This is a genomic window from Paracoccus mangrovi (assembly GCF_042648425.1).
In the GTDB taxonomy this organism is placed as follows: domain Bacteria; phylum Pseudomonadota; class Alphaproteobacteria; order Rhodobacterales; family Rhodobacteraceae; genus Paracoccus; species Paracoccus mangrovi.
Genome location: NZ_JBHRXJ010000021.1, coordinates 1 through 50,767 on the forward strand (window position 1 = coordinate 1; position 50,767 = coordinate 50,767).

Here is a 50,767-nt window from a genome sequence, read left to right on the forward strand (position 1 = left end):
AGGACACGGCCCGCCTGGACGACGACGCGCGGCACGCGCGGCGCTTGGCCATTGACCGGCAGACGCAGGGATGCGTGGCGGACGAAACGAACAGAAAAGGTGTCGGGCCGGGGGTGAGCCGGGCTTGCCCGGTCGATCCCCTGGCCCGGCTTCAGATCATCCTGGACCGCGCACAAGCGCGGGCCTCACCCGGATTTTCTTCAGCTGTGCGGAAGATGTGCATGGGGCCGGTTGACCACAGGCTGACGCTCGATCCGTGATCGTCTCGCTTTCAGCCTGCAAGGGCTGCTGCGGAAATTCCTGGGGTCATTTCCTTGCCGCCTGGACAACCGGCCTGACGGGTCGCGATAAGTTATCCAGCCACAAAAGAGGCTGAAACAGTTATCGACATTGCCTGGATGCGCGACATTGCGTCAGCGGTCCCGCCCGAAGGGCCGAGATCGTCGGGGCAGGGCGGGCAGCACCGGCAGGTGTATGACTGGCTCGGAACGAGACGGGCAGACGCCAGCCGCAGGCGCCCGCATCGACCCGATCAGCTCGGGCGTCAGCCGGGGGCGCGGCCCGTAGGGTGACGCCCGATTAAGAGTGATTGCGGATCAGGGCATAGAGATGTTCAGCGGCATCGATGCCGTGTCTATCCCACAGATCAACGTGTTCGACGGGGATGCCCGTCGCCAGCTTGCGCTTCAGCATGGCATGACGTTCCTTATTGCGGCGATGAATCTGCCGCATTTCTGGGATTTTCAGCTTGGGATAGAGCTGGCAAAGCCCGGAATGGACGCAGAGTTCTTCTAGCCAGGCTTCGCCGGTATTGTCATCTTCAGGCAAGGTCTCATGCCGACCGAGGGCCTGAGCGGTGCAGTGCATGGCCTCATGAAAGATGGTGTCGGCAAGCTCGATATCGTTCGGATTGAGGCCGAGAATCAGATAGATGAGCGGCGGGTGCTTTTCAGAGAAGACGGCAATGCCGAGTCGACCGATGCTTTCAGACACTTTCTGATCGCGAAAATTGTCCACACGGATGGCATATCCGCTTTGGCCGATGGCTGCGACGGCGTTGCGGATCGCGGGAATCTGAAAATAGTCCGGATTAAAAGGAGTGCTTGCAGAAAGCATGTGTTCAATCCGTGCATCAAGGGCTGGGGCTGTCATGGCCATCCGACCTTTACTGCTTTTCGGGCAGGCATTTGACGATCAACCCGCGCGGATCTCCGATATCAGCGTGCAGGGCGGTAATACCAGCGGAGTAGGCCTCGCAGGCTTCAACGCTGGCGACCTCGACCGCTACTGTCTCGGGACTGATGTTTGTTGATGTGTTGGCGGTTGGCAGCAGCATGATGATGAGAAGGGCTTTCATGAAAATCTCCGTTTGAAGTTGGTTGTGCAGCTGAGAAAGGTCAGCACTAGGCTGGTGCCGGGAGACGAGGCATGTCGTCGTCTTCCGCCGACCAGTGCCAGGCGGGATAGACGCCATCCTTGGCGATCTCGACCAGCTCAGCCTCGGCTTCGGGCAGGATAGCCTCCGAAGGGCAGTAGAGCGCGGTGGGTGGCGAGGTGTCGAGCAGCACCGCATTGGCGATTGGCGCATCCACGCGCATGTTATAGCGCAGGCTCTTGGAAAAACGGCGATCGAGCATGGCGCCGATCAGGCGCAGTTCCCGATCATGGTCGAACGGAATCCATTGCTCTGTCACCGGCATGACGGCGATCTGGCGGATTTCGGCGTAATTGCCGCGCATACTGAAGGTCGCGATGATAATCGAATGTGCACCTTCAACGGCTTCCACGTCGCGGATCTTGTCGCCAGCGATCTTGTCGAACCGCTTGCACAGATCTTCATCCATGAAGAAGGCCATGTCGGGCAGATGCTTGAAGCGCATCCGCCGACCATATTGCGACGGCTCCATATCCTTCAGCTCGGCGACCAGGACGCCGAGTGGCATGGGCTTGCCCTTGACTGGCTGAAGGTGATGCAGGAAGCGCCGGCGCGCAGCGGCCAGTTCGTCTTTCTTGTCGACGGAGAACGGCGGAGGGACGAACAGGACCGACGACAGCGGCATGGATTTGGCGTTCGCGCGTTCGGCAGCGGCGATCAGTTCGCGATGAACGACGCGCCAGGATCGGCGGGCGAAGGCTGGCCTCCACATTGACAGTTCAGCAGCATCCCAAAGGAAATGCAGCAGGCCGAGAAGGCCGAGCTTGCTCGGGCTGGCCTCGGCCGTATCCGCCTCGCCGGCGCCCGCGCTCGGGACCGGTCCGCGACTGCCACGCACGGAAAGAGGAAAATCGAGCTTGATCGTGGTATCACCGCTGTCATCGGTGACGATGGCCTTGCCTTCGACCTGGCCGAGCCCGGACAGTTCCGGTGGCATGGCGAAGCTGTCGCAGGAAGGATCATGGACGTGTCCGGTGCCGGGCATCCTCTTCAGGTAATATTCGCCCTGAATTTTTGCGACATACATGAGAGGCGCGGAGGGCGAGCAAAGACAGACCGGGCGGGTCTTGTTCTGGTGGGCGGCTGCAAGAATTTGCTGCAAGTTGGCAGAGGCGGCGTCGAAAGTGTCGGGACCGAGCCGATAGCGGCTGTTGGCACCGGCAGAAGCAATTGAGGTCATGTCTACCTCTCATCAAAATGAACTGGTGTTGGTCGAGCGCCCCGTCCGCAGCGGTAAATTCGCATCGTGCGCCGCGCGCTGTCGATCATGTCAACCCTGGGCGTCTTTCGACGGAGCGAGAAATATGAACAAAACTCCGACTATGAAAAATATTGTTACAACCGGACCAGCAGCATACAAGATCAGCGATTGGATGATTGGCTTATCGACAGCGCCGCCGATCCCGTAAACGCCAGCGGCGACAAGACCACCGACCATCGCGATAACTAACCATAGTCCGCCATGGGGAGATAGCTTGAGAAACATCCAAGCTAGAAAACTCACGCCAACAAAGGCGATGAGGGAAATCGGGAACACCAATAGAAAGAAAAACTCCATTGCAGTCATGTCGGCCTCCTTGGGCGTCAGGTGGAAGATTGCCGATAGCGATATGCGGCGGCTTCGCCGTGCAGCTCGTCCGTCAGCACGTAGTCTGCAACCATCTGCCCGCCATCCCAGAGCGCCCAGACGTCACTGTTCACGCTGATGCGGGTGGCCTCAAGTCCGAAAAAATCGTGGTTGGTGTGGAGCATTTTACCCTCCGGCGATTGATGGAATGTGTCAGTGGTTCACGTCCTCGCCTGCAAAGTATCGCGGACGGCGAGCAAGTTCGGTGGCAATAAAATCCGCCGCAAAAAGCGGGAACCTCTTCTCAATTCTGCGCTGAAGGTTGAGCTTGCGCACCCGCGCCTTTGCCTTCGTGCTCCAACGCTTAACAGGGCGCTGCTCGATACACTCCCAGCCGATAGTCCAGCCTGTTCCTGGTGCGAAGTCGCTTCCTGGCCCGCTCATCTCCTGTATCTCTCTCGGAATTGGATACGGCTTGTCACACAAGATTGCCTTGACAATTCGAGGGCGCCCATCGGGCGGTGAGGTGAAGGGGTTTCCCCAAAACAGTCGGCAGCGCCAGTTCGCAGCCATTCGGTCCTCCTTTACCCTTGGCGTCAGTTGGAAAGGCTGACGATTACTGCGCCGATCACGATACCGGCACACACACTTAGTCCTACGCCGAGGGCAAGAATAGCGAGCCCCTTTGTCAGTCGCACCTCGGCCTTCAGTGCGGTGACCTCATCATTGATGTTCTTATCGGCCATGCTTTTCTCCGGCGTTTATGGAAGATCGGGCAGGATTGCCGATCCGCTTGCCTATCAACCTATCATTGCTGTATCATGGTGTCAATGATCCTACATTGACATTTAATGGAACAGCATGCAGTTTGGCTACATGACCACAAAATCGGCAGCCACGTCTATCAGGAAGCAGATCACCGCAATGCGCGCGGCAGGCTTCGACATGGACGATCCGCATGAGCGGGTTTTCAAGGATGACCGCGATTTCGCCATCACCGCCCTGACGCCCGGTGACGAGCTGGTCGTGGCCACCGCTGCCTGTCTGGGCACCGTCGCCAGCGACGTTCTGGGCGTTCTCCGTGCTGTGGCCGAACGTGGCGCGGTGATCCGTGTTTTGGATGATGATGTGCTGCTTTCCTTCACGCCGGAGACACAGGCCGCGCTTGATGTGGCCATGAAGGCCGACCACGAGAACCGCAAGGCGTCCATCGCCAAGATGCGCAAGGCCCGCGCTGAAAGCGGAAACCTGGGCGGCATTCCCCCTGTGGAATGGGGTCCGAAACAGGCTAAGATGCTCAAAGACATGCTGGCCGATGGCGTCAGCCGTCAGGATATGGCGAAGCGCCTGAAGGTCAGCGTTTCGACCCTGCAACGCAAGCTGCGCGAACTGCGCGCGGCTTCCAGATGAGGTGGAAGATATGAATATGAATCTGAGGGCACAAGCGCTAAATGCAGCAAACATCGCTGACAGGTTAACTTGGCAGACTCGCACAAAAATGGTGGACGGCGAGAAGGTCTTTGTCGTGCCTGCTGGCGAGGCAACTGCAATGAAAGAACAGTTGATCGCAATTTCACACGTCCTGAATGATATTGCTGATAATCAAGACGCTTCCAACTGAGGTGCACTTAAATGCGAAAAATGGTCCCGGTAGCTGCCATCCTTATCTTGTCCGCCTGCAGCACACAATTGTCACAGAGCGGCAAAAAGGTCAGGCAGATTTCGCTTCATGCGGCAGATAACTGTCAGTTTATTGGGTCGGTTACGGGTTCTGAAAGTATGGGAATCGATGAGGCTATGGACGTAGGCAGCGCGTTCAACAAGGTGCGCAATGCGGTAGCGCAGATGGGCGGGGATGCGTTCGTTGTGTCAGCCACGTCTACATCAATCTCATCAACAGTAGTTCAGGCCGATGCCTATCGTTGCAGCTCCTAGAAAGGTGCCCGAAAGAGCTGAGAGGAGATTTGATATGGAAGAAATTAGGGTAAGTCTTGCTGGGCTCGCGGTGATCATCGCCCGTCTTTCCGTTCTTGCTTCACCAATTTTGTTTCTGTTTGGATTGCAGGCGTTGCAGATCGTTCCCAAGCTTCAGGCGTGGCCTTATGGCATTGCCGTGATGGGCCTCCTGATGCTGCTCGGCATATACATGTCGTCACTGATCGAAATACGGCCAAGCCCAAAGGCTGGGGTCGACAAGGTCATTCCGAGATAGGCTACACCGGCAAAGAAAAAGGCCACCCGAGGGCGGCCCAAGTGAACCTTCGTCGCAGAAGGAAATCAGGAAAGCGGATCGACGATCCCCTTTCGTTCTCGTGCAGGATAGGCGCCGCGGTGGTCCACATCAATCGTATTGCCAGACGGCACGGGCCTGGACCGGCGCTGCGCTGCGCAGCAGTTCGCGCGTCCGGGCGCGGGCCTCTTCCTCGGCCTGTGCGGCACGGCGCGCAGCGTCCTTCTGTTTCGCGAATGGATCGCCGTGCAGGCCGTAAAACACCGGCGCAGCAGCGGTGAATGCGCGATCATAGGTTTCCAGCGAAAGACTGTTCCCGTTGATGACACGTCCAGCGATTCCGCGTGTGCTGATCTGGATATAGGCCATATGGAAGGTGCTGCGGGACAGTTCCACGGCTTCAACCCAGATATGGCGGGCAGGTTCGAAGCCCTGCGCTTCAAGCGCATCCGCCAGTGCCAGAACCATGCCGCCCGCGCCTGCGGCGGGTTCGGAAACGGTGATGAAACCCTGCGCCTCGATCTGTGCAGCCGCATCGCCAAGGCTCATTTCAGCCATCAGGCGACTGACCTCATAGGGCGTGAAAAACTGCCCGAGGCCGGCATCGAGCGCGCCGATCTCGGCCGCGACCTGGCCTATGAAGTCGATGCCGCCGCCGGCAATGGCCTTGATGGCGGTGGCCATCATTTCGGGCATCCGGCGCACATCGTCCTTATTCGGGAACCTGCCGACACAGGCCATATACTCGGCTTCCAGCCGGTCCTGTTGATCGGCGAAGGGCGAAGCGCGCTTGGCTAGGGCGCAATAGGCCATTTCGCAGAAGAGGCGGAAGATTTCGGTGCGGGTTTTCGAGCGGTCGAACTGGTCGAGGGCGCGCACGAATGCGGTCACGGCGGGATGGGCCATGTCAAAATCCTTGTCGGGATGGGGCAGGGGGCCGCGCCGTCAGGCGCGGCGCGCGGGCATCACTGATCGCGTGATGCGCTCAAGGCCAGCATGACGGCCGTCTTGCTGGCGGCCACGTCATTGCGGATCTGGTCATAGGGCTTCGACCAATCGACCGGCGTTTGCAGAAGCGCGTCCATGATCGCGAATGCGCCTTTCCGGGTGCGGCGATCACCGCCCCGCCCGCCGCCGATGCTCATGCCGGATGCGACATGAACCACCTGCCAGCGTTTGTGCTGCTTGAAAACGCCCAAACCTGACCGGCAATAGGCGGTCACGGTCTGATCGCCATAGAGGCTGTTTGGGATGGTGATCATCTGCCGTGCATGGGTCATTGTGTTGATCCTTGAATTTCGGGTGATGGGGTGACACCGCGCCCCTGGGCGCGGCGCGGGCAGGTCAGATGCGCGTCCAGTCGCGGGACATGATGCGGCCGATCTGGCAATCTTTGCCCGTCTCGACACAGGTAAAGAACGTCATTGCCCGGTGTGCGCCTGCGAAGCGTTCCTTGCGGACACGGAAGGTCTGGCCTTCGCTGCCATCGGCAAAGCGCAGGGGCGCCGCGAAGCGGATCGTATCGCCGGGTTTCAGGCGGCGATTGTTGCGCGCGGCGTTGTCTCGGCACCGCTTCCGCCATGCGAGGGCATACTCGGCGGTTGTCGGCGACAGCAGGTCCAGCAGCTTCGCCGGGGCCTCGGACTCCACGGGGCCGCTGGTTTCGTCCATATCCTTGTAGCCCCATTCGCCCCGTCCGGCGGTGGTCAGGAACACGGAGGCGAAGACATAACCGCCGGTCGCGTCAGTCTCGAATTGACCGGTCGGGTCCAGTCCGGTTTCCAGCCGCCCGGCGGCGGGGTCGGCACGAACGGCCGCATACCAGACGGCACCTTTGCGGCTGATCAGGACGGGAAAACCCCGTCCATTCTCGCTGTCCCATGTGCAAAGCCGGGCGATTTCATCGCGGATGCAGGCGGGGGTATCGGGATAGATGAGCCAGCCCATATCAGCCCCTCCGCGCGTTAAGGGCGAACAGGATCAGATCGCGCAGTTCTTCTAGCGGATGGGCGTCAGCGTCATCCGTGCGCGCATCCGCGTCGTCCTGATCGGGGATTTCATCCAGAATGCGCTGCGCCAGAAGGTCGACAAGATCGGGCAGGCGGGTATTGGCATAGGCATGGGACAGGTCGCGGTATTCGATCACCTCGCCGGTCAGATCAACGATCCGGGCAAGGATCTCGCCAATTTCGGCAGATGTGGCGTCATGGACGATCTGCCATTCCTCGGCCTCCCGGTGAAAGCCGTAGACCGACCAGAAGCTGTGTTCGCCGGGATCGCACACTTCGATGCTGCCGACCATGTTGCGGGCGGGTGACACGCGAAAGCCTGTGAAATCGAAGATGGTTGCGCCGGAGGGCAGGCCGTTGAAATTCTGCGCAAGCGCGCTTTCGTCGATCTGTTGGCCTGCCCGGCGATACTGAACGGCGCTGACCCATTTGCCAGCCTGCGCGGCCTTCTGACGCAACTCGTCCAGCGTGAAGGTGCCAAGATATTCTCCGGTGATATCGAATGCGGCCCAGAGGTTCAGCCAGCGGCCATCGTTACGGGTCAGACCATCAAAGTTATGAAACATGGTGATTTCCTTTTCTGCGACAGCGGCGGGGTCTTGTGCCCCTTTCCGCCAATGGGCGGACCTTCCTGCTCTGTTTTCTGAAAGGCCCATGCCTTTCGGAAAGCAGAGCGGGGAGGGCGCAGCCCTGCCCGCGGCCCTGCGGCTGACTGTCATGGCTCGGGAAGGCGGGGTTGGCGCGGCCCGCAGGCGAAGCCGAGGACACGGCCCGCCTGGACGACGACGCGCTTCGCGCGGCGCTTGGCCATTGACCGGCAGACGCAGGGATGCGTGGCGGACGAAACCAACAGAAAAGGTGTCGTGCCGGGGGTGAGCCGGGCTTGCCCGGTCGATTCCCCGGCCCGGCTTCAGATCATCGTGGACCGCGCGTCCCGCGCGGGCCTCACCCGGATCTTCCTCAACTGCGCGGAAAGGCTTGTCCCGTGCTCAGAAGTTGCCGATGATCATCCGATGACACTGACCCGACATTTCGCTTTCGCCGCAATCATCGCCATCACGGCATCGGCCGCCATCGGCGCGCAAACGCGCGTGGTGGATGGCGACACCTTCGACCTGGATGGCTTGCAGATCAGGATCAATGGCATCGATGCCCCGGAATTTGGGCAGCGGTGTGGTGATTGGGACTGTGGCCAGGACGCCCTTAACCGTCTTGATGCGCTGATTTCGGAAGGTGACGTGTCCTGCACGCCTCTCGATCAGGATCGCTATGGCCGAACGATCGCCAGGTGCAGCACAGGCGATCAGGATATTGGTGCGGTGCTGGTGGAAGAAGGGTTGGCATGGGCCTTTACCCGCTATTCTGTCGATTATGTCGAGGCAGAGGCTGTCGCACGCCAGGCGCATATCGGGATCTGGCAGGGTGACTATGAAGCCCCCTGGGACTATCGCGCACGAAAATGGGCCGAGGCAGCGCAGGCAGCGCCTGAAGGCTGCCCGATCAAGGGCAATATTTCGTCTGGCGGCAAGATTTATCACCCGCCTTGGTCGCCTTGGTATGGAAAGACCCGGATCAACACGTCAAAGGGTGAACGCTGGTTCTGTTCCGAGGATGAAGCCATTGCAGCAGGCTGGCGGGCGCCGGTCTGGCGCTGAATATTCCGATTACGAGGGTTAGGATGACGGTCGGTTTTATGCGGGATCAGTTTCACCCGACGCGCGCTGCGAAGAACTGGCCTTCCTATTCGGCAACCGCTGCGCGGCATGTTCGTGGGTGGGGCCAGCTGCCGACGATGGAGCAGTTGCAGAGCCTGCTGGATGCTCTCATCCAGCTCTATAATTCTGAAATAATGAAGGTTTCTTTCGATGATCGGCCACGCGGAAACAGCGTAATGATGGCTCACGGCGAGCTGGCGGTTCGCCTCGGTGGCCTGCACAGCGATGGGTTCAGCGTCTTTTCGATCGAGCCTGCCGTGCGCGACATGCTGAAGAAGACCTCGCTCGCCGGCGTTCGTCTTGGAGACCTCAAGCCACTCTTTCCGCGATTTTACGTCGGTTTCGAGGGTGGCACGGGGATATTCTTCGGGTCGGAAGAGCGTGAATCTGCATGGGAGGTTGATGGTGCCTATGTCGATCTGCGAAGTGTCGATCCGACAGACGGGCGTATCAGGGTAGAGGTTTGTCTGACGACGAAAGATCGTCTTTCGGCCTTGAAGCCCGGATATTTTGAACATTGGCCGCTTCAATGGGAACCGCATTATACTTTGAACATGATGGGGGCTGACGATCAGACCTTTGCCGAGGCGTTAGGCTTCGCCATCGACAGCGGAGAAATCACGCTCGAACTCGATGTGGATCGTGACGATGCATTCCGCGCCGGTATTGTCGATACGCAACCTGAAGCAATGGCCCACGGCATCGAATTGGTGGCCCCTGAAAGGTCGGGTTATGAACGATCCGCAGATTTCAACAAGCAAAATCTTGGTCCGGCGCGAGACGCCCTTGCGCTGGTTCTTGGTGTCTTATGTGCACTTTCAGACGAATCCGGCATGATGGAGCATCATGAAGATGTCTGGCCAAGCGATACGCCAACCCGGTCACTGGATAGCCTTCACGCCGCAAAAACGCCAAAGGCGCGGCGCAATGCTGCCGCAGACCTGAAGCGACAGGGGTTTTCCAGCGTTCGCCGGATCGTCCTGGGCGAAGATGTTCTTCGGCGGGCGTCTCGCGGCGGTGCAGATCACAATAATTCCGGACGAAGCGCCCATTGGCGTGCGGGACATTTCAGGCGGCAGAGACATGGCACAGGTCTGGAGCTGGTCAAGATCATCTGGATAATGCCGCAGTTCATCGGAACTGCGGGAGAAGATGGGCCAGCTGGTCGGCTCTATAAGGTTGTGAAGGGAACCGGCCGAGAATGAAGCTGTATCATCCCCGCTCGAAGAACCCCGGATGCGGCGCATTGATGCCGAACCTGATCGCTCCATCGCCAAAGCGGTTATTGATCTGATCGAGCGCCTTTGAAACCTGCTCGCCGCGCGTCAGTTCGGTTGGCGCGAGGGGAAGAAGCAAATCCCCCTGCCGCGCGGTCAGAAGATCAACATCGCCCAGATGGACGCCAAGGCTGATGATTGCGCCGGGCCGGGCGCTGCGCCAGAGGCGCACCCAAAGCGCACGGTGGAGCCGGAGAAAGATGGCTGTGTCCTGCGTCGGAAAGCAGCTGACGTTCCTCGCCCAGGTGCCGCCGGAGAGAAAACTGACCGTCAGGCTGAACCGCGCCGCAACGCGACCATCGCGGCGCAGCCTTGCGCTCGCCTTTTCGACCAGCCATCGGCCAACATGATAGGCGCGACCCGGATCACGGAACTCGGGTGCCAGCACCTTGCTGTTTCCGAAGCCGCCGCGTTCTGTGGCGATCAGCGGGATTTCCATGCCCTGTAACATCCGCACGAAGCGTTCGCCCTCAACGGATCGCCAGATCAGCCGGGCGTGGCGCGGATCGAGTGCATAGAGGCTCGGAATATCGAAGATGCGGGCGCGATAGAGCCGGGCCTTCATCGCTTCTGAAATCCCCGGTAGATCATCCAGAGACAGATGGGCGATGGCCTCGGGCATGTTGTCCGGGGATAGCCAGCGGCAACCATCCGGCTTTTCCAGCTTGCCTGCGATCTTGGCCAGCAGATGATTTGGCCCGATTCCGGCGGAAAACCGCAAGCAGATGCCGACCTCGGCCGCGACCGCCGCCTTTAGGCTGGTGACGAGATCGACAGCGCCGGAAAGGCTGCGGGCTTCGCCGGACAGGGCCAGCTGAAACTCATCGACGCTGCGGATATGGGTCAGTTCGGCATGGCGATCGAGCACATCCGCGACGGCCAGGTTGAAGCGGACATAAAGACGATGACGGGATGGCAGAAAGGTAATGCCAGGGCAGAGGCGGCGGGCATCACGCACGCTGGTGCCGGTTTTCACGCCGAAGGCCTTGGCCTCATAGGAGGCGGCAACACAGGCGCCTGATTCCGAATCAACGGCAGTGATCGCCACCGGCCGACCGCGCAGAGCCGGGTTGAGTTGCTGTTCGACGCTCGCGAAAAAGCTGTTCATGTCGAGATATAGGATGCGGAACGGACCCATGCGCTAAACCTGCCGGATGGTGTTTTCGGCTCCATGTTCTATTTTTGTTCCCATGGATCGCAAGCAGCAATTGAGAAACGTCGCGTTCGGCGGGGCCTGGTCGGAGCAGATCGCGGGCCGCGAGGCGATCACCGCTGCGATCGAAACCCTGAAGCGGGCCGCCGCCGGTGCCGCAAGCCGCGATCCTCGAACAGCCGAGGTCACCGCGGCGCTTGATTTGCTTTGCAAAAATCACCCAAAAGGCGACATATTGCGGGACGCATGGAGGCGTGGTGCGACCTGGGAGCCGGCGCCGCGCCGCATCCGCGAACTGGCCCGGATCGCCGATTTGCTGGCGGCGGGGCATGGAGACGGCAAGGCGAGGTCAGGCAATGTGCAATAAATACGCCAACACCCTGGAGCAGATCGTGATGCGGGAGTATTTCCGGGTAATGCGTGAGCATGATCGCTTAGGCAATGCCGAGCCTCTGCCCGCGATCTGGCCAAAATACGAGGCACCGGTGGTGCGGCTGACCCAGGAGGGTGATTGCGAGCTGGTGCGGATGCATTGGGGTTTTCTGACGCCCCAGGTCTCGAAAAAGACCGGCAAGCCGATCAAGCCGGCGGCCTGGAACAATGCGCGCGATGACAAGCTGCGGACGGCGCCGCTTTGGAAGGACAGTTTTCGGAATCGGCGCTGCCTGATCCCTGCCAGTGCCTTTTGCGAAACGAAGGGGCGCAGCCCCGCCATAGATGTGTGGTTCGGCGTCGGACAGGAAAGCAACCCGTCACCCTTTGCTTTTGCGGGTCTCTGGCGCGCGGGCCAACCCGGCGTCGATGGCGAGGAAGGCGGGTGGCTCACGCATACGATGGTGACGACGGTCGCGAACGACCTGGTGAAACCTGTTCATCCGTTGCGAATGCCAGTGATCCTCGATCCCGAGGATTACGACACCTGGCTCGAAGGAGACGACGACGCGGCCTTCGCTTTGCTGAAGCCCTATCCATCCGACCGGATGTTCGTGCTCCCGGATGGGTGAAGCATCGCGCAGGTTGTCCAGGCGGCAAGGAAATGACCCTGGGATTTTCCGCAGCAGCCCTTGCAGGCTGAAAGCGAGACGATCACGGATCGAGCGTCAGCCTGTGGTCAACCTGCGCTGTGAGCGTCAGCGGTAGATGGCGGACCGGCGCACAGATCAACTCTTTACAAAGAGCGCATTTTGTAAAGAGTTCTTCATGAGACCTCCCATGACCGCCACCGGAAGGGCGGGTTTTGTGGGCGACTTGCGAACCAAGTGAAATCCGGATCGAAGATGACCGAACGGCGAAATGTAAAAAGTGTGGTTGCCACGGCGGCAGACGATCACGAGCGCAGCCGGGATTTCCTTGGTCCGATCCAGATCGACCAGCTGCTCGGTGCGGCGAAAAAGGGGCGCCATGGCACACGGGATCATTTGCTGATCCTAATGATGTTCCGTCATGGCCTGCGGGTTTCGGAAACCATCGCTTTGCGCCGCGAGCATGTCGATCTCGATCAATCGCGGCTTTGGGTGCCGCGGCTGAAGCGGGGCCTCAGTGTCGAACAGCCTGTTGCAGGTGACGAGCTGCGGGCGATCCGGCGGTGGCTGGTGAAGCGCGATGACGGCTTGCCCTGGCTGTTTGTGTCCGAGCGGAAGCAACCGATGACACGGCAGGCGGTGAATTACATCCTGGCCTCGGCCGGAAAACGTGCCGGTCTGGGTCACGTCCATCCACACATGCTGCGGCATTCCTGCGGCTTCGCTCTGGCGAACAAGGGGCACGACTTGCGGCTGATCCAGGACTATCTTGGACACCGCGATCCTCGGCACACCGCTCATTACACGCGCACTGCTGCTGCCCGTTTCGAGGGATTGTGGTAGATTGCCGAAAAATGCATCGCGCATATTGGATGTCGTTTGTTGCACGCTGGATCAGCCAGAAGGCACCTATTTCCCGTAGATCTTCCATTGTTTCAGCCTGATGAGGCTGCCATGCAGGTTCAACCCGCCGCGCGCGGCGATCCGCGTCATGGCGCAGAGCATGGCACCGGGTTTGCGAACCGGACCAACGTCGCGGAACCGATTGGCGTCGATGACCAGGACAGTCAGGGCGGCAGCAAGATTGCCCATGGTTTCCGCGGCGGCTTCCCACGTGGTCGGGTGTATTCCGAGATCCGGCAGGATCGTGATCGCCGCTTTGATGAAATGCTGATCGATCAGCGTTTCCCCTGGTCGGCATGCCACATCGAGGTAAAGCCTCATGTCATCCGACGCCATGCGGTAAAGTTGATCCGGTGTAAAAGTCTCGGTCAGTTCAGGCTTGCGCCCGTCGCCAGGTCGAAGATCATTTTGTTCTCTGCACTCGCCGGTGCCGTAAGGCACTGGCGTTGAAATATTGTTTTCGGCCCGCTTGCGGGCCGTCCGTATGATCTTGGCGGAGGAACCGCTACAGGATTCAGATATATTTATGGTTGTATTTATGATCGCCGGAATCTGGGATTCCGCCACGCCGGAAGATTCTTCCTGACATGGAAGGGCTTCGGCAAGCAGATCACGGGTGTAGCTGATCTCCTGTAGATGAGCCTCAAGCGCCCCGATGCTTCGGAACGACGCATAGCGCCGGGGCCATCGCGCGAAATCCTGCAAGGCTGATGCGAGTATCTCATTTCTGGGGTCGATCTCGATCAGGCGTTCGATCAACTGGCGAACATCGCGCTTGGCCGCAGAGCATTCGAGCCGGAGTGCCTGGAAGCGGCGCTGTTCGGCCTGTCGCGCTGCATCGAAGCCGAGCAGATCGAGGACGCGGGTGATTAGTGGGGCAAAGTTGATGCCGAGGCGACGGCCGCCAGCGAGTTCGACACCGGAACGATGGCCGTCAGCGGCTGTGTCGATCTCGATGAGGCCACGGGCCTGCAATTGCCGCTCATGGCTGCGCAGCGCGCGATCGGTGATTCCCAACTCTGCGGCAAGATCCTGCTGTGCACGGAAGCAGACCGGATCGCGATGCGGATCGGTCCAATCGTGCACTGAGGTAGCGCGCATCATGCGCAAGAGCGCATCTCGCCGGGCAAGACCAAGACCGAAGGCCGCGCGGGCGTGTCGCTCGATCAGCTCGACCAGGTGATTGAAGGTAATGCCATCCGGCAGCACTGGCCGGGACGGTCTGGGGGCGGTTTGGGCCGCTTTCATCATTGTCATATCACTGCTCCTGTAATGGTCAGGCGCAGGAAATCCGGGCAAATTTTCTCTGTTCGCGCAGGCGCGTTTTTCTCTTGATCTGCTTTTCGGGAGGGACTACAAATGAGCCTGTGTTATGGGCTATTCAGGTTTGGCGACCTGTTTGCATGATCCCCCCCGCCGGGTTCCCCGCGCGGGGGTTCGCTTTTTCTGGGGTCTGGTTGATCCTCGCTCGATGATTCTTGTTTTGTCTTAACCCGAGAAGCTACAGCGTATAGGGGTTGCGGGCAATTCTTGATCTGCCTCGTAATTCCGCCGCAATATCTAGTAGCGAACGACTTCGAAGCCGTGGGTGCCGAAATAATCGGTCCATTCAACGCCAACGCCCCGAAATCGGCCAGCCGCGACACAAGGCCCTTCAGGGTGCAGGTTCATGTCGAGCCAGGATGGCGCGGCGGTGATGCTGAGACCGCCCCAATCAAAATCACCCTGAAGTCCGTAGCTGCCGAGCCGCACTCGGGATCGTGTGATGTAGCAAACTTCGCGATCGCCGTTGCTCGTCCAGCCGGCGCGCGACGCCCAGTCAATGTCATAAACCTTGATCGAGCGCACGAAATCATAGGTCGGGTCCGAGATATCGACATCAGCGCTTTGTCCGCTGGCAACCCGGACGGCGAGATTTCGCGCAAGCTGATTTTGCGGCTTGTAGCTCTGGGCCGGAAGTGTGGTTGTGCTGATGGACCAGATGCGCTCGACCGGCGATTGTGCCGGAAACGATGCCCGCATGGGGCAACGCCAGATCTGAAGGGGAGGCTCGACCGGCCAGGGAGTGATGCGGCGGATGAACTCGGCGCGGGCGGCGGTGCATTCCGCCGATCCGGGCCAGCCACCCGCAAGGCAGAGCAGGATGGCACAATCGATTGGATAGGCGACGACAGGCGTTGGCAGAGCCGTGAGTATCGGAACGGTCAGGGCTGCAACGGTCGCCAATAGTCTGTTTTTAGAAGACATTTCACGACTCCGTGTATTCAATACATATGCAGTGATACACGCGCCTTCTGATTGAAGCAATACAGTTGCCACAATTCCGGGCGGCAGCTATCAATCAGACGAACCGGCCTGTTCTTTTCGGAGCGTTTCGAGGCGCTCAAGAAACGCGGCATAGTGGCCGGTGTTTGACTTGGCTTCGTTGAAGGCTTCCTGCCTGCTGCGATCCATGCAGGTGAAGTAATCAGTTATCGATTTGAAATATCGTTGATATTCGGCGTCAATGATATCCGCGAACTCCAGAAGCTCGGCATCGGACGCCGGAACGAAGGGCAGCTCCGGGGGATAGCAGACTTCGACGGCGAACGATCGGCCAGGAAAAAATGACAAAAAGAGGCAAGATGCGACAGTGCACATCATTGACAATCCGTTCTTCATATGCCCCACGGTATATCTCCGCCAGTTGCCCCAAAAGACACCTTTTCATAGCGTCTTAATTTTATCACAACAATAGTATTGATAAACCTCACGTCGTCGTGTAGCAAGGGGGCACCCTTCGCCTTGCGCGTGAGCAATGGGGAAGACATGCAAGCCAGAAACATGATCCGGAATGGTGTCAGTGAAGAGGGAATGCGGGAACTGTTCAAACGCGGATATGCCGCAGAAGTCGTGTGCGCCGAGGAACCTCGGCCAAACTCCGCGCGCAACAATTACCTGGGCGTCTGGCACATCCGCGCCGTGTCGCCCACGGGCGATATCGAACGGGTGCTTGTCACTCAGCGAAACGAGGAAGAACCCCGACAGATCAGGTCGGTGTTCGGGGTTGTCACCCTGCTCCTTCAGCTTGGATGCGATGGTGTCAACATCCCCTTCAGAGAAGGCGGAAGGCGGACAAACTGCCTTCCGCGCAGCAATAAGCCGGTGGAATAGCCGGTTACTTTCAGCAGCACTTTCCTCCCTGCTGCTGGTGGCGGGGGCCCAGGCGGATGTGATCCGTTTCGGGTCCTCGTCCGGAGGCGAACAGGCTTCGGCGGATACGCGGCCGCGCGCCATCTATCGATACGATCAGCGCGGAAAGCTGATCGTGCCCACGAAGCCAGAGGAACAAGCAGCAGAAGAACTTGAGCCTGCGGGCGTTTCAACATCGGGTCAGATGAATTTCATCGCGTCGCGCGGGGCGGTCGGCGACTATTCGACGCCGCTGGAAGGGGTGCGTGCGACCGCAGCGAGATATCAGAACCACCCGGCGATTTCCGCCGCCGGTCTCTCCCGGGCGGAGTGGTTGGCCCTATTCCAGGCGATGATCTGGCAGGAATCACGGTTCAATCCGAAGGCGGTCAGTCCGAAGGGTGCTCGCGGCCTGGCGCAACTGATGCCCGGAACAGCGGCGAAGCTCGGCGTCGACCCGGGCGATCCGATGCAGAATCTGGATGGCGGTGCCCGCTACCTGCTGATGCAGCTTGGCACGTTCAAATCTCCAACGCTGGCGCTTGCCGCTTATAACGCCGGCCCCGGCGCCGTCCAGAAATATGGCGGCGTCCCACCTTATCGCGAAACAAGAAATTACGTGGTGACGATCCTGTCGCATCACGCTCGATTGATGGCAGAAAAATGAAAGGATTTGCCATGACTAAATTGAATTTCACGCAATTGGCATTGTGCCTCCTTGTGGTTGCGCTTGTTGGGCTGGTTGCGACTGATGCTATGGCCCAGCAGGTCCAGTTCAGCAAGATCGACAAGCTTGGCACGAGCTTTCTGACCTGGCTCAAGGGCAACCCGATCACGATCTTCTTCACGGTGGCTCTGATCGTGACAGGGCTCTTGGCAGCCTTCAACCGCATCAGCTGGATGTGGGTGCTGATGATCTGCGTCGGCGCATTCTTTTCATTCGGCGCAACCAACCTCGTCTCGCAGCTGAAGGCATTGTTCACCTGATGACCGAGAGAACCCCCGTCATTCTCGGGCTTTCGAGGCAGGCCAACTTAGCTGGCCTGCCCATGCCCTATATGCTGGCGGTCGGGGCGCTAATCATGTTGCCCTTCATCTGGTTCAAGTGGATGCCATGGCTGTTGACCGGCCTGTTTTGGTATCCGGCAGCCCGTGTCGCCGCGATCATCAATCCACACGGCCATCGTGTGCTGGCCGTCATTTTTCAGCGGACGCCGCCGAAACTGGCGGCAACCAGGGAAATGAGGGTGCGTCGCTATGTTTAACGCCCGCGACATGAACGAGTTGAGCGAACGTGCGCGGGCGGTCCTGCCGGCCGACATGAAGCTCTACCGGCACATGCCCTATGTGCTGGAAGCCGATGACGAAACGATCCGCACCCGCGAGAACGGCCTGATGATGGCGATGGAGATCACTGGCATCGACGGCACGACCAGTTCGGACGGCGATATCCGCGAATTGCGGCGGGCGTTTGCACATGTCCTCGACGGGCTTGACGAACGCTTCACGATCTATGTCCACCGGATGATGCGCCCTGCCGAGTTCGGATTGAAGCCGATCCGTGGTGACGGCTTTGCGGCGGATGTGGATCGTGCCTGGCAGGCGCATCTGGCCAGCAGGAACCTGCATGATTTCGTGCTGGTGCTGACAGTCGTTCGCAACCAGGTGCAGCCCTTGCGGGTGCCGCTCTTCGGGAAGGCGGCAAACCGCCTTCTCGACAACAATACGGCCAAGCGGCTGCACGAATTGCGTGAGGTTGTGTCGATCATCGAGACAAGCCTTGCGGTTCGCACGCGCCGGCTGAAGATCGGTGACGGAAGCCTTCTCGGCTTCCTGTCGGCGATCAACACGGCGGTTCTGCGCAAGGAATATCGTGGATCGCGGACCATGATCGCCGAGGATGTGTCGAATATCGCCGTGGCCTTCGATCCGAACAGGGGATCGATGAAGGTCGAGGAAGGTTTCGACCGGCCGCGATATGCGGCGACGCTGGCGATCTGGAAATACAGTGAAACCACCTGGCCGGGGATGCTCGACGCGCTCGACACCTCGATTGACACGGTGATCTGCCATTCTTTCACCCCGGTCGCAAATCACAAGATTTCGGGGCGGGTGAAGCGCCGCGTCAACCAGATCCGTGCCGCTGGCGATCTGGTGCCGACGATCGAGGCGCAACTGCTCCAGGCTGCCGATGACGTGGAGACTGGAAAACTCGGGATCGGCGCGCACCAGCTGTCGATCACGATCTTCGCGGACAGCGAAGCGGAACTGGACGCTCGTGTGTCGCATATCCGGGGCATCGCCGAGCGGATGAAGGTGACGCTGACGCGCACTATGCGCGCGCAGGAGGCGACGTTCTTCGCGCAGCACCCTGGCAACCAGGACTATCAGTGCTTTGAGATGGCCGTCAGCACAGTCACATTCGCCGATATGGCTTCGCTGCACATGGAAGATGCCGGCACCCCGGCAGAAGGCTTGCCCTGGCAGACGCCGATCACGGTGATGGAGACAGCTGGTGGCTGCGCGCATCGCTTCAGTTGGCATAAGCCCGGTAAGCCTGCGCCGGCTGACCCGACGCTTGGACACACGCTGGTTCTTGGTCCTTCCGATGCGGGCAAGTCGACAACGATGGCATTTTTGGCAACGCAGGCGATGCGGGCCGGTATCCGTCTCATCCTCTTCGACAAGGACAAGGCATTGCGTCCGGTGGTGACGGCGCTTGGGGGCCGCTATGCGGAGATCCTTGCCGGTCAGCCGACCGGGTTGAACCCGCTTCTGACCGAAAGCGGCCCGCGTGGCGAGGCCTGGCAGATGGACTGGCTGTCAACGCTGGTGGAACGAGGCGGTCAGAAGCTAACGCCGCAGCAGTCGGAGGCGTTGAAGTCGGCAATCCGGCAGAACGGGCAGGCGCCAGTCGAGCTACGCGACTTCCGGCATTTTCAGGACCTGATCGGCGATGTGAATGATGGCCGCGAACTGGCCATGCGGATCGGCGAATGGGGACCGGCGGGCCGCTATGGCTGGGTCTTTGGCGAAGCGGATCGTCCGATTGTCGATTTCGAGGGCAAGGGCAACGTGCTCGGGATCGACCTGACGGAAATCCTTGATCTGCCAATCGAGCGGACGGCGGTGCTGAGCTATATTTTCCGGCGTCTTGAACTGATGTTCGAGGATCACCTGCCAACTGCGGTGCTGATCGATGAGGCCAGCCGGGTGATGGACGATGACTATTTCTCGCTGCGGGTTCCGAAATGGCTGCCTACCGTGCGGAAACAGAACGTCCTGATGTTCCTGATGACGCAGTTTCCGAGCCAGATCCGGGACAGCAAGGCAAAGTCGATCCTCGAAGGCCTCCCGAACCGGATGCTGTTTCCGAACAGCCGCGCGACCGAGCGGGACTATGACGGCTATGGCCTGACCGAGAACCAGATCGGCTTTCTGCTGAATGGATCGCGTGGACAGCGCGAAGTGCTGTTCAATGGTCATACAGGTTCGACGGTGCTGAATGCGGATTTGTCCGCATTGGGACCGCTTCTGGCCGCGCTTGGCAGCGACACCGCCGCGAAACAGGCTTTTGGCGAGGATTACGCAAAGAAACCGAATTTTTGGAGGACCGAATAAGATGACGAAGGCAATTATCCTGCTTCTGACCGCCCTGCCGCTGCTGGCGGCCTGTGGCGAGACGCCGATCAAGAAATCAAACTGCTGGTCCAGCATGGCCCTGCTTCCGTCAGACGATTGCGATTTCCGCTATGTTCCTGCGGCGAAGTGACCGGCCCGGCAGGCGGGCAACCCGCCTGCTGATGGCGGCCAGCGTGGCCGCGGCACCGCTTGCGGTGCTGGCCCAGGGTGTGCCGGATATCGACGCCAAGGGCATTCTCGCCATCATCCTGCAACTCGACACCGGCCATGAGACCAGGACTGCGGAGATCGAGGAAACTGCGCGGCAGACGGAGCTTCTGGCGCGGGAAGAGGAACAGCTGGCGGCGCTCGATGGCACGCTGGAACTGCTGACCGGCACCAGTGCCTTCATTCCGGGTCTGGAAGAGGGCGGCGGCGCAGGCGGCGCCTATGCGGCCTCGACGGTCTATGCGATCGACGACAACAATCCCTATGTCGACCGGATCATGGGCGATGCGCCTGTGACGATCGAGCAGATGATCGCGGAAACGGCGATCAAGTTCGGTGGTCATCCGGCGCTTGGCCGCGCGGGCATCAATACCGTCGAGTTCCGCTGCTGGTTTCAGGCACTGGTGAAGCAGGAATCGAATTTCTCCATCGGCGCGAGAAGCCCGAAGGCGGCTTTCGGCCTGACGCAGATCATCCCCGGCACGGCACAATATCTCGGCATCTATCCGGCCTATTACGACGATCCGCGCCTTCAGCTGGAAGGCGGAGCGCGATACCTGCTGGAACAGCTTGGCAAGTTCGGGCGGATGGAGCTGGCGCTTGCCGCCTATAATGCCGGTCCGGGTGCGGTCCAGAAATACAATGGCATTCCGCCCTATAAGGAAACACAGGACTATGTGCGCAAGATCAGCGGCTATTATAGCCGCTATGCTGCGCGCATGGGCGGCGCGGCCGATGCGATCGGCACGTTGGACCCCAAGGATCTGGCGATTGCTGAGGCCTCGAACCTGTCGGATGCCGGTGCGCATTACGCCGCCTGGTCGATGGACACGATGACCGCCTCGGCCACGCGGCTGCGCTCCATCCTCAGCCAGATCGAGGGCACGGGGTCGGTCAAGGAAGCGATGGATCTGAACACCTATGCGCGGGGCGAGGTCGCGCGGATGGGCAATATCCTGATCCGGCTGATGGCGACGCGCCAGAAGATCGAGGCGGCGCGGAATGCGCTGCTGATCCAGGCCTATATCGAAGATGAAAAATATTTGCAGGTGAGGTTACAGCCATGATTTTGACGAAGATGAAACTCGGCCTGACCGTGCTGGCGATCATGGCCGCGCCGACAGCCTTCGGCCAGGGCGTGCCGACGATCGACGTGACCAGCATTGCCAAGCTTCAGGAAATGATCGCCGAACAGAAGCTTCAGCTGCGCGAGCAGATCGCGCAGAATGTGAAGCTGGACGAGCAGACGCTGAAGCTGGTTGAGCAGATCAGGACACTGGAAGCGCAGCTTGATGCGCTGCGCAACGGGTTGAGCCTGGCCGATCTCGGCCTCGATCCGGCCAGCTTCCTGCGCGATATCCTGCCCGATTTCTCGGACCTGTCGAAATCGCTCGACGCCGCCAAGGCGGGCAACTGGTCCGGCGTGCTGGCGAATGCCAGTCAGATCGGCGGCACCAGTGTCAGCGGCTATGTGGACAAGACGTTTGAACAATCGGGCATCGAACGCAGCGATGTGGATGCGCTGGCGAGTAGCGACGACCCTTCGGCGGCGCGGATCGGCAATCAGGCCAATGTTGGCGCTTTCATGTCGGTGGCGGCTGAAAGTTCGTCGCAGGCGGCACGGGAAAGCCTGACCCGGATGGACGGCTTCATGCAGCAGATCGGCGACACGACGAACCTGAAGGAAGCCATCGATCTCAACACGCGCGTGACCGGCGAGCTCGGCATCGCGCTGGCGAATATCTGGGCGATGGAGGCGGTGCAGACCGTCAGCCTCGGCGAAGCTGGGATCATGGATGCCGCGACTGCCGCCGATGAAGAGAAATACCTGACCATCAAGCTGCCGGAGGATTGAGATGAAGAAGCGCATGATCCTGGGCGGAACTGCCGCCCTTGCCGTTCTGGCCGCCGTGGCGGTGGCGCAGATGCGGCCGGGCGAGACGCCCGCACCCGAGGGCCTGGTGACACAGGCTGACGACAATCCCTTTGCCGGGCTGGACGAGATTTTCAACGAGCCCGGCCCCGATCTCGGCCTGACGGAAGAGGAAGTGCAGGCCGAGGACGATTATCTGCGCATGTCGCCGCCGACAGGCGAGACTGGCGACGTGCCCGAGGCGCTGACCGAGAATGTCCTTTACGAGACATGCGAGAAAGTGCCGGAGGTGAAGTCAGCGGAATTTTTCAGAGGGACACCAGACGCTTACGCCAATCGAATGATATACGATTTTGCGCGCTATGAGCGGGTATTGACGACCAAAGATTGCACTTGCGCAGGCAAAGTCGCGCCGTTCGCCGAGGTCCAAAAGATCAAGGATCAGATCGCCGCCGAACATGGCGACGACTGGAACCGCCTCATAATCGGTGGCGAATACGAAAAAGATGGCAACGAGTTGCGCGACCAGGTGGAAGCCATGTGCAAGGGGAAATTCTGATGGGCATTGTCACCGATATCCTGACCACCATCGACACCAGCGTCATGACCGCCGGTGAGCGGTTTTTCGAGGCCACAGCCTCGGGAATGCTGCCGGTGATGACCATCGTCTGCACGATCCTGCTGGTGCTGGTCGGCATGAACATGGCCATCGGCTATTACCAGATGAATGCGCGCGATTCGATCCAGCTCGCGGTGCGGATCATCCTCGTCTATTTCTTCGCCTTCAGCTGGTCGAATTTCGGGCCGGTCTATGACGCCTTCGCCACGACCAGCGGCGATATGGCGATGCGGTTTTTCGACATTGCCGCAACCACAGGTCAGAGCAGCACTTATGCAGCGATGGATGATTTCGCGGTCCAAATGGCAGATACGGCAGATGGCGTCGCCAAAGCACAGGGCTCGATCATGCGCGGCGTGCTCGGCGCCTTCTTCTTCGCACTGCTGGCGCTGCTGATGGGCATCTATGTGTTGATCGTCGGTTTCGCCAAGATCATGCTGGCTTTCCTGATCGGGGTGGCGCCGATTGCCATGGTGGCGACGATCTTCGAGCGGACGAAGAACATGTTCGAGGCCTGGCTGAGCAGTTTCGTCGGTTATCTGATGTATCCGATTGCCGCCTCGTCGGTCATCGCAACCATCGTGGCCGTGGCTCGGCAACAATTTGTTCGCCAAGATAACGTGGACACGATCGATCAGGTGATCGGCTTTCTGGTCATCGTCTTCGTCGGCATATTCGCGCTGAAGGCGATCCCCTCGGCGGCGTCGAATATCACCGGCCATTTCCACCTGGCCAATATCACGCCGCAGGCGCTGCGCCTCGGACAGGGCAGCCTCGGGGTGGCGGCGCAGAACGTGCCCGGCACCCAGAAGATCCGCGACGTGGCGACCATCGCCAGTGCCGCGCGCGCCGGCACATCGGACGATCCGCGCAAACAGGCACAGGACCGGGATCGCGAATTGCGCGAACGCGGCGCGGCGATCCGCCTGAAATTCGACCAGATGCGGCTGCTGCGCGGCGGCAAGGACTGAGCAGACAAGGCCAAGAGCCAAATTCATGAGGTGATATTATGACAGACCGCGTGTCTGAACAGAGGACGATTCTCGAAAGCGAGTTGATTTTCGGGGCAAGACGCAGCCTGCGGACGGCCTGGGGCGTTGCGATTTTCAGCAGCCTGATCGCGGTGGGCGAGCTGACCGCCCTGGTCATGCTGCTGCCGCTGAAGGAGACGCAGGCTTACCTGACCATCGTGGATCGAGACACCGGCATCGCCGAACGCGCCGTCGAAATCGAGAACGCGACCATTGAACATGCGGATGCGGTCAAGCAGAGCCTCGTCTTCAATTACGTCATGGATCGCGAAACCTATGACGCGAATGATAACGAGCGGCGCATTCTGGCGGTCTATCGCAAGTCGGCCGGCATCGCGCAGCAAAGCGTGCGGGCGCTCTGGACCGAGGGCAATGCGGATTATCCGCCCGATCTCTATGGGGCGACGGGCAAGATCTCGATCGAGGTGTTGAGCGTCAACCCGATCGATGAGGACACGACGCAGGTGCGGTTCACCAAGACGCTGAGCCGTCCCGGCGAAGATGATCGGATCGGCAATTTCTATGCGACCGTCACCTATCAGTTCGTGCCGACCCAGCAATCGGCGGTCGAGCTGGTCTGGGAAAACCCCTTCGGCTTCACGGTGACGGATTATCGCGTGACGGCTGAATCTCTCGAAGCCCAGCAGGAAGGAGGAAACTGATGCTGAAATCGACCTATGGCGCGGCCGTTCTGGCTGCATATCTCGCCCTGCCGGGCCTTGTTCATGCCGAGGCGCGGCCCCAATCGGGCTCGCGCGACCATCGTGTGACCTATGCGACCTATCAGGAAGGCCAGGTCTACACGGTGCAGACACGGGTGCGGAACGTGACGCTGATCGAGCTTGGCAATGGCGAACGCATTCAGTCGATCGCCATCGGCGACAGCGAAAGCTTCCAGATCGACAAGCTGGAAGGCGCGAACGTCTTCACGGTGAAGCCGGTCATCCAGGGCGCTGCCACGAATATGACGGTAGAGACGAACCGGCGGTTCTATTTCATCAACCTTGTGGAAACCAGCCGCGGCACGCCCAGCTGGTCGGTGAAATTCACGGTGCCCGGCGAAGGCGGATCGACCCGCTCGGCGGGCGCTGCCGCCGCGACAGCCTCGGCGACCCTGCCGCCGATGCGCTATGCGGTCTCGCGCAAGGTCAATGGCGCAACCTTCGCGCCAACCGGCGTATCCGACGATGGCAACCGGACCTACTTTCAGATCCCGCCTGGTGCGCCGATGCCAAGTGTCTTCCGCGCTGATGGCAAGGGTCTCGAATATGCGGTCAACAGCACCACGAAAGGCACGGTCATCACGGTTGCCGGCCGCTCGGAGCGGTGGGTGCTGCGCTATGGCGATCAATATGTCTGCGTGACCGGATCGGCCGCACAGGCCGGGCTGTAAGGAGGTATCGATGGCGAATGAGAACGAGCAGAGCGGCATCGAGGAACGGTTGCAGCGCCTTCAGCGCAAGCCCGGACGGAGGAACCGCTGGAAGCACTGGGCAATCGGTGCCGGAACCTTCACCGCCGGCGCGGCCCTTGCAAGCTATGCTTTCCTGACTGCGACAGATGCGCCGCCGCAAGGCACATCGCTGAACCTGCCCACATCGCAGGTGACTGACTTCCAGGACGGCAGCGGCCTCGATGGCTTCACCATCACCCGGCCGCGTCCGGAGCCGCAGGTGCCGGAAGCCCCGGCCACACGCACGGAAACGGTGGAAGTGGTCGATCAAACGCGGATCGACGAACTGGCAGCACAGCTTGAAGGGTTGCAGCTGAAGCTGACCGAGGGCGACACCGCCCGCGACGCGCTTCTGGCGGAAATGGAGCAGATGAAGGGCGATGCGGCGCTGAAGGACGAGGCCCTTGCCGAGGCCGAGCGGGAAATGCTGCGGCTGCAATCGCAACTCGAAACCCAGGACCAGCTTTTTGGCGAACAGGATGCCGCCGCCGCACTTGAGGCGCAGCGCAGGGCCGAATACGAGGCTCGCCGGGCCGAAGAGGAAGCACGCCGGCAGGCGCAGATCGCCTCGCCCATGGTGGCCTTCCGGGCCAGCGGCGGCTCTGGAGCGGCATCGGGCGAAGGCGGCGAGACACGCGATTATGCCGCCGGAGACGAGTTCCTGCGCGCCGGGGCGAACAAGGCGCGGGTGACACAGAGCGAGGTCATCGGCAGCCCGTCGAACACCATAATTCAGGGCACGCTGATCGAAGCGACGCTGGAAACGGCGATCAGCAGCCAGCTGCCTGGAAATGTCGCGGCCAACGTCAGCTATGATGTCTGGTCGATGGACATGAGCCAGGTGCTGATCCCGCGCGGCTCGAAACTCTATGGGCGCTATAATTCGCAGATCGAGCGCGGACAGCGCCGGGTGATGATTGCCTGGGACCGGCTGATCACGTCCGATGGTCAATCCGTGCAGCTGGAAGGCTATGGCACAGACCGCATCGGACGCGCGGGCATGACCGGAAAGGTCAACAATCACACGCTGGCCCGCTTCGGATCGGCCGCGGCTGTGTCGATCATCGGTGCGCTGCCGGACATTGCCGTCGCCAGTATCGAAGAAAATGGCGGCAGCGAGACCACCCGCGATACGGTTGAGAGCATCGGCCAGGATGCGTCCGACGCACTCGATAATGTCATGGCCGAATATCTCGACATTCCGGCGACGATTTCGGTCGATCAGGGTGCGGTGGTCATGGTTCGGGTCAATACCGATCTGGAAATGTTCTGATGGCTGGCTATCTCGATCATTACCTGAAGCGCCTCGATATGATCCTGGGCGACCCTCTGACGATCGAACTGGCGATCAATGGCGATGCCGGTCTCTGGGTTGAAAAGGCCGGATCGGCTCATATGAGCCGCTTCGACGGGATCAGCCTGAACCCATCGGAAGTGACCGATCTGGCCGGGCAGATAGCACGATCTGCCGAGCAGCCGCTGACGGCTTTGTCGCCGATGATTTCCACCACGGTGCCCTATGGCGGTGCGACGCTGCGGGTGCAGGCGATCATTGCGCCGGCGGCATTCGGTGGAACCATCCTCTCTTTCAGGGTTTTCCGGCAAAGGTTGGCATCGGAGGAACCGAAGAAGTTCGGCTTCCTGCGCCAGCAGGGCATTTCGCTGGAAACCGACCGGCTGTCGAAGATCGAGAAGATTCACAGCCTCGCGGCCGATCTTGGTGTCGGTGGTGATGCAGATGCGGTGCTGACGGCTTGCGTCGATATGAAGCTGAACATGATCGTGTCCGGACCGACCTCGGCCGGCAAGACCGAATTGGCACGCCGGTTGATGTGGATGATCCCCGATGAAGAGCGGTTGGTGCTGATTGAGGATTCGGCTGAGGCCCTGCCGCACCAGCCAAACCATGTCAGCCTGATCGCATCGCGCGACGACACCTCGCCGCGCTCGGCCGACAAGCTTCTTCAGGCCACGCTTCGTCTGCGACCGGACAGGATCATCCTGGGCGAAGTGCGCGGCGGGGAAGCCGCAACCTTCCTCGGCGCGATCAATACCGGCCATGAGGGCAGTTTCACGACGCTGCACGCGGCCAGTGGCCGCAAGGCCATGGACAAGATGGCGCTCCTGGTGATGAACACGGGCACGCAGCTGAACTATGGCGAGATCCTGCGCTATCTGCGCGGCTCGATAGATGCGGTGATCCAGACCGGCCGGGAAGGCGAGGCGCGGGGCATCATGGAAGTCTATTTTCCGGCTCTGGATGCGAACCTGATCTGAGACCGGGACGGATCGCCAATTGAACCGCCGGCCATAAAGATATACATTCATGGAAATGTATATCATCCAAGGCGGAGTTTAACACCATGCAGATCGCGAAATGGGGCAACTCTCTGGCCGTCCGCCTGCCCGCGCGGATGGTCCAGGAACTCGGCCTGAAGGCAGGCGACGAGATCGAAATCACCGCAGCCGATGCCAGACATTTTGAGGTTCAGCGCCGTCGCGATCCCGAAGAAATACTGGAAAGGCTTCGCACGTTTCGCGGACTGATGCCCAAGGGCTATCGGTTCGACCGGGACGAGGCGAATGCCAGGTAGGTTCTTCGACACGAATGTTCTGATTTACCTTCTTTCTGAAGATCGTGCCAAGGCAGATATTGCCGAAGGGCTGCTGCGCGATGGCGGAACCGTCAGCGTGCAGGTGCTGAACGAGATCGCGAATGTCACACAGCGGAAGTTCAGGATGAGCTGGGCGCAGAGCGATGATTTTCTGCTCATGATCCGTGAATTTGTGACCGTCGATCCCCTGACTTATGAGACGCATGATCTGGGCATTGCCTTGGCGCGGAAGCACGCGCTGTCCGTTTATGATGCGATGATCGTCGCCGCCGGCCTTCTGGCGGACTGTGACATGCTCCTGTCCGAGGACATGCAGGACGGATTCAGGGTGGCCGACAGAATCACGATCAGTAATCCATTCCGCGCCTGATAATCAGTAGCGCACCGCTCAGGCAGAACCGCCCGGGCTCGGGGGCGCTTGATATTTTCACATAAAACGACCCCGAAAAAAAGCGCCCCTCCGGTCGCGCGCGTCCGGTCGTTCCATATCCTCGTTCGTCCGACATACCTGATTCTGGATGGGTGGATCCTACTTTATCGGACAAGAGCATCCGGAGGGTATGGACGTGTATGGCCTGGCCTTACGGTCACAGACATCCGGGGGTCAGGTATTGAAGCCAAGCGTTCCGGAACGATATTCTCCAACAGAGAAAGGACAGGATCATGACCGCTGACAAAACCGATACCGACGAAAACAAGATTGTGCAACTGCGACCGGAGAAGATTAAGGCCGGGCAGTCTTCTGAGCGCAAATGGGGCAAGAAGGTCATTGACCTCGGCTTCTGTATCGTTCCGTCGCTGCTGCTCAGAGCGCAGCAGCGGCTTGGGCTCAATCCGACTCAGCTGGCGGTCTTGTTGCAGCTCTGTGATTTTTGGTGGGAAGAGGCGCGCAAGCCGCATCCTGGCGTAAAAACCCTGGCGCAAAGGCTTAGCCTGAGCGAACGACAGGTTCGCCGCTATATCGCCGACTTGGAAGAGGCCGGTCTTGTCCAACGGATTGAGAGATATGCCGGACATGGGGGCAAGCAGACCAATATCTATGATCTGTCGGGGCTGGTGAAGCGCCTGAAGGAACTAGAGCCGGATTTTCGTGCGGTCGAGAACGGCGCGAAAGAAGAGCGGAAAGCGGTTTCGCGGCGTGGATATAAACGACAGCTAAGCAAGACCGCGGAGAGCGGAAGTAAGTGAAGCCCCCAGAAATGCTGAGCCCCGGGCGCATACCTGAGGCAGAGGCGGGTCCGGGGCGAACGAGGTTGATATGAAGGATACGGACGCGAATGTCAAGGGGTATGCCTATAGTGCGGACGCCCTGAACGAGTTGGAAGCAACGCTTTCGGTGGATCGCTTCGCCACTTATTTGGCTGCGACTGGTGCTGATCGTGAGGCGGCGGCACGGCTCTATACCTGGAATACAGCCATCTGCGCGGCGTTTTACGGGCCTTTGCAGGCGCTTGAAATTGCTGTTCGCAACGGTATGCACCGGCAACTGGCCAAAACATATGGCGTAGATTGGTACGACAATCCTGCTGCCGGTCTGAATCATGGCGCGAACGGAAAGGTTGCCCAAGCGAGAACTGAGCTTCAGCGCGACGGCTATCCCCTCGACCCTCCCCACATCATCGCAAGCCTTTCGTTTGGCTTCTGGGTTTCATTACTCGGGAAGGGTGGTTTCGTTGATCGCGCCAGGACGCAACGTGCGAACTATGAAATGACGCTCTGGCGTCCGGCACTTCGCGCAGCATTTCCACATGCGGCATCCCTGAACCGTGCTGGTGCGCACACACCACTCGACTTCCTGCGCACATTTCGCAATCGTATTGCGCATCATGAACCGATCTTCCATCGACATCTGCAGCAGGACTATCAGAACATCCTGACAGTCATGAGCTGGACATGCCCGCACAAGCAATCCTGGATGCAGGCACATTGCCGAGTGCCTGAATTGCTTGCGCTGCCGCCTGGAGATCCGGCCGTCAGGTTCTGAAAAATCCCGCCAACGCGGTGCGCAGGCGGGACATCAGCATTCCGCTTCGGATCGGTAGCTATTCTGCTGGCACCTTGGCCTTCATCTTCTTCCGGAAATCCGACGCCTTCTTGATGACCTCCTTGTCCGAGGGACGCAGGGCCTCCCGCGCTTCGGCATCTGTCATCGCAGGTCGGGCTGCCTCGACCTCGGCGATGACCGCCTTGGCGGAGATTCCCGCCGACGGCGCATAGGCCAGCGGCCGGAATTGCGCCACCTGGTCTTGCAGTTTTTCGATCTCGTCACGCATCGACCTGATCTGATGCCGCTCGTCGGGATAGGGCAGCGGTCCGGACTGCGCCGCCATGATCTTCGAGAAATAGGGGTCCTCGTAATAGACGATGCGATCCGCCAGGATTGGGTTCTGGCGTTCGGGGATCAGGATGACCTTCGAGGCATCGAGTTTCTTGACCTCATCCGGGCTCATCAGAGGGCGTTCTTCATTCCGGCGAGAAACAGACCGCCGCCGGAAGCCGCGACCGTCAGAGGACAGGCTGTCGCTGACGGAAAGCCGGGTGGTTTTGCCCAGGGCCTCGGACACCTCGGCAGCGGTCTTCTTCTCGTTCGGGCTGATGAAGAGCTTCATCCCGGCTGCGGATTCGACCGACAGGCGATCATTTTCGCCATAGATATTGTCGAGGCCGGGGATGGACTGTGTGATGATCGACACGCGCCCGCCGTGCCCTGCCAGTTGCTTCAGCGACTGCACGACGATGGGCATCTTGCCCAGTTGGTCGAACTCGTCGAGAATGATCTGCACTGGCCATGGCTCGGTCTTCTTGTTCGGCAGGGACGACCGCAGGGTGGCGATCAGTTCGCCGAACAGCAGGCGCATCAGCGGTGCAAGGGTGACGATATCGTCGCTGTTGACAACGATATAGACCGTCTGCGGCTTCATTCTGATATTCTGCCAGCTGAAGTCGTTGCCGCTGGTGACGCGATCGACCTTCGGGTTCACCCAGAGACCGAGGCCCGCGCCCTTCAGGACAGAGACATAGGAGGACAGGGTGCGGTCGGCATAGCCGCTGAAATCGGTGAAGATATCCTTGGTCTGCTGGTGGCGGGCCTCGGCCGCGCGCAGCTTGTATTCCTCGGACTTGTCGGCGCCGCCGAAGAGGACGCGGGTAATTTCCCCGATGGTCGGCTTTCCGCGCTCGATGGCGAGCATTCCGCCGGCGACGAACAGTTCCCTTGCGCCGACGATGAAATCCGTGGCGCCACCCTTCTCGCTGGTGGTCAGGAAATAGGTTGAAAGCTTGCTCAACTCGGTGAACTGCTGATCGGTATTCTTCAGTGCGGCGATACGTTCCAGCGGGTTGTAGCGATGCGAGGGGTGATCGAAGTCGAAGGGCGCGAAATAGAAGATCTCGTCACCCTGCGCCTTGCGGTGCCGGGACGTGGCCTCGAAGATTTCACCTTTCACATCGAGAATGACGCAGCTGCCCGGAAACAGCAGCGTATTGGGGATGACATAGCCGACGCCCTTACCCGCGCGCGTGGGAGCGACGACCAGACAATGCGGGAACTTGTCCCAGTTCGACGCGATGAACCTGAACCAGCCAAGAAAGCTGCCGAGGATGCCGTGCGTTCCAAGCCGGGCAAAGACCAGACCGCCGCCGATCTTCTGCAAGAGCCCGTTCTTTCTGATTTCGGCCAAAGACTGGAAATGCGCCCTGCCGTATTGGGTCAGCTTCTGGGTGAAGGACAGCGCCAGCGTGAACAGCACGGTCGCGACCAGGGCCGCACCGGCGATCTGATAGCCTGTCAGCCAGGGCTGTGTCATGCTGCGGGCCATCCCCGGAAACTGCTTCACGAGGATGAACATGTCGGCAGATGAGGCATTGGCCCCGAGCTGATGCTGGACCCACATGCCGCCGAGCATGAGGCCAATGACGGCTCCGCTGATGATGCCGAAAGGCAGGGCGATCAATGTCCTGTTCATGATTTGGCCTCCTATAGATCCATGTCGAGATCAGAACCCTTGCCGGTGATTGTGACCGATCTGTCTCCGGAAAGCATTTCGATCCCGTAATGGCCTGCGGCATCCTTGATGACGCGCGTGAAGACTTCGCCAACTGACGCCTGGTGCTCCGGTGGCAGTTGGGACAGGTTTTCACGGATGAATGTCAGGTTCTCGGCCGTGTCCTTGACCAGTTTCATCATCATGGATGCGGAATCGGCCTCGATATCGGCAAGGTTCTCCGACTTCGCGTCGACCACCATTTCCTTGTCCTGTCCGGCGGCGGCTTTCGTCTGGACCTCGAAGCTGTCAAAGCCCGCAACAGCCACGCGATCTGCGGCCGGCACATAGCCCTTGAAGGTTGCGCTTGCCCCCGGTGCTTCCGAGGCATCCCAGGCGGCCGAGACCCATTCGGCATGATAGGAGGATCGCGACGCAAATTCGGCCGCATCCGTTTTGACTTCATGGGTCTCGAAGGCGCCGCGAGACCTGACGCTGCTGTCGTCGGAATAATTGTAATGCCAATCCGCCCTCTGGATGCGCCGGGCCAGTCGAAAGGCATCATCACGCTCCTGGCGATCTGCTTCGGTCAGATTGGCCAGATCGCCTTCATGCTCCTGCACACCGCGCAGAATGGCCTGCCGGTCCTGTGCGGTCGGGTAGTCTTTCGCGATGACATGCGTGTCCCCTGCCCGGAATTGGTCGTAAGCGCCCTCGCCGTAAACGCCATCGAAATCCTTGCGAAACCCGGCTGCCTGTTCATCCGTCAGGGACGGGATTTCAGATTGCCTGCCGGCAATGAGCGAGATGCCGACCGAGCGGAAATCTGCGAGCTGGAACCTGGTGTTGGTCTGCTGAATATAGGCTTCCTCCGACCCATAGGTCGCGCCAATGAAGCCGTCGATGGCATTGGCGTCGCTCTCATCAAGACCTGCCCGGCGCACCTCGTCACGGACCAGATCATACATCACACGGTCACTGGTGGCTGTCACCGTATCCACGATCCGCGAAACCTGGGCCGGATCGCCGGTCAGCGCCGCGAGCGAAGCGGTGTCGCCCCTGGCAACCTGCGCAGCCGAACTGCCGACCTCTCTCAATGCTGCATCCAGTGCCACGCGAACACCGACTGTTTGCTCTGGCGCGTCGCTCAGATCCGCGATCTTCTGCGCGGCAACATCGAATTTCTGCACCGCCTCGGCCAGGCCGTCGCTGTCATAAGCATAGCCACCTGCGAAATGCTTCGCCCGCTCAAGCGTGCTGAAAGCCTGATCCGAGAAGCCATAGCCATCGTCGCCGCCCATATAGGAGGTTTCAGCACCAGGGTGAAAGCCTGCGGCTGTCTGAACGACGATCGGGCGAATTTCGTGCTGACCGTCGCCGTCAAACTGCCACCTGTCTTGCCAAACGATCGTCTCGTCGGGCTGCTGCGCGGCCATTTCCTTTTCTGCGACACTCAGCCCCCGATCGCCCTCATTTGCGAATGTGGTTTGGAGGGCGTCTGCGGTGTCATGGTCGGTATAGGCGTGCTGTGAGACTGTGACGGTGCCGAGGCTGTCAATGTCGTGATTGCCCCGGGACGCAAAGGCGGGATGAAAGCCGTCATTCATATCCACCAGCAGCGGACGATAAAATCCGGTCTTTTGTGCATTTTGGGTCCAGCGACCGATCTGAAGCACATCACCGCCAGGGATTTGCGCATTATAGGCTTCAAATTCATCGACCGTGTTTTCTGTAACATCAGCGTTCATTCTATAACTCTATCAAATCCGGTTGCGGCGCAGAGGACGAAATCAGCCCGGCGCCTTTGCGATTACAATTCGTGACCGAGATCCTTGCGACGCGAAACGTGATGCTCGTCAGCCTCCTGCTCGGCCATTTTCTCTTTAACCTGCCGGGTCTGGGCGAGGGTCATACCGACCGACTGATGGGCTTCGCCCGCCGCGGCCACAGCCCGCGCGATAGCCCGACGCTGACCCGCATCAGGGAAATCGACGGCCAGGGCATTGGTGTCACCCGCCGCGATCCGCGCCATGGCATTCTCACCATAGCGTTCGCGGAAGTCGGATCCGAAGCGGGCAGCATGCTCGTCGTTCTGGAACTCGACCTTGCCATGCTGGGCGTGAGCCTCGGCCATTGCCGACAGGGTGCGGGTGAGCTTGTCGTTCGTGGCCTCCTGCTCGATCGGCACCGCGCGGGAAATCGTGCGGGCAGCCGCCGCATAGAAGGTATCGACCAGCTCGGCCGCCCTGCCCCGCCCTTCCTCGGAGGACAGATCGATCTTCTTCGCGTCGGCCACAGCCAGAATATCGGCCTTGATCCATTCGCGCTCCTGCCAGGCATTTGCGGCTCCGGTCTCCATCCGGGACTGGATCACGATCGGATCGAGACCTGCCTTCTCTGCGGCCGCGCCGATCTGCGCCGTCATTTCCTTTGAGCCATCCGGCCCGATGACCTTGTGCTTGTCCTCGACAGTGATGCGATTACCGTCCATCTGCGCCTGATAAACCGGCGTGCGCGGGGCATGGTGCATCAGCTGCGCGCCGCGATCATCGCCCAGATCGCGCACGATCTCCGAGGCAATACCGTAGAGTTCTTCGCGCATTTCGCGCTGTTCCTGCACGGGCAGGCGCGAAATGTCCTTCTCGCTTTCATCCAGCCAGTTCCCGAAGGCATTGGCCAGATCGCCGCGATTGCGGATGGTTTCAGCGTCCATGACGATCTCCTGATTTCGGTGATTGATAATGCCGCCCTGCTCAAGCAGGTCGGCTGCGGCCTCGATCTTCCGGGCCAGGTCCTCGTCGCTGATGAGGGTGGCCACGACCGCGAGACTGCGCAGCGTCTCGATATTGCGCTGAATGTGATCGAGGGCATCGCTGAGCGCCCTGCCCTGCCGGCGGTTCTCGATCGGCTCCCGGCCCTCGCGTGTGGCCCGCTCGATCTCGGCGCGTGACGGCCCATAGGTCAAGACGCCGCGGTCCAGGCGGCTGCTCTTGTCCAGAAACATGCCCTGCCCGGCGGCGATCTCGACCAGCCGTTCCTTCATGAAATCCAGATTGAAGGCGTGGTCCTTCGCCATATAGAACCAGTCGCCATTCTCCAGGCCCCGGTTGTTCACGACGACATGGACATGCCGGTTGACCCGATCTGTGTGCAGGGCTGCGACATAGGCCCATTCCTCGCCATCCGAATGCAGACCGGACTGGAACATCTCCATGCACCATTCCTCGACCACCGGCTTTGCGCGCTCCCCGCTCACATCGAAGGGGAAAGACACCAACAAATGCGTGGTATGACCGTTCTTCGGATCGCCGGTCCATTCGTCAGACCACTGATCGATGATGGCCTTGCGCTGATCGCCGTCCAGCGTCCGGGCACGCGGGTCCAGATCGGCCATGTTCCCGAACACCGCCGCCGCCTTGGAAAATAGGTAATCCAGCTGGTTGCCAAGCTGCTTTCCGGTGTGCGTGCCGCCATTATGGATCTTCTTCAACACCACCGCATTCGAGCCCTGGGCGACGCGCCACAGACCTGCCGCCCGCCCGGAAAATTTCGGCTTCGGGGTCATGAACCTGTCGAACTCGCGCGCGACCTCGGCCTGCTGGAAGGCCAGCATACCTGCACCGCCCTGCCAGATCGGAAATTCGATGTCGCCGATCAGCGCCTTTGCGAGACCACCCCGGTTCATGCTTCACCCTCGATAAAGGCTTTGAACAGTCTGACTCCGCGACGCCGCTGCTCGCTGACCACCGCCTGAAGGAAGGTGCGCACCTTCGGCATGGTCAGCCGCAAATCGTCCAGGGCGTGCATCTGCCCTTTCGCCAGCTTGATCTTTCGGGTGTTGGCGGCGAAGGCGATCTGGTTGATGTTGACACCGATCTTGTGCAGCTCGTGCTTGATCGCCTCAAGTTCCGCCGCCTGTTCGGGCGGAAATTCGAGCATCCCGACACTGGATCGCAGCAATGTGCGCAGCACTTCCGACCTGCTGTCTGTGCCAAGAACATCCTTCAGCCGGTCCAGTTGCTGCAATTCTTCAGGCGACAGACGCACCGCTACGGCGCTGCCATAGGTCGTGGTGGCCTCTGACTGACGCAGTTTGAGGGCCTTTTCCTTCTTGATCGCCTCCGGCTCCGCCCCCACGGCATCAGCAACCGTCGAAACTGTCCCGCCAGCCTTCAGTTGCCGGATTGCCTCCGCCTTCTGATCTTTCGTCAGCGATTTACGCGCCATCAACATTCTCCTGACGATGGCCGCGAGACGTTTTGTAAACATTCCGCATTTCCTGCCACTTCCCCATATGTGCCAGAGTAACCCAAGATCGCCCTCCAAACAATCGGAAATCGCGACCGCAGGCCGCGTCGATTTTGGCGATCGCGGCGGTTGCTCGGTGCGGCGCATATGGTCCGTCTGCTTACCCGCCCAGGGTGTGTCGCACTCGCGACACCGCTTCAGGCGCGCGCAGAGCGCCGTCAGGAGGCCATTCAGGACATGGCCGCAGGGGTGGCAGCCAAAACAGACCGAAAGCCCCATGCAGCCCCACAGCGGCGCTCTCGCGTCGCCACCCTTCATTTAACGCGCATCGCGGATTGCGGATATTGCATGTCGCATCACGGATCGCGGTCATCGCTCCCCAGCTGTCGGCTTACGTTCCGCGCATCCTGTATGCTGCACCCGGTATAGCCGACCGCGCATTGCGTTTGTTGCAACACGGTTATTGGTTGCCGCTTTTCGCATGTGGCTTGTTGCACGTTGGATAGTGCATACCCTTTCGGGTATTGCGGATTTGGCATCGCGCAACATGGGCGTTGCTTGCCGTTTGACGGTATGCGTGTTACGCATTGTGGAAAACGCATCATGCAGAACGGATAGCGCATCATGGGCACAGGCAGACGGATCATCGCGGTCATGAACAAGAAAGGCGGCTGCGGGAAATCGACGCTCGTGCGCGGGCTCGCCTCTGTAGCCATCGACCGGGGCGAGCGCGTGACAATCTTCGACACCGATTCGAACCAGGGCATCGCCGAATGGATGAACGAAGCGCGACGCCAGGGCTATTGGCATGACCGGATCGATGTCATCGGTACATTGAGCGCCGAGAAGGTGCTTGAGGACATACAGACGCTCTACGAAGGTGAGGACGAAGACCATCTGATCCTGATCGACACTTTCGGGGGCGGATCGGAAGCGCATGACGAAATGGCCATGACGGCGCATCTGATCGTCTCGCCCTGCCGGTTGTCGTCGCAGGATGTGCGCGACACCACCGCCACCGGCATCTGGCATGAAAAGCTGAAATCGCGCGTCGATGATCCAGGTCATGTGCCGCCGTTCCGCGTCGTCGGCAGCCATGTCGGCAAGTCGATCAGCGAATCTGCAAAGACGCAGATCGCCATCATGTTCGAGACGCTGCCGACGCTGGAAGACTTCGTGCTGGACCGGGCGTGTTATGAGCGCATGAACGACACCGGGCTCCTGGGCGTCATTCGTGACAAGCATCCGAACCGCAGCCTGGTGCAGTCGATCGCGCCGGGCCTGACCGAGATGGGTGAACTGCTCGACCAGTTCGACACGATCATCAAGGAGAACAGCTAATGGCCAAGCTCAAGGATCGTGGCATGGTTCTCAAGCGCGATGACAGCTTTGCGGCTCGTCTTGATGTTGCAAAGCCGGAGGAAGCGCCGCGACCGGTCGAGAAATCCGCGTCGAAACCTCCCGCGAAGAAATCGACCGAAGTATCAGCCCCGCCTCCGAAACCCGCCGAAAAGCCGAAAAATTCACCAGTGAAGCCGCAGTCTTCCGCGCCGATCACGGCACCTGAAGCAGAGGCCACGCCTGATGTTTCCGCAACCACAGAGCCTCGCAAGACCACAGAGGACATGAAGGTGCCGGTCGAGGCGGGCAGGGGGCCGAAAGTCAAGCTGCGCGCCACCTTCCGCTGCCCGTCCGACCTGGCCGAAAGGGCGACAGCCTGGGCGGAAAAGGCCCGCTGTCCGGTCAGCGCGGTCTTCCGCAAGGCCATGGGCGAGTTGCGTCCGCAGCTGATCGAGCGGATCGAGGCGGGCATCGAATACACAGAAGTGCCGAGCGAGCGCATGACGGATGCCAGTCACCCCTTCGACACATCGATGATGATCAGCCAGACCGCCTATGACCGGCTGGTGAAAGAGCTCGATCCGGAGGCGATGACCGGGATCGAGGCCCCGATGTCGCGATGGGTGCGTGCGCAGTTCCTGTCGCATTTCGACGCCTGGCTGACCGGCAAAGGTCAGTGACTGCGGGCCGGGGGGATTCGGACAAGCCGAACGCCCCCTTCTGCTGCTCCCCAAGAGCTAAGGGGCTCCGCCCCCCGCGACGGCAATAAAAATAGACAGGGCCGTGTCCTCGCCTTCGGCTGCGGGCCGCACCACCCCTGTCGATTTTTCCCGCCTCTGCTACCCCCGGTCTCGGCGACGGCCAGACCCCGAAAACCGAGGTTTTCGGGGCTGCCCCCATTTGGGCGCCCCATTTCAGAAGGGGTGTTCTGATGGCACGGGTGAAAGAGAAGAAATTGTTCGTGGATGCGGTGGCCGAGATCATCGATCCGGTCAGCGGTCAGGTCGTCGGGCTGGTCTACCGTTGGAATAACGGCGAGACACGGAAACGCTGGACCGGCCGCAAGATCCGGAATTACCGGCTGCGACCCCTGGAGGACAACACGAAGGCGGAGGTTGAACAATGACCGGGCCGCATGGTGAAGAGTTGGCGCCCTGCGAGCGGCTGGCGCGGGCGGATCGGCTGATCGAGGCGATCTCGGCCTGCGACTGGCGGGATGCGGAAGTGATCCTGTCGGCCTTCCTGGAGGAATATCGCGCCGGACCGCCGCTGCCGGCGCTGATCGAGATTGAGGACGAGGCCGAGTTCTGGGCGTCGATCTCGACCTATGACGAGCTGATGGCCTATTTCATCGCCTGCGGGCGGAAACTGGTCCGTCGCAATTTCGGCCGGCGGGGCAGGGTGCAGCTTGCGGCGCGGGCGCTTCAAGGCCTGACAGATCAGGAACGCAGGCAGGCCATCACAGAGCTTTCCCGGTCGGACGAGGCTTTGGAGCTATGACCTTCGCTCCATATCGTCAGGGGCAGCATCGTGAGTGAAAACGAATGCGGGAACTTTTCGCCACAGCAAGCCCCCGGATCAGCGATGACCGCATCTGCTCGCGGGCAAATACCTGATCTGCCGAAGATTTCGAGGGTTGAGGCCGGTTGAAAACAACTAACGTGGCCATTCGACGTTGCCGATCCGCAACCGGATTCGCTTGGCGTCTTTCGACGGGCCGTGGCGCCCGCCGATGCGAGTGCCCGCGCCAGGATGGTGCGGGCAGCATTGATATCCGCGTGATCTGCATGGCCGCAGGCGGTGCAGAGAAAGGCGGACTGGCTCTGCCGGTTCTCGGCGGCGACATGGCCGCAGACCGGGCAGGTGCGCGATGTATTTCTCGGATCGACCGCGACGATCTGCGACCCGGTGCGAGCGGCCTTGTAGCTCAGCTGCTGGCGGATCGCGAAGGGCGCAACATTGAGGATTTCGCGATTGAGCCCGGATTTGGCGCGGACATTGCGGCCGGGTTCCTCGACAGTGCCGCGTGCGCTGGCGATCATATTGCTGACGCGCAGGTCCTCGATGGCGATCAGCGCGAAGCGCCGGGTCAGTTCGGTTGTGATGCGATGGGCACGGCCCGCCCGGCGGCGGGACTGCTTGCGACGGATCGCGGCCAGGTGGCGCTTCTGGCGCTCACGGCGCTTCGATCCCTTTTTCATGCGCGACAGCTTGCGGGCTCCGGCGCGGGCGCGCTGATCGAGGGCGGCAAGGCCCGGATCGCGTGTCACATGCTCGCCGGTCGAGAGGGCGATGGGCATTGCCACGCCCAGATCGACGCCGACCGCTTCGCCCTGATGGTCGATCTCGCGATCCGGCTGCGCGCAGGTCAGGATGACATAGAACTCGGCGCCTTCGCGGATGATTTCGACGGTCTTCGGATCGCCATAGAACTTGCGGTGGCGCCGATAGCGGATGCGGCCGAATTTCGGGACAGTGACGCAGTTCTGGCCGAAAATGACGGCGGGCGTACTGACGGATCGACCGGCAACGATCTTTCGACACCAGGCGCGGAAGGAGAGGCTGTTGTTGCGCTCGACGCTGCGGAAGGACGGGAACCCCGCGCGGCCGGCGAAGAAGGCGTCGAACGCCTTGTCCAGATCGCGCAGGGCGGCATCGAGGCAGTCGCGGGGCGTTTCGGTGATCCAGCGCAGTTCGGGATCGTCGAGCAGGCCGGGCCGTCCGGCCTGGCTGCGGAAATTGATCTCGCGGGCCTGGCGGGGCGCATTGAAGCGGCTGTCGCGGCCGAAGGCGTCGGAGCCTTTGCGCCGTCCATAGGTGCGGCGCTGTTCCAGGGCGGCATTGTAGATCTGACGGACGGCTGCAAAACAGCGGTTCAGGCTCTCGGCCTGGGCGTCTGTCGGCCAGAGCCGGTATTTGTATGCGCGATAGATCATGATGCGAACATAGCAGGAACAGAGCGGCGCGGCATCACTGGATTTCCTCGATCAGCTTTTCGCCATCGAAGGCGCTGCGCTCATAGATGAGGACCGGATGGCCAAAGGCTGCGGCGCGATGCTTTGCCCGTTCGCGAGCCTCGTCCAGCGTGTCGCATCTGGCGGGCTCGTCTTCGGGCGTGTCGCGCAGCTGCCAGGTCATTCATCGGACCCCGATGGATCGGGGTGATGCTGCCCGGCCTGATCATCGACCATGCGCAACTTGTAGATTTCAAGCCTCGGTCCCGACCACCGTTTGCGACGCTCGCCGGTGTTCCATCTGTAGACCAATCCGACGACCTGACCGCTGACCGGATCGATGATCTCGGCTTCAACGTCGCAGAAAAGTTTGCGCTTTGATTGATCAGGCATGTATGTTCGCCATGCAAACAGAAGTGGTTACAGCGTCAACATATCGGCAAATTGTTTACCACGTCAACAGAAAGTGACACAGTGATTACACCTGCGCAAAGCCGGATGGCGCGAGCCGCGTTGCAAATCGGCGTTCGTGAACTGGCCGACTTGGCTGGGGTGTCGGCGATGACAATTACGCGCTTCGAAAATGGTCACACAGGTGGTCACGCAGCGACGCTGATGAAGATACGCGCTGCGCTTGAATCTGCTGGCGTCGAGTTCATCGCCGAGAACGGTGGCGGTCCTGGCGTCCGGCTGCGGAAACAAGCGAGTGACGGCGATTCATGATGACCATGCGCAAAGTCGGAGCATCTGAAGCAAAATCACACTTCTCGGAATTGCTGGCTGCGGCAGAGGCCGGGGAATCGGTGCTGATTACCCGTCGCGGCAAGCCGGTCGCGCGGATTGTCCCCGCAGGTCCGACCTTTGATCGCAAGTCAGGTCTGCGCCGTATCGGTGATCTTCACGCGCGACTGGCTGCCCGCAACATCAAATTGACTGTGGAAGAAATTCTGACGGCACGGGATGAGGGCAGGGAGTGACATTGATCCTCACTGACAGCCCGCCTACAACCCCGAAGGCCGCCCCCTGGGGGACGGCCTGTGACTGACCTGCTGCGGGTGGGTTATGCGTCGATGGTCAGGCCAAGGGCGGCGATGGTGCGGCGTGCGGCATGGATACCGGCATTGTTCAGCTTGCGCTGCCATGCGCCTTGCGATGGCGCCCATTTGAAACCGTTCGATTTCAGAACACTGCGGGTATCTGCATCGGGCTTGCCGGGAAAGGTTATCTGGACGCGGTTTTCCTCGGCATTTTCGGTGATCGTGACGCCACCGGAACAGGCGTGTTCCCTGGTAGGGCGGGCGGCGGCTTTCTTCAGCTGCTCGACACGCGCCTTCAGGCGACGGATATTGGCCCCGTTGTTCGTCAGCTGGTAGGGCGCGAAACCGACAGAGCCCATGTGACGGGTGATGAACTCGCGGGCAACCTTCTCTGTCGCGGCGGGAACGATGACCTTCAAGGCGGCGTGATAGGCATCGAAATCCGGGCCTTCGGTCTCGCCACCGACACCTTTTTTCGACCATTTCTTGACGACCTGATTGGCGGCCTTCATCTGCTTTTGCAAGGCCTCGGCATCGTCGATCTGCTTTTGCAGCTTGGCGATGGCCTCGGGATCGTCGGACGAAATGCCGCCGGTTCCGACCGATGCGGCCTTGGCACGCAACTCCCTGGCGCGCTTGTCCTCGGCGACGGATTTGCGCATGGCATTGTCCGCGCGCTCGATGGCGCGGCGGTGGCGAGCTTCCGAATGATGGCCGACCAGGATCGGCTGCCCGAAGGGGATGCCGGTCGCGGCCTCGCTCATGTCGGCACGCTTGTAAGCCGCATTGGCGCGTGTTTCCGCGCGATCTGCGGCGGCTTCCAGGCGATCACGGCGGGTTTGCTGTTTTGCTTCATAGCTATTCATGGCGTTTCTCCTTACAGGCTGATGCCGGGTTTCAGGTTGCCGTCACGATCAAGCCAGCCGCGCGCATTGGCACAGGCAAGGCAGATGCACGTTCCGGCGAGATCGCCCGGGACCACGACAGGGGCGAGATAGACAGGGGGGTTGGCGCTGCCGCATTTGCGGCAGGCCATGGTTGCAAAGGCGGTCATTGGTGCGGCCCCCGGCTGGTGCGCGCCGGGAATTCCAGTTCCGGCGCATCGCGCAACCAAACGTCCGACAGTTCAAACAGCCGACCATTGTGAAGGGTGCGGACAAGAGCCATATGGCCCCCTGCAATCCGCTTCGTCGTGAAGCGGCCGCGTTCGTAGGTTGAGTAATCGCGGGGAATCCATGCCTCGACGCGGACCTTCGTGCCGCGCACATCAAGGATGGTGCCGACCGGGATAGTCCCGATCGGCCGCATGATCCCGCCAAGCATTTCGAGGCGGTGACGCTGCGGGTTATACTGCCGGATCATCGCCGCCTCCGTAGATGAACACCAGCGTTTCGCCTTCCAGTTGGAAGGGCACGCGCTTGATCAGCAGGGCCTCGATGGCATCGGCAGGGATGCCGGGCCAGGTCTTGCTGATGATCTGAAAGATTTCCGGCCGGTCCTCTTCGAACTGGCAGGCATTTGTTGCCCAGGCGATGATGCCCGGCGTGTAGACGGCGGGGGACGAATGCAGGCGATAGGTGGTCATATCTGCGCCCCCCTCACGCTGCGGCTTTGCGGGCCAGATGCGCGCGAAGGTTGCGCACAGCATTGGTAAAGTCGGTCGAGCGAGCACGGCAGATGGTCAGGCAATAGACACGACCGGCGATACGGATGAAGGCATCGGTCAGGGTATCGGTCGAGAACTCGGACAGGCTGAACCCGTCTGCGGTGTGGTCCAGCGGCGGCAGGGTCTCAAGGAAATAGTCGAACACCTCGCCATTCGTCTCGAAATACTGACCGGCGAACATCTGATCGGGTCCGTATCCGCGATTGATGAGCTTGAAAGACTGGGCGCGGTCTGCGCAGCCTTCATGGATGCAGGTAAATTTCATGGCGCAACGCCTCCTTTTCTGCGACGGGCGGCGGGGTCTTTACCCCTTTCCGCCAATGGGCGGACCTTCCTGCTCTGTTTTCTGAAAGGCCCATGCCTTTCGGAAAGCAGAGCGGGGAGGGCGCAGCCCTGCCCGCGGCCCTGTGGCTGGCTGTCATGGTTCGGGAAGGCGGGGCTGGTGCGGCCCGCAGCGCGCAGCGCGAGGACACGGCCCGCCTGGACGACGACGCGCGGCACGCGCGGCGCTTGGCCATTGACCGGCAGACGCAGGGATGCGTGGCGGACGAAACGAACAGAAAGGATGTCGGGGCGGGGGTGAGCCGGGCTTGCCCGGTCGATCCCCCGGCACGGCTTCAGATCATCGTGGATCGCGCGTTAGCGCGGGCCTCCACAGTCTCTATCCTTCAAAGCCCCCGATGGCGCTCAAGCATGCCTGTTTTTCGAACCTACTGGTTGGTGAAAAAAACGGGCACGCCACCAAGGCTTACGCTCGATCTGTGATCGTTTCGCTTTCGGCCCGCAAGGGCCTCTGGCGGAGTAACCATGGCTTTTGATAGCAGATTTCAAATTGCTGTCATTGCCGATAAATGCTATCAATTTACAGAATGATGGCATGGGGAGCTGAGATCATGGGAAGCATGTCTATTCGGAACATACCGGACGATGCTTATGACGCGCTGAAGATCCGTGCCCACAAGAATGGGCGAAGCGCCGAGGCCGAGGTTCGTGCGATGATCGTCGAATCTTTGCGGCGGGACGTGGCCGGCGGGTTTGGCACACGGCTTCGGGGTTGCTTTGCCGGTGTCGAAGGCGATGAGCTTGATATAGCTCGGGACAGATCCGGTGCCGAGCCGGTGACTTTCGAATGATCATCGTCGATACGAATGTCATCTCGGAAATGCAGAGGCCCGAGCCGAACCCGGCGGTGATTGCCTGGCTTGATCGGCAGGAGCCGACGAACCTTTACCTGACGGCTGTCACGGCGGCGGAACTGATGTTTGGCGCCTTCAACGTGCCGGCTGGACGCCGGGCCATGCAGTTGCAGGACGCAGTGTCTCATCTGATCGAGGACCAGTTCCGGGGCCGGATTTTACCCTTCGACGCGACGGCGGCCTATTACTATGGGATGCGGATGGCTGCCTGCCGAAAATCAGGCCAGGCGATCGGTATTGCGGACGGTCAAATAGGTGCGATCGCCATGGCGAACAACAGGGCGGCAGTTGCGACGAGGGACGTTGCGCCATTCGAGGCCCTTGGTCTTGATGTGATCAATCCATTTTCAGCGGGTCAGACCGAGTTTTAGACGCGGCCACACAGGCCTCCACGGGATATTCGGACCAGGGGATGCTGGCACCCGCGTCAGGGATCGTTACCCGGATGGGCCGAGACGGACAGGGCGATGCCCTGGCTGGCTCGGGTCCGGCCTTGGCCGGACTAGAGCCCGGTGCCCGTCCACGGGCAGACGCCCATAAGGATTGAATGCGCCTGCTGAAGCTGCTATTTTTGGTCTGTCATGGACCGCCACACGCTCGAAAGAGGTGCAAAAGGGCGGTTCTTCTCTTTTATCTGCGATCAATCAACCGACCGGAACTCAGCCGGTAAGCAGTCCAGAGATATCAAGACAGGCAGTGGACTTTGCGGCTTCCGTCACAATCGGTCTCGCAGGCACCTCAACCTCAGGAACTTTGGCGACGGCGCGCCGTGCTCAGCGCCCGGCGATTGCTGCGATGCGGTCAGGACGGAATCCCGACCAGTGCTGGTCGTCGGCGACGATGACGGGTGCCTGGCGGTATCCGAGTTCCTGGACGAAGCGCATGGCGTCGGCGTCCTGGGTCAGATCGACCAGCTGATAGGCGATGCCGGCGGCGGCGAGGGCGCGGGTGGTAGCGGTGCATTGCACACAGGCGGGTTTGGAATAGACGGTGACGGTCATGGCGTGGTTCCTCGGGGTCGGGTCTGGATGATCTCGCAGGGGAAGGGCGGCTTTCGCCGCCCCGGCCTTTCCTACTTGTCGTCTTCCTTCTTGGGGAAGGCGACCATATCGACATTGGGGAACATGTTGTGGCGGACCTGGATCGACGTAATCTCGCCTGCGCTGTTGCGGTTGATGAAGAGGACACCGCAGTCGTCCCAGAAGTTCTTGCCGTCTTTTTCGCCGGTTTTCACACGGAGCTTCATGCTTTCGTTGGCCATCTGATATTCCTTTCATGCTTGGCGTTTCGATGAAAATTTCTGGACAGGGCAGAGGAAGCGTCTGTCAAATGCTGATTTGTTTCGCGAGGAATGCCCAACGGGCAGGGGAAATCAGTGTTTGAAGGCAGAGGGTGGCGGGTAATTTGTTTCGCGAGGAATGGCCGCAGGCCAGGGGAAATTACCTGCCAGCCGTCGCCGTCCGACGCGCTGCCCTGTATTTTTCATCGATAAGAAACGCCTTGCATGAAAGGTCAGGGACAGCCAGCGAATGCAAGCGACCGGGGACAGCAAACCGGTGAAAAAGACGGCGAGGACGGCCGAGACGGTTTTAGTCCTCTTCATCAACCGCGACGGCGCGGATCACAGGCACGATCTTGACGCGGCGTGCGGCATGTTTCCCAATGTCGGTATGGTGGCGCCCGCAGGGCGACATGGAAAGGCCGGGGCGGAGGAAGTCGCTTCGTGTGGAATCGGATCAGCCAGACCCGACCCCGAGGAACGGCGATGCGTTGGATCAGAGAGCGAGAACCCGTCTGTGTGCAATGCACTGTCGAGGCGATGAGCGGGCGCGAGATGAGGAACAGGTCGATCTGACCCTGGATGCTGGCAGAGCGGGGTCAATCGGTCATCAGGGCAGGATCTTGATGAGCGTGAGGGTCAGGCCGACGATACCGGCGGCCATGATCCAAAGGTGGCGGAACAGTTCTGCCTTGAACTCCGACAGGTCGGTTTTCAGGGCTGCCAGATCCTGCTTGGTTGCAAGCTGTGACATATCGGCCTCGGCTATCATCTCGACGCTCTTTCTCGGAATTGCACTGCGCGCACAGTGGTCCGGCAGGCGACGATCAAATGAAGAGCTTTGCGATGGCGACGATTGCCAGCGTAGCGCCGGACCCGACGACCAGCAGATACCAGCGGTTTTCAGTGGACAGTTTTGTCGTTTCGGCCAGGAGTTTTGCAGTCTCGGCATTCAGCTTGGCCGTGTTGGCGGCCAGCTGAGCGATTTCGGTATCGAACTTTCGGGCTTCTGCGTCGGTCATGTCGATCTCCATGTCCATAATATAGGCGAAAAATACTGACCACGGAAGGTATATCACCCGCGATTGCCGCCGCCAGCGACCCGACGCGCATGGCGCGTCTCGGCGCGAAGCGCACGGGCCCGGCCAATCCCCGGCTCATAGCCGGGGTTGGCCGGGGCAACTTCGGGCAGCATCCAGGCAAAAAGAGACCCCGCGCGGGGCGGGGCCAGTTGAACCTTCGTCGCAGAAGGAAAGGGGTCAGCCGGGCGGGAAGCTCAGCCCGAAAAATTCGATTGTGCTGGTAACGAGGGCGGCGAGATTGTCGCCGACGACACAATATCGGCCGTCGCTGGCGTCGTCGGTCGGGTAAGGGTCATCCGGCCCGGGGGGTTCGGCAACCATGAAGCGGCCAGAGAACGCGCGGTTCATGCCGGGTCTCGATCTCCGACAAGAAAGCCGCTGTGGCGCAACAGTTCAATCTGACGCTGTGGCATATGGTTAATTCCTTTCATGGCCAATCGAATGCCCGCGTGCATTGACCGGCTTAGGCGTGAAGGGCAGGTCATCGACGCTGTAGCGCCCGACGCGCAGTCCATGAAGGAAGTCTAGCAGATAAACCGGGTCGGCCGGATAGGGTGCGCCGTTCCATGCGGCGCGGACCTTCTGCCGCATCCGGGGCGGCATGGCGTCGATTTCCCGGCGTGCCTTCCGCCAATTTGCGGCGCGTCGCATCCGGGTCTGGTGTTGGCTGATCGCCCACGCTTCGGCGCGGGCCTGCATCACATCGTCGGGGCTGCGCTGGCTTGCGGCGATCTGATCGGCGAAGAGCGGCATGGCCTCGCGCTCGGCCTTCTGCTTACGGGCAATAGCGGCGCGCTTGCGGCTGGTATCGGTAAAGGGATGGCGGGTCGATTTGATGAAGCGCATGGTCAAGGCTCGTCTGGATAGCGCGCGGCAAGCGCCTCGATCTCGGCCTTGATGCGGCGCAGATCGGCGATTTCCTCCTGGTCGCCCGCTGCCTCGGCCCGCTCAAGATCGTCGGCAAGGCATGAGAGATTGGCGGCGCGGGTCGCGTCGGGGCAACCGATGGCATGGCCGACGCGGTATCCGCCACCACAGCCGCAGGCCAGCCCGTGCCAAGCTTTTCCTTTCAGATAGTCGCTCTGGCTGAATTGGTCGGTCATAGGTCGATCCTTCGTGTTGGTCGGGGCGCGCGTCCTGCGCGCCCCGGTTCTGTCATTCCATGCCTTCGGGCAGCCAAGCGGCGATGCGGGCTTCCTGCGCTTCGGTGACACCATGGGTTTTGCGCATGGCGGGGTCGTTGAACAGGGCTTCCAGTTTCGCGGCCTTTTCGCCCTTTTTCAGCTTTGCGAAGGTGGTGGCGGTCGGATGGTCCTCTTTCAGGTCCAGCAGATCACGCCAGAGGTCATTGAGGTAAGGGCCGCCGACGCGCCCGAAGAAATTGGCGGCATTCGGGGTCCAGACTTCACGGATGGCGGGCTTGGTTTCCTTGTCGATCAGCGCGGACAGGTCGTCGTCGCCGCCGCGATAGAGGCTGGCCAGCATCCGGGTCAGTTCACCGCGAACGTGGTCCGTGCCTTTCTTGCGGAAGGCGCGGAAGGATTTGGCAAGGTCTTTGCCGTGCATGTCCTTCGGCGGCTCAGTGGTCAGGCGATCATCCAGCGCATAGCCTTCGGCTTCCGTGGTCGGCCAGTTGGGCACGTCCTCGGTCGTAAGCCCGAAGGGCTTGCGCCATGCGAGGCCATGGCTCAACTGATAGGCCAGAAGGTCGATCAGCAATTCCGGGTCGCGCAGGGTGGCGTGCTGCCGCGCGCCTTTGGCCACGCGGTTCAGGTCGTCGCGCAAGGTGGCGCTGATGGGCGATTTCGGCGCGGCCTCGGTGCTGCCAGTGTGCCCGCGCGTGGCTGCAAAGCCGGTCAGCACCTCTGCGGCGATTGCGGCTTCGCGGTCTTCGGACCGGATATAGGCCCCGCGCACGGTCAGCTGACCGTCGCCATTGACATAAACGAAAATCCCGGCATGGGCTTTCTGGTCGTCGGTGAAACCACCGTCAAGGATCGCTTGCAATGCGGCAAGTTCGGCCTCGCCGTCCTCGTCCAAGGCTTCGCCTCCCGCCAGTTCGGCCAGTTCGTCATAGCGTTCGGCCTGTTCCTCGGTCAGTTCGCCCTCGACAGGATAGATTTTGTCCAGCTTCTCGGTGACTTCATACGAGATAAAATAGTCCTCGCTGGTCTGCGCCCATTTCCAGCCATGGCCGAGCATTTCCGCGTCCATATCCAACTTTTCGGCAAAGAGGCGGTCCAGCAGGTCGGGGCTGGCAAGAAAGGCATCGCTGCCGAACAGATCGCGTGTGATCTGCCCGCCTGCGCCTTCATAGGCATCCAGCCCGACATAGACCGCGCGGCGGTCATTGGCGCGGATCGCTTCGGGCTGCAAAAGCTGTTTGAGGCGGGACACGGAATAATCTTCACCGCGCACCCGGTCCAGAATGTCAAGCGCAAGGGCCTCGTCCTTGGCGATGGTGAAGCATTCGGCTGCACCAAGGGTGATTTCACCGGCTTTCAGGGCGTCCAGCACCGGCACGGGCAGGGCGGCAAGAGCAAGGCGGCGATAGACGTGCTTTTCGGTGACGGCGAATACGCGGGCGATGGCCGGGACGGCGCTGCCGCTTTCGGCCATGCGCCCATAGGCGCGGATTTCGTCGGCAGGATGCAGGGCCTCGCGGGCGGCATTCTCGATGCTGGCCCATGCGCGGGCGGTGGCTTCGTCGGGCGCGATTCGCACGGGAATTTCGGCCAGACCGATTGCGGCAAGGTCATCGGGCTTCAATTCGATGATGGCGCGCAGGCGGCGACCGCCCGCAACAATGCCGACGCGCCCGTCAGGGTCAAGATGCCCGGCAAGGTTCTGGATCAGACCAGCGGCCTTGATGCTCTCGGCCAGCAGGGCAATGCCTTCGGGGTCCACGCCTTCGCGCGGGTTCATGGGCGACAGATAAAGCTGGTCCAGCCGAAAATACTGGATCGGGGCCTTTTCGATGGATTGCTGTTCCATTGTGATCTTCCTTGTTTGCGACGTGTTTTTCGTGTTATTGGTGCCCCGGCCCGTATGGGCCGAGGCGAGGGGGCTTAGATGGCCCCGTGCTGGATCAGGAACCGGCGTCCGATGCCAAAGTGATCGCCGGTCCTGACAAGCGCCCATGCCTCTGTGATGCGCGCCTCAAGCCATTCGTTCGTTGTTCTCACCTCCTTCCGACTTTTGGGTTGGTGGGGGGGCGTTTGCCGCCCCTCCCGGATTTTGGCCTACTCGACAGGCCAGCCCCGGCCCGCCCGGAGCATGAAGCGGGCCGGTTTTCGCAGATCAGTATTCGGAGGGCAGAAGGACGGTCATAACGCGGGTGGTCCGGTCCAGATTGGCCGGTTCGCTGGAACCGTATTCACAAGCCTCGTCATAAAGATCGATCTTGAAATAGATGCGGGTGTCATCGACGGTCAGGGCGGCAAAGCCCCGATCTCCCCAAGGGTCGTTATCCTCGGAAAAGTCCTTGAACATCGAAATCGACAGCAGGCACAGGCTGACAAAGGCCGGACCTTTGGCGTTGATGCCCGGCGTCACAAGCACCTGGGCTTTCATCCCTTTCGGCATTCCGCCCAGAAGGCCAAGGCGCAGTTGGTCGTTCTGATTGGCGATGGTCGCGGTTTCGACGGTCGGGAAATCCCGTGCCTTGCCGACAGCGCGGCACTTCGGGCATTGCCACGGCTGTTCGCTGGCATCGAACCGATGCGAACAGGCTGCGCAAACATAGGTCAGCTTGGTTTCAGCAAGCATTGTCGTTTCCTTTTCTGCGACGGCGGTGGGGTCTTTGCCCCTTTCCGCCAATGGGCGGACCTTCCTGCTCTGTTTTCTGAAAGGCCCATGCCTTTCGGAAAGCAGAGCGGGGAGGGCGTAGCCCTGCCCGCGGCCCTGTGGCTGACTGTCATGGCTCGGGAAGGCGGGGCTGGTGCGGCCCGCAGGCGAAGCCGAGGACACGGCCCGCCTGGACGACGACGCGCGGCACGCGCGGCGCTTGGCCATTGACCGGCAGACGCAGGGATGCGTGGCGGACGAAACGAACAGAAA

The 50,767-nt window shown here is 60.6% G+C and carries 71 protein-coding genes; 36 read left to right on the forward strand and 35 right to left on the reverse strand.

Annotated features, from left to right (window positions below):
- A partial coding sequence (locus tag ACFOMH_RS18645; RefSeq protein WP_377746356.1) for a hypothetical protein occupies window positions 1–260 on the forward strand: 260 nt, incomplete at its 5' end.
- Between the two features lie 319 nt (window positions 261–579).
- Here the strand turns inward: ACFOMH_RS18645 and ACFOMH_RS18650 are convergent.
- The 7 genes from ACFOMH_RS18650 to ACFOMH_RS18680 all read right to left on the reverse strand — a co-directional run bounded on the left by ACFOMH_RS18650 (window position 580) and on the right by ACFOMH_RS18680 (window position 3,748).
- The gene (locus ACFOMH_RS18650; RefSeq protein WP_377746358.1) at window positions 580–1,158 is read right to left on the reverse strand and encodes a hypothetical protein; all 579 of its coding nucleotides are present in this window, start codon (window positions 1,156–1,158) and stop codon (window positions 580–582) included.
- 7 nt (window positions 1,159–1,165) lie between these two features.
- Entirely contained in the window at window positions 1,166–1,357 is a 192-nt protein-coding gene (locus ACFOMH_RS18655; RefSeq protein WP_377746360.1) for a hypothetical protein, read from the reverse strand.
- 46 nt (window positions 1,358–1,403) lie between these two features.
- Window positions 1,404–2,615: a DUF1173 family protein gene (locus ACFOMH_RS18660; protein ID WP_377746361.1), complete on the reverse strand. Its 1,212-nt coding sequence runs from the start codon at window positions 2,613–2,615 to the stop codon at window positions 1,404–1,406.
- Between the two features lie 90 nt (window positions 2,616–2,705).
- Window positions 2,706–3,002: a hypothetical protein gene (locus ACFOMH_RS18665; RefSeq protein WP_377746363.1), complete on the reverse strand. Its 297-nt coding sequence runs from the start codon at window positions 3,000–3,002 to the stop codon at window positions 2,706–2,708.
- 17 nt (window positions 3,003–3,019) lie between these two features.
- A complete protein-coding gene (locus tag ACFOMH_RS18670; RefSeq protein ID WP_377746365.1) occupies window positions 3,020–3,187 on the reverse strand; it encodes a hypothetical protein in 168 nt (55 codons plus the stop codon).
- Between the two features lie 28 nt (window positions 3,188–3,215).
- The gene (locus ACFOMH_RS18675) at window positions 3,216–3,575 is read right to left on the reverse strand and encodes a hypothetical protein (RefSeq protein ID WP_377746367.1); all 360 of its coding nucleotides are present in this window, start codon (window positions 3,573–3,575) and stop codon (window positions 3,216–3,218) included.
- A 23-nt stretch (window positions 3,576–3,598) separates the two neighbouring features.
- A complete protein-coding gene (locus ACFOMH_RS18680) occupies window positions 3,599–3,748 on the reverse strand; it encodes a hypothetical protein (RefSeq protein WP_377746369.1) in 150 nt (49 codons plus the stop codon).
- 115 nt (window positions 3,749–3,863) lie between these two features.
- On the opposite strand from ACFOMH_RS18680, the gene ACFOMH_RS18685 reads away from it, so the two are divergent.
- Genes ACFOMH_RS18685 through ACFOMH_RS18700 form a run of 4 tightly spaced genes read left to right on the forward strand, consistent with a single transcriptional unit; the run spans window position 3,864 to window position 5,214 of the window.
- The gene (locus tag ACFOMH_RS18685; RefSeq protein WP_377746371.1) at window positions 3,864–4,412 is read left to right on the forward strand and encodes a helix-turn-helix domain-containing protein; all 549 of its coding nucleotides are present in this window, start codon (window positions 3,864–3,866) and stop codon (window positions 4,410–4,412) included.
- A gap of 10 nt (window positions 4,413–4,422) precedes the next feature.
- Complete coding sequence (locus ACFOMH_RS18690; RefSeq protein WP_377746372.1) at window positions 4,423–4,623, forward strand: hypothetical protein; 201 nt, start codon at window positions 4,423–4,425, stop codon at window positions 4,621–4,623.
- A 20-nt stretch (window positions 4,624–4,643) separates the two neighbouring features.
- A complete protein-coding gene (locus ACFOMH_RS18695) occupies window positions 4,644–4,937 on the forward strand; it encodes a DUF4156 domain-containing protein (RefSeq protein ID WP_377746475.1) in 294 nt (97 codons plus the stop codon).
- Between the two features lie 34 nt (window positions 4,938–4,971).
- A complete protein-coding gene (locus tag ACFOMH_RS18700; protein ID WP_377746374.1) occupies window positions 4,972–5,214 on the forward strand; it encodes a hypothetical protein in 243 nt (80 codons plus the stop codon).
- Between the two features lie 129 nt (window positions 5,215–5,343).
- Here ACFOMH_RS18700 and ACFOMH_RS18705 read toward each other — a convergent pair whose 3' ends face one another.
- The 4 genes from ACFOMH_RS18705 to ACFOMH_RS18720 form a co-directional block, all read right to left on the reverse strand.
- A complete protein-coding gene (locus ACFOMH_RS18705) occupies window positions 5,344–6,138 on the reverse strand; it encodes an N-6 DNA methylase (RefSeq protein ID WP_377746375.1) in 795 nt (264 codons plus the stop codon).
- 59 nt (window positions 6,139–6,197) lie between these two features.
- On the reverse strand, window positions 6,198–6,512 hold the full coding sequence (locus ACFOMH_RS18710; RefSeq protein WP_377746377.1) for a hypothetical protein: 315 nt from the start codon (window positions 6,510–6,512) through the stop codon (window positions 6,198–6,200).
- 64 nt (window positions 6,513–6,576) lie between these two features.
- A complete protein-coding gene (locus ACFOMH_RS18715; protein WP_377746379.1) occupies window positions 6,577–7,179 on the reverse strand; it encodes a DUF6927 domain-containing protein in 603 nt (200 codons plus the stop codon).
- Window position 7,180: 1 nt separating this feature from the next.
- The gene (locus ACFOMH_RS18720) at window positions 7,181–7,807 is read right to left on the reverse strand and encodes a hypothetical protein (protein WP_377746381.1); all 627 of its coding nucleotides are present in this window, start codon (window positions 7,805–7,807) and stop codon (window positions 7,181–7,183) included.
- Window positions 7,808–8,074: 267 nt separating this feature from the next.
- Here ACFOMH_RS18720 and ACFOMH_RS18725 point away from each other — a divergent pair, with 267 nt between their 5' ends.
- Together ACFOMH_RS18725 and ACFOMH_RS18730 are read left to right on the forward strand one after the other, a co-directional pair.
- Window positions 8,075–8,896, forward strand: a complete 822-nt coding sequence (locus ACFOMH_RS18725) for a thermonuclease family protein (RefSeq protein ID WP_377746383.1) — start codon at window positions 8,075–8,077, stop codon at window positions 8,894–8,896.
- Between the two features lie 23 nt (window positions 8,897–8,919).
- Window positions 8,920–10,161 carry a hypothetical protein gene (locus tag ACFOMH_RS18730; protein WP_377746385.1) on the forward strand — a complete coding sequence of 414 codons (1,242 nt, stop codon included), beginning with the start codon at window positions 8,920–8,922 and terminating at the stop codon, window positions 10,159–10,161.
- A gap of 7 nt (window positions 10,162–10,168) precedes the next feature.
- On the opposite strand, the gene ACFOMH_RS18735 is transcribed toward ACFOMH_RS18730, so the two are convergent.
- Window positions 10,169–11,341 carry a DNA polymerase Y family protein gene (locus ACFOMH_RS18735; protein ID WP_377746387.1) on the reverse strand — a complete coding sequence of 391 codons (1,173 nt, stop codon included), beginning with the start codon at window positions 11,339–11,341 and terminating at the stop codon, window positions 10,169–10,171.
- 82 nt (window positions 11,342–11,423) lie between these two features.
- Between ACFOMH_RS18735 and ACFOMH_RS18740 the strand changes: the two genes are divergently transcribed.
- From ACFOMH_RS18740 to ACFOMH_RS18750, 3 genes are all read left to right on the forward strand, one after another.
- Window positions 11,424–11,753, forward strand: a complete 330-nt coding sequence (locus tag ACFOMH_RS18740) for a hypothetical protein (RefSeq protein WP_377746388.1) — start codon at window positions 11,424–11,426, stop codon at window positions 11,751–11,753.
- Complete coding sequence (locus tag ACFOMH_RS18745) at window positions 11,743–12,390, forward strand: SOS response-associated peptidase (RefSeq protein ID WP_377746389.1); 648 nt, start codon at window positions 11,743–11,745, stop codon at window positions 12,388–12,390. Before ACFOMH_RS18740 ends, ACFOMH_RS18745 begins: the two co-directional genes overlap by 11 nt.
- Window positions 12,391–12,663: 273 nt before the next feature.
- Window positions 12,664–13,251 carry a tyrosine-type recombinase/integrase gene (locus ACFOMH_RS18750; protein ID WP_377746391.1) on the forward strand — a complete coding sequence of 196 codons (588 nt, stop codon included), beginning with the start codon at window positions 12,664–12,666 and terminating at the stop codon, window positions 13,249–13,251.
- Between the two features lie 66 nt (window positions 13,252–13,317).
- On the opposite strand, the gene repC is transcribed toward ACFOMH_RS18750, so the two are convergent.
- The 3 genes from repC to ACFOMH_RS18765 form a co-directional block, all read right to left on the reverse strand.
- Window positions 13,318–14,568 (reverse strand): replication initiation protein RepC, encoded by a 1,251-nt coding sequence (gene repC, locus ACFOMH_RS18755; protein WP_377746392.1) that lies wholly within the window; start codon window positions 14,566–14,568, stop codon window positions 13,318–13,320.
- Between the two features lie 303 nt (window positions 14,569–14,871).
- Window positions 14,872–15,558: a hypothetical protein gene (locus ACFOMH_RS18760; RefSeq protein ID WP_377746394.1), complete on the reverse strand. Its 687-nt coding sequence runs from the start codon at window positions 15,556–15,558 to the stop codon at window positions 14,872–14,874.
- 90 nt (window positions 15,559–15,648) lie between these two features.
- Complete coding sequence (locus ACFOMH_RS18765; protein ID WP_377746396.1) at window positions 15,649–15,972, reverse strand: hypothetical protein; 324 nt, start codon at window positions 15,970–15,972, stop codon at window positions 15,649–15,651.
- 406 nt (window positions 15,973–16,378) lie between these two features.
- Here ACFOMH_RS18765 and ACFOMH_RS18770 point away from each other — a divergent pair, with 406 nt between their 5' ends.
- The 17 genes from ACFOMH_RS18770 to ACFOMH_RS18850 all read left to right on the forward strand — a co-directional run bounded on the left by ACFOMH_RS18770 (window position 16,379) and on the right by ACFOMH_RS18850 (window position 29,906).
- Window positions 16,379–17,149, forward strand: coding sequence for a lytic transglycosylase domain-containing protein (locus ACFOMH_RS18770; protein ID WP_377746398.1), 771 nt, complete (start codon window positions 16,379–16,381; stop codon window positions 17,147–17,149).
- Window positions 17,150–17,160: 11 nt separating this feature from the next.
- Window positions 17,161–17,469 carry a TrbC/VirB2 family protein gene (locus ACFOMH_RS18775; protein WP_377746399.1) on the forward strand — a complete coding sequence of 103 codons (309 nt, stop codon included), beginning with the start codon at window positions 17,161–17,163 and terminating at the stop codon, window positions 17,467–17,469.
- Window positions 17,469–17,747, forward strand: a complete 279-nt coding sequence (locus tag ACFOMH_RS18780; RefSeq protein WP_377746401.1) for a VirB3 family type IV secretion system protein — start codon at window positions 17,469–17,471, stop codon at window positions 17,745–17,747. Before ACFOMH_RS18775 ends, ACFOMH_RS18780 begins: the two co-directional genes overlap by 1 nt.
- A 10-nt stretch (window positions 17,748–17,757) precedes the next feature.
- Window positions 17,758–20,103, forward strand: a complete 2,346-nt coding sequence (locus tag ACFOMH_RS18785; protein WP_377746403.1) for a VirB4 family type IV secretion/conjugal transfer ATPase — start codon at window positions 17,758–17,760, stop codon at window positions 20,101–20,103.
- Window position 20,104: 1 nt separating this feature from the next.
- A complete protein-coding gene (locus tag ACFOMH_RS18790; RefSeq protein WP_156116963.1) occupies window positions 20,105–20,254 on the forward strand; it encodes a hypothetical protein in 150 nt (49 codons plus the stop codon).
- 43 nt (window positions 20,255–20,297) lie between these two features.
- On the forward strand, window positions 20,298–21,398 hold the full coding sequence (locus ACFOMH_RS18795; protein WP_377746405.1) for a lytic transglycosylase domain-containing protein: 1,101 nt from the start codon (window positions 20,298–20,300) through the stop codon (window positions 21,396–21,398).
- A complete protein-coding gene (locus ACFOMH_RS18800; RefSeq protein ID WP_101462268.1) occupies window positions 21,395–22,186 on the forward strand; it encodes a type IV secretion system protein in 792 nt (263 codons plus the stop codon). Before ACFOMH_RS18795 ends, ACFOMH_RS18800 begins: the two co-directional genes overlap by 4 nt.
- A 1-nt stretch (window position 22,187) precedes the next feature.
- Window positions 22,188–22,763, forward strand: a complete 576-nt coding sequence (locus tag ACFOMH_RS18805; RefSeq protein WP_377746407.1) for a hypothetical protein — start codon at window positions 22,188–22,190, stop codon at window positions 22,761–22,763.
- Window positions 22,763–23,794, forward strand: a complete 1,032-nt coding sequence (locus ACFOMH_RS18810; RefSeq protein ID WP_377746409.1) for a type IV secretion system protein — start codon at window positions 22,763–22,765, stop codon at window positions 23,792–23,794. The genes ACFOMH_RS18805 and ACFOMH_RS18810 overlap by 1 nt, the downstream gene beginning before the upstream one ends.
- 50 nt (window positions 23,795–23,844) lie before the next feature.
- Complete coding sequence (locus tag ACFOMH_RS18815; RefSeq protein WP_377746411.1) at window positions 23,845–24,516, forward strand: virB8 family protein; 672 nt, start codon at window positions 23,845–23,847, stop codon at window positions 24,514–24,516.
- Entirely contained in the window at window positions 24,516–25,247 is a 732-nt protein-coding gene (locus ACFOMH_RS18820; protein WP_377746413.1) for a TrbG/VirB9 family P-type conjugative transfer protein, read from the forward strand. Before ACFOMH_RS18815 ends, ACFOMH_RS18820 begins: the two co-directional genes overlap by 1 nt.
- Window positions 25,248–25,257: 10 nt before the next feature.
- Window positions 25,258–26,580 carry a TrbI/VirB10 family protein gene (locus ACFOMH_RS18825; RefSeq protein WP_377746414.1) on the forward strand — a complete coding sequence of 441 codons (1,323 nt, stop codon included), beginning with the start codon at window positions 25,258–25,260 and terminating at the stop codon, window positions 26,578–26,580.
- Entirely contained in the window at window positions 26,580–27,584 is a 1,005-nt protein-coding gene (locus tag ACFOMH_RS18830) for an ATPase, T2SS/T4P/T4SS family (protein WP_377746416.1), read from the forward strand. The genes ACFOMH_RS18825 and ACFOMH_RS18830 overlap by 1 nt, the downstream gene beginning before the upstream one ends.
- An 86-nt stretch (window positions 27,585–27,670) precedes the next feature.
- The gene (locus ACFOMH_RS18835) at window positions 27,671–27,901 is read left to right on the forward strand and encodes an AbrB/MazE/SpoVT family DNA-binding domain-containing protein (RefSeq protein ID WP_377746418.1); all 231 of its coding nucleotides are present in this window, start codon (window positions 27,671–27,673) and stop codon (window positions 27,899–27,901) included.
- Entirely contained in the window at window positions 27,891–28,292 is a 402-nt protein-coding gene (locus ACFOMH_RS18840; protein ID WP_377746420.1) for a PIN domain-containing protein, read from the forward strand. The genes ACFOMH_RS18835 and ACFOMH_RS18840 overlap by 11 nt, the downstream gene beginning before the upstream one ends.
- Window positions 28,293–28,585: 293 nt before the next feature.
- Complete coding sequence (locus ACFOMH_RS18845) at window positions 28,586–29,110, forward strand: helix-turn-helix domain-containing protein (RefSeq protein ID WP_377746422.1); 525 nt, start codon at window positions 28,586–28,588, stop codon at window positions 29,108–29,110.
- A 70-nt stretch (window positions 29,111–29,180) separates the two neighbouring features.
- Window positions 29,181–29,906 carry a hypothetical protein gene (locus ACFOMH_RS18850; protein WP_377746424.1) on the forward strand — a complete coding sequence of 242 codons (726 nt, stop codon included), beginning with the start codon at window positions 29,181–29,183 and terminating at the stop codon, window positions 29,904–29,906.
- Window positions 29,907–29,964: 58 nt separating this feature from the next.
- Here ACFOMH_RS18850 and ACFOMH_RS18855 read toward each other — a convergent pair whose 3' ends face one another.
- The 4 genes from ACFOMH_RS18855 to mobC form a co-directional block, all read right to left on the reverse strand.
- Window positions 29,965–31,887 (reverse strand): type IV secretory system conjugative DNA transfer family protein, encoded by a 1,923-nt coding sequence (locus ACFOMH_RS18855; RefSeq protein WP_377746425.1) that lies wholly within the window; start codon window positions 31,885–31,887, stop codon window positions 29,965–29,967.
- 11 nt (window positions 31,888–31,898) lie between these two features.
- Window positions 31,899–33,653, reverse strand: a complete 1,755-nt coding sequence (locus tag ACFOMH_RS18860) for a hypothetical protein (protein ID WP_377746426.1) — start codon at window positions 33,651–33,653, stop codon at window positions 31,899–31,901.
- Between the two features lie 62 nt (window positions 33,654–33,715).
- Entirely contained in the window at window positions 33,716–35,590 is a 1,875-nt protein-coding gene (locus ACFOMH_RS18865; RefSeq protein WP_377746428.1) for a relaxase/mobilization nuclease domain-containing protein, read from the reverse strand.
- Window positions 35,587–36,174 carry a plasmid mobilization relaxosome protein MobC gene (gene mobC, locus ACFOMH_RS18870; RefSeq protein WP_377746430.1) on the reverse strand — a complete coding sequence of 196 codons (588 nt, stop codon included), beginning with the start codon at window positions 36,172–36,174 and terminating at the stop codon, window positions 35,587–35,589. The genes ACFOMH_RS18865 and mobC overlap by 4 nt, the downstream gene beginning before the upstream one ends.
- 603 nt (window positions 36,175–36,777) lie before the next feature.
- On the opposite strand from mobC, the gene ACFOMH_RS18875 reads away from it, so the two are divergent.
- The 4 genes from ACFOMH_RS18875 to ACFOMH_RS18890 all read left to right on the forward strand — a co-directional run bounded on the left by ACFOMH_RS18875 (window position 36,778) and on the right by ACFOMH_RS18890 (window position 38,994).
- Window positions 36,778–37,494 (forward strand): nucleotide-binding protein, encoded by a 717-nt coding sequence (locus tag ACFOMH_RS18875; RefSeq protein ID WP_377746432.1) that lies wholly within the window; start codon window positions 36,778–36,780, stop codon window positions 37,492–37,494.
- The gene (locus tag ACFOMH_RS18880) at window positions 37,494–38,174 is read left to right on the forward strand and encodes a hypothetical protein (protein WP_377746434.1); all 681 of its coding nucleotides are present in this window, start codon (window positions 37,494–37,496) and stop codon (window positions 38,172–38,174) included. Before ACFOMH_RS18875 ends, ACFOMH_RS18880 begins: the two co-directional genes overlap by 1 nt.
- 251 nt (window positions 38,175–38,425) lie before the next feature.
- Window positions 38,426–38,620: a hypothetical protein gene (locus ACFOMH_RS18885; protein WP_377746436.1), complete on the forward strand. Its 195-nt coding sequence runs from the start codon at window positions 38,426–38,428 to the stop codon at window positions 38,618–38,620.
- Entirely contained in the window at window positions 38,617–38,994 is a 378-nt protein-coding gene (locus ACFOMH_RS18890; protein WP_377746438.1) for a hypothetical protein, read from the forward strand. Before ACFOMH_RS18885 ends, ACFOMH_RS18890 begins: the two co-directional genes overlap by 4 nt.
- Here ACFOMH_RS18890 and ACFOMH_RS18895 read toward each other — a convergent pair.
- Together ACFOMH_RS18895 and ACFOMH_RS18900 are read right to left on the reverse strand one after the other, a co-directional pair.
- Window positions 38,934–40,430 carry an RNA-guided endonuclease InsQ/TnpB family protein gene (locus tag ACFOMH_RS18895; protein ID WP_377746439.1) on the reverse strand — a complete coding sequence of 499 codons (1,497 nt, stop codon included), beginning with the start codon at window positions 40,428–40,430 and terminating at the stop codon, window positions 38,934–38,936. The two genes, ACFOMH_RS18890 and ACFOMH_RS18895, sit on opposite strands and share 61 nt — an antisense overlap.
- A 34-nt stretch (window positions 40,431–40,464) precedes the next feature.
- The gene (locus ACFOMH_RS18900) at window positions 40,465–40,632 is read right to left on the reverse strand and encodes a hypothetical protein (RefSeq protein WP_377746441.1); all 168 of its coding nucleotides are present in this window, start codon (window positions 40,630–40,632) and stop codon (window positions 40,465–40,467) included.
- Window positions 40,633–40,658: 26 nt separating this feature from the next.
- On the opposite strand from ACFOMH_RS18900, the gene ACFOMH_RS18905 reads away from it, so the two are divergent.
- The 3 genes from ACFOMH_RS18905 to ACFOMH_RS18915 are packed head-to-tail and all read left to right on the forward strand — an operon-like array spanning window position 40,659 to window position 41,425.
- Window positions 40,659–40,829: a hypothetical protein gene (locus ACFOMH_RS18905; protein ID WP_377746443.1), complete on the forward strand. Its 171-nt coding sequence runs from the start codon at window positions 40,659–40,661 to the stop codon at window positions 40,827–40,829.
- A complete protein-coding gene (locus ACFOMH_RS18910; RefSeq protein ID WP_377746445.1) occupies window positions 40,830–41,171 on the forward strand; it encodes a helix-turn-helix domain-containing protein in 342 nt (113 codons plus the stop codon).
- Window positions 41,168–41,425 carry a type II toxin-antitoxin system Phd/YefM family antitoxin gene (locus ACFOMH_RS18915; protein ID WP_377746446.1) on the forward strand — a complete coding sequence of 86 codons (258 nt, stop codon included), beginning with the start codon at window positions 41,168–41,170 and terminating at the stop codon, window positions 41,423–41,425. The genes ACFOMH_RS18910 and ACFOMH_RS18915 overlap by 4 nt, the downstream gene beginning before the upstream one ends.
- Before the next feature lie 83 nt (window positions 41,426–41,508).
- Here the strand turns inward: ACFOMH_RS18915 and ACFOMH_RS18920 are convergent, their stop codons facing one another.
- Genes ACFOMH_RS18920 through ACFOMH_RS18940 form a run of 5 tightly spaced genes read right to left on the reverse strand, consistent with a single transcriptional unit; the run spans window position 41,509 to window position 43,416 of the window.
- Window positions 41,509–42,351, reverse strand: coding sequence for a DUF3560 domain-containing protein (locus ACFOMH_RS18920; protein WP_377746448.1), 843 nt, complete (start codon window positions 42,349–42,351; stop codon window positions 41,509–41,511).
- Between the two features lie 11 nt (window positions 42,352–42,362).
- Complete coding sequence (locus tag ACFOMH_RS18925) at window positions 42,363–42,539, reverse strand: hypothetical protein (protein WP_377746449.1); 177 nt, start codon at window positions 42,537–42,539, stop codon at window positions 42,363–42,365.
- Window positions 42,536–42,847 (reverse strand): hypothetical protein, encoded by a 312-nt coding sequence (locus ACFOMH_RS18930; protein WP_377746451.1) that lies wholly within the window; start codon window positions 42,845–42,847, stop codon window positions 42,536–42,538. Before ACFOMH_RS18930 ends, ACFOMH_RS18925 begins: the two co-directional genes overlap by 4 nt.
- Window positions 42,831–43,070 carry a hypothetical protein gene (locus tag ACFOMH_RS18935; RefSeq protein ID WP_377746453.1) on the reverse strand — a complete coding sequence of 80 codons (240 nt, stop codon included), beginning with the start codon at window positions 43,068–43,070 and terminating at the stop codon, window positions 42,831–42,833. Before ACFOMH_RS18935 ends, ACFOMH_RS18930 begins: the two co-directional genes overlap by 17 nt.
- Before the next feature lie 13 nt (window positions 43,071–43,083).
- Window positions 43,084–43,416, reverse strand: a complete 333-nt coding sequence (locus ACFOMH_RS18940) for a DUF1419 domain-containing protein (protein WP_377746454.1) — start codon at window positions 43,414–43,416, stop codon at window positions 43,084–43,086.
- A 586-nt stretch (window positions 43,417–44,002) separates the two neighbouring features.
- Here ACFOMH_RS18940 and ACFOMH_RS18945 point away from each other — a divergent pair.
- Window positions 44,003–44,284 carry a FitA-like ribbon-helix-helix domain-containing protein gene (locus ACFOMH_RS18945; RefSeq protein WP_377746456.1) on the forward strand — a complete coding sequence of 94 codons (282 nt, stop codon included), beginning with the start codon at window positions 44,003–44,005 and terminating at the stop codon, window positions 44,282–44,284.
- Window positions 44,281–44,718 (forward strand): type II toxin-antitoxin system VapC family toxin, encoded by a 438-nt coding sequence (locus ACFOMH_RS18950; protein WP_377746458.1) that lies wholly within the window; start codon window positions 44,281–44,283, stop codon window positions 44,716–44,718. Before ACFOMH_RS18945 ends, ACFOMH_RS18950 begins: the two co-directional genes overlap by 4 nt.
- A 402-nt stretch (window positions 44,719–45,120) precedes the next feature.
- Here the strand turns inward: ACFOMH_RS18950 and nrdH are convergent, their stop codons facing one another.
- The 9 genes from nrdH to ACFOMH_RS18995 form a co-directional block, all read right to left on the reverse strand.
- Window positions 45,121–45,348, reverse strand: coding sequence for a glutaredoxin-like protein NrdH (gene nrdH / locus ACFOMH_RS18955; RefSeq protein WP_377746460.1), 228 nt, complete (start codon window positions 45,346–45,348; stop codon window positions 45,121–45,123).
- 71 nt (window positions 45,349–45,419) lie between these two features.
- Window positions 45,420–45,608 (reverse strand): hypothetical protein, encoded by a 189-nt coding sequence (locus ACFOMH_RS18960; RefSeq protein WP_377746462.1) that lies wholly within the window; start codon window positions 45,606–45,608, stop codon window positions 45,420–45,422.
- A gap of 628 nt (window positions 45,609–46,236) precedes the next feature.
- Window positions 46,237–46,398 carry a hypothetical protein gene (locus ACFOMH_RS18965; protein ID WP_377746464.1) on the reverse strand — a complete coding sequence of 54 codons (162 nt, stop codon included), beginning with the start codon at window positions 46,396–46,398 and terminating at the stop codon, window positions 46,237–46,239.
- 55 nt (window positions 46,399–46,453) lie between these two features.
- Entirely contained in the window at window positions 46,454–46,648 is a 195-nt protein-coding gene (locus tag ACFOMH_RS18970) for a hypothetical protein (RefSeq protein WP_377746465.1), read from the reverse strand.
- Between the two features lie 237 nt (window positions 46,649–46,885).
- Complete coding sequence (locus ACFOMH_RS18975) at window positions 46,886–47,056, reverse strand: hypothetical protein (RefSeq protein ID WP_377746467.1); 171 nt, start codon at window positions 47,054–47,056, stop codon at window positions 46,886–46,888.
- A gap of 69 nt (window positions 47,057–47,125) precedes the next feature.
- A complete protein-coding gene (locus tag ACFOMH_RS18980) occupies window positions 47,126–47,554 on the reverse strand; it encodes a hypothetical protein (protein WP_377746468.1) in 429 nt (142 codons plus the stop codon).
- A gap of 2 nt (window positions 47,555–47,556) precedes the next feature.
- Window positions 47,557–47,811: a hypothetical protein gene (locus ACFOMH_RS18985; RefSeq protein ID WP_377746470.1), complete on the reverse strand. Its 255-nt coding sequence runs from the start codon at window positions 47,809–47,811 to the stop codon at window positions 47,557–47,559.
- A gap of 52 nt (window positions 47,812–47,863) precedes the next feature.
- Complete coding sequence (locus tag ACFOMH_RS18990) at window positions 47,864–49,702, reverse strand: ParB/RepB/Spo0J family partition protein (RefSeq protein ID WP_377746472.1); 1,839 nt, start codon at window positions 49,700–49,702, stop codon at window positions 47,864–47,866.
- Window positions 49,703–50,008: 306 nt separating this feature from the next.
- On the reverse strand, window positions 50,009–50,293 hold the full coding sequence (locus tag ACFOMH_RS18995; protein WP_377746473.1) for a DUF3768 domain-containing protein: 285 nt from the start codon (window positions 50,291–50,293) through the stop codon (window positions 50,009–50,011).
- Between the last annotated feature and the right edge of the window lie 474 nt (window positions 50,294–50,767).

What these genes read in the sequence shown, in the direction of transcription:
- ACFOMH_RS18650 (WP_377746358.1), bottom strand. Translation starts at nt 1,158, where the DNA reads ATGGCCATGACAGCCCCAGCCCTTGATGCACGGATTGAACACATGCTT.
- ACFOMH_RS18655 (WP_377746360.1), bottom strand. Translation starts at nt 1,357, where the DNA reads ATGAAAGCCCTTCTCATCATCATGCTGCTGCCAACCGCCAACACATCA.
- ACFOMH_RS18660 (WP_377746361.1), bottom strand. Translation starts at nt 2,615, where the DNA reads ATGACCTCAATTGCTTCTGCCGGTGCCAACAGCCGCTATCGGCTCGGT.
- ACFOMH_RS18665 (WP_377746363.1), bottom strand. Translation starts at nt 3,002, where the DNA reads ATGACTGCAATGGAGTTTTTCTTTCTATTGGTGTTCCCGATTTCCCTC.
- ACFOMH_RS18670 (WP_377746365.1), bottom strand. Translation starts at nt 3,187, where the DNA reads ATGCTCCACACCAACCACGATTTTTTCGGACTTGAGGCCACCCGCATC.
- ACFOMH_RS18675 (WP_377746367.1), bottom strand. Translation starts at nt 3,575, where the DNA reads ATGGCTGCGAACTGGCGCTGCCGACTGTTTTGGGGAAACCCCTTCACC.
- ACFOMH_RS18680 (WP_377746369.1), bottom strand. Translation starts at nt 3,748, where the DNA reads ATGGCCGATAAGAACATCAATGATGAGGTCACCGCACTGAAGGCCGAG.
- ACFOMH_RS18685 (WP_377746371.1), top strand. Translation starts at nt 3,864, where the DNA reads ATGCAGTTTGGCTACATGACCACAAAATCGGCAGCCACGTCTATCAGG.
- ACFOMH_RS18690 (WP_377746372.1), top strand. Translation starts at nt 4,423, where the DNA reads ATGAATATGAATCTGAGGGCACAAGCGCTAAATGCAGCAAACATCGCT.
- ACFOMH_RS18695 (WP_377746475.1), top strand. Translation starts at nt 4,644, where the DNA reads ATGGTCCCGGTAGCTGCCATCCTTATCTTGTCCGCCTGCAGCACACAA.
- ACFOMH_RS18700 (WP_377746374.1), top strand. Translation starts at nt 4,972, where the DNA reads ATGGAAGAAATTAGGGTAAGTCTTGCTGGGCTCGCGGTGATCATCGCC.
- ACFOMH_RS18705 (WP_377746375.1), bottom strand. Translation starts at nt 6,138, where the DNA reads ATGGCCCATCCCGCCGTGACCGCATTCGTGCGCGCCCTCGACCAGTTC.
- ACFOMH_RS18710 (WP_377746377.1), bottom strand. Translation starts at nt 6,512, where the DNA reads ATGACCCATGCACGGCAGATGATCACCATCCCAAACAGCCTCTATGGC.
- ACFOMH_RS18715 (WP_377746379.1), bottom strand. Translation starts at nt 7,179, where the DNA reads ATGGGCTGGCTCATCTATCCCGATACCCCCGCCTGCATCCGCGATGAA.
- ACFOMH_RS18720 (WP_377746381.1), bottom strand. Translation starts at nt 7,807, where the DNA reads ATGTTTCATAACTTTGATGGTCTGACCCGTAACGATGGCCGCTGGCTG.
- ACFOMH_RS18730 (WP_377746385.1), top strand. Translation starts at nt 8,920, where the DNA reads ATGACGGTCGGTTTTATGCGGGATCAGTTTCACCCGACGCGCGCTGCG.
- ACFOMH_RS18735 (WP_377746387.1), bottom strand. Translation starts at nt 11,341, where the DNA reads ATGAACAGCTTTTTCGCGAGCGTCGAACAGCAACTCAACCCGGCTCTG.
- ACFOMH_RS18740 (WP_377746388.1), top strand. Translation starts at nt 11,424, where the DNA reads ATGGATCGCAAGCAGCAATTGAGAAACGTCGCGTTCGGCGGGGCCTGG.
- ACFOMH_RS18745 (WP_377746389.1), top strand. Translation starts at nt 11,743, where the DNA reads ATGTGCAATAAATACGCCAACACCCTGGAGCAGATCGTGATGCGGGAG.
- ACFOMH_RS18750 (WP_377746391.1), top strand. Translation starts at nt 12,664, where the DNA reads ATGACCGAACGGCGAAATGTAAAAAGTGTGGTTGCCACGGCGGCAGAC.
- repC (WP_377746392.1), bottom strand. Translation starts at nt 14,568, where the DNA reads ATGACAATGATGAAAGCGGCCCAAACCGCCCCCAGACCGTCCCGGCCA.
- ACFOMH_RS18760 (WP_377746394.1), bottom strand. Translation starts at nt 15,558, where the DNA reads ATGTCTTCTAAAAACAGACTATTGGCGACCGTTGCAGCCCTGACCGTT.
- ACFOMH_RS18765 (WP_377746396.1), bottom strand. Translation starts at nt 15,972, where the DNA reads ATGAAGAACGGATTGTCAATGATGTGCACTGTCGCATCTTGCCTCTTT.
- ACFOMH_RS18775 (WP_377746399.1), top strand. Translation starts at nt 17,161, where the DNA reads ATGACTAAATTGAATTTCACGCAATTGGCATTGTGCCTCCTTGTGGTT.
- ACFOMH_RS18780 (WP_377746401.1), top strand. Translation starts at nt 17,469, where the DNA reads ATGACCGAGAGAACCCCCGTCATTCTCGGGCTTTCGAGGCAGGCCAAC.
- ACFOMH_RS18785 (WP_377746403.1), top strand. Translation starts at nt 17,758, where the DNA reads ATGAACGAGTTGAGCGAACGTGCGCGGGCGGTCCTGCCGGCCGACATG.
- ACFOMH_RS18790 (WP_156116963.1), top strand. Translation starts at nt 20,105, where the DNA reads ATGACGAAGGCAATTATCCTGCTTCTGACCGCCCTGCCGCTGCTGGCG.
- ACFOMH_RS18800 (WP_101462268.1), top strand. Translation starts at nt 21,395, where the DNA reads ATGATTTTGACGAAGATGAAACTCGGCCTGACCGTGCTGGCGATCATG.
- ACFOMH_RS18805 (WP_377746407.1), top strand. Translation starts at nt 22,188, where the DNA reads ATGAAGAAGCGCATGATCCTGGGCGGAACTGCCGCCCTTGCCGTTCTG.
- ACFOMH_RS18810 (WP_377746409.1), top strand. Translation starts at nt 22,763, where the DNA reads ATGGGCATTGTCACCGATATCCTGACCACCATCGACACCAGCGTCATG.
- ACFOMH_RS18820 (WP_377746413.1), top strand. Translation starts at nt 24,516, where the DNA reads ATGCTGAAATCGACCTATGGCGCGGCCGTTCTGGCTGCATATCTCGCC.
- ACFOMH_RS18825 (WP_377746414.1), top strand. Translation starts at nt 25,258, where the DNA reads ATGGCGAATGAGAACGAGCAGAGCGGCATCGAGGAACGGTTGCAGCGC.
- ACFOMH_RS18830 (WP_377746416.1), top strand. Translation starts at nt 26,580, where the DNA reads ATGGCTGGCTATCTCGATCATTACCTGAAGCGCCTCGATATGATCCTG.
- ACFOMH_RS18835 (WP_377746418.1), top strand. Translation starts at nt 27,671, where the DNA reads ATGCAGATCGCGAAATGGGGCAACTCTCTGGCCGTCCGCCTGCCCGCG.
- ACFOMH_RS18840 (WP_377746420.1), top strand. Translation starts at nt 27,891, where the DNA reads ATGCCAGGTAGGTTCTTCGACACGAATGTTCTGATTTACCTTCTTTCT.
- ACFOMH_RS18845 (WP_377746422.1), top strand. Translation starts at nt 28,586, where the DNA reads ATGACCGCTGACAAAACCGATACCGACGAAAACAAGATTGTGCAACTG.
- ACFOMH_RS18850 (WP_377746424.1), top strand. Translation starts at nt 29,181, where the DNA reads ATGAAGGATACGGACGCGAATGTCAAGGGGTATGCCTATAGTGCGGAC.
- ACFOMH_RS18855 (WP_377746425.1), bottom strand. Translation starts at nt 31,887, where the DNA reads ATGAACAGGACATTGATCGCCCTGCCTTTCGGCATCATCAGCGGAGCC.
- ACFOMH_RS18860 (WP_377746426.1), bottom strand. Translation starts at nt 33,653, where the DNA reads ATGAACGCTGATGTTACAGAAAACACGGTCGATGAATTTGAAGCCTAT.
- ACFOMH_RS18865 (WP_377746428.1), bottom strand. Translation starts at nt 35,590, where the DNA reads ATGAACCGGGGTGGTCTCGCAAAGGCGCTGATCGGCGACATCGAATTT.
- mobC (WP_377746430.1), bottom strand. Translation starts at nt 36,174, where the DNA reads ATGTTTACAAAACGTCTCGCGGCCATCGTCAGGAGAATGTTGATGGCG.
- ACFOMH_RS18875 (WP_377746432.1), top strand. Translation starts at nt 36,778, where the DNA reads ATGGGCACAGGCAGACGGATCATCGCGGTCATGAACAAGAAAGGCGGC.
- ACFOMH_RS18880 (WP_377746434.1), top strand. Translation starts at nt 37,494, where the DNA reads ATGGCCAAGCTCAAGGATCGTGGCATGGTTCTCAAGCGCGATGACAGC.
- ACFOMH_RS18885 (WP_377746436.1), top strand. Translation starts at nt 38,426, where the DNA reads ATGGCACGGGTGAAAGAGAAGAAATTGTTCGTGGATGCGGTGGCCGAG.
- ACFOMH_RS18890 (WP_377746438.1), top strand. Translation starts at nt 38,617, where the DNA reads ATGACCGGGCCGCATGGTGAAGAGTTGGCGCCCTGCGAGCGGCTGGCG.
- ACFOMH_RS18895 (WP_377746439.1), bottom strand. Translation starts at nt 40,430, where the DNA reads ATGATCTATCGCGCATACAAATACCGGCTCTGGCCGACAGACGCCCAG.
- ACFOMH_RS18900 (WP_377746441.1), bottom strand. Translation starts at nt 40,632, where the DNA reads ATGACCTGGCAGCTGCGCGACACGCCCGAAGACGAGCCCGCCAGATGC.
- ACFOMH_RS18905 (WP_377746443.1), top strand. Translation starts at nt 40,659, where the DNA reads ATGCTGCCCGGCCTGATCATCGACCATGCGCAACTTGTAGATTTCAAG.
- ACFOMH_RS18915 (WP_377746446.1), top strand. Translation starts at nt 41,168, where the DNA reads ATGATGACCATGCGCAAAGTCGGAGCATCTGAAGCAAAATCACACTTC.
- ACFOMH_RS18920 (WP_377746448.1), bottom strand. Translation starts at nt 42,351, where the DNA reads ATGAATAGCTATGAAGCAAAACAGCAAACCCGCCGTGATCGCCTGGAA.
- ACFOMH_RS18925 (WP_377746449.1), bottom strand. Translation starts at nt 42,539, where the DNA reads ATGACCGCCTTTGCAACCATGGCCTGCCGCAAATGCGGCAGCGCCAAC.
- ACFOMH_RS18930 (WP_377746451.1), bottom strand. Translation starts at nt 42,847, where the DNA reads ATGATCCGGCAGTATAACCCGCAGCGTCACCGCCTCGAAATGCTTGGC.
- ACFOMH_RS18935 (WP_377746453.1), bottom strand. Translation starts at nt 43,070, where the DNA reads ATGACCACCTATCGCCTGCATTCGTCCCCCGCCGTCTACACGCCGGGC.
- ACFOMH_RS18940 (WP_377746454.1), bottom strand. Translation starts at nt 43,416, where the DNA reads ATGAAATTTACCTGCATCCATGAAGGCTGCGCAGACCGCGCCCAGTCT.
- ACFOMH_RS18945 (WP_377746456.1), top strand. Translation starts at nt 44,003, where the DNA reads ATGCTATCAATTTACAGAATGATGGCATGGGGAGCTGAGATCATGGGA.
- ACFOMH_RS18950 (WP_377746458.1), top strand. Translation starts at nt 44,281, where the DNA reads ATGATCATCGTCGATACGAATGTCATCTCGGAAATGCAGAGGCCCGAG.
- nrdH (WP_377746460.1), bottom strand. Translation starts at nt 45,348, where the DNA reads ATGACCGTCACCGTCTATTCCAAACCCGCCTGTGTGCAATGCACCGCT.
- ACFOMH_RS18960 (WP_377746462.1), bottom strand. Translation starts at nt 45,608, where the DNA reads ATGGCCAACGAAAGCATGAAGCTCCGTGTGAAAACCGGCGAAAAAGAC.
- ACFOMH_RS18965 (WP_377746464.1), bottom strand. Translation starts at nt 46,398, where the DNA reads ATGATAGCCGAGGCCGATATGTCACAGCTTGCAACCAAGCAGGATCTG.
- ACFOMH_RS18970 (WP_377746465.1), bottom strand. Translation starts at nt 46,648, where the DNA reads ATGACCGACGCAGAAGCCCGAAAGTTCGATACCGAAATCGCTCAGCTG.
- ACFOMH_RS18975 (WP_377746467.1), bottom strand. Translation starts at nt 47,056, where the DNA reads ATGAACCGCGCGTTCTCTGGCCGCTTCATGGTTGCCGAACCCCCCGGG.
- ACFOMH_RS18980 (WP_377746468.1), bottom strand. Translation starts at nt 47,554, where the DNA reads ATGCGCTTCATCAAATCGACCCGCCATCCCTTTACCGATACCAGCCGC.
- ACFOMH_RS18985 (WP_377746470.1), bottom strand. Translation starts at nt 47,811, where the DNA reads ATGACCGACCAATTCAGCCAGAGCGACTATCTGAAAGGAAAAGCTTGG.
- ACFOMH_RS18990 (WP_377746472.1), bottom strand. Translation starts at nt 49,702, where the DNA reads ATGGAACAGCAATCCATCGAAAAGGCCCCGATCCAGTATTTTCGGCTG.
- ACFOMH_RS18995 (WP_377746473.1), bottom strand. Translation starts at nt 50,293, where the DNA reads ATGCCGAAAGGGATGAAAGCCCAGGTGCTTGTGACGCCGGGCATCAAC.